This is a genomic window from Achromobacter dolens (assembly GCF_902859745.1).
Taxonomy (GTDB): Bacteria; Pseudomonadota; Gammaproteobacteria; order Burkholderiales; family Burkholderiaceae_B; genus Achromobacter; species Achromobacter dolens.
In genome coordinates, this window is record NZ_CADIJW010000003.1 from 55,598 (window position 1) to 113,268 (window position 57,671).

The window sequence follows — 57,671 nt, forward strand, 5'->3', positions numbered from 1 at the left end:
GGCGCGAACGCGGCCCCCGGCGGACCCGAACCCGCCTCAGGCGATGATCAGGCCGGGGATCTTCACATCCGGGTCGACATCGGCGTTGTAATCGACCCCATCGATCTCGAACCCGAACAGGCGCAGGAAATCGCGCTTGTAGCCGGCGAAATCGGTCAGTTCATACAGGTTGGACTCGGTCACCTGGTGCCACAGCGCCTGCACCTGCGCCTGCACGGCGGGGTCCAGTTCCAGGTAGTCCGCGCGCAGCCGGCCTTCGTCGTCCAGGATCGGCGCCGCGCCGCACAGGCTGTCGCGGTACAGGCCGTAGACCTGCTCGATGCAGCCCTCGTGCGTGCCTTTTTCCTTCATGACCTTGAACAGCAGCGACAGGTACAGCGGCATCATCGGAATGGCCGAACTGGCCTGGGTCACAACCGCCTTCAGCACCGAGACGCGGGCGTCGCCGCCGCGCGCGGCCAGCTTGGCGCGGATGTCCAGCACCTTCTGGTCCAGGTCTTTCTTGGCGGCGCCGATCGAGCCGTTCCAGTAGATGTCGTGGGTGATCTTCTCGCCCAGGTAGGTGAAGGCGGTGGTGGTGGCGCCCTCGGCCAGCACGTCGGCCTCAAGCAGGGCGTCGATCCACATCTGCCAGTCCTCGCCGCCCATGACCGCCACCGTGGCGTCGATCTCTTCCTGGGTGGCCGGTTCCAGCACCGATTCCTTGATGACCTCCTTGTCGGTATCCAGGCCGCGCAGCGTGACCGCCTGGCCGACCGGCTTGAGGGTCGAGTTGAACACCGTGCCGCTGACCGGATGGGTGCGGCGCGGCGCGGCCAGGCTGTAGATCACCTGGTCGACCTGGCCCAGGTCCTGCCTGATGGCGGCGATGGTCTGGACCTTGATGGCGTCGGAGAAGGCGTCGCCGTTGATGCTCCTGGCGTACAGGCCCTCGGCGCTGGCGAACTTGTCGAAGGCGGCGCTGTTGTACCAGCCCGGGGTGCCGGCCTTGGCGGCCTCGCCGGGGCGCTCGAAGAACACGCCCAGCGTCTGGGCGCCACAGGCGAAGGCGGCGCTGATGCGGGCCGCCAGGCCGTAGCCGGTGGAGGCGCCGATCACCAGGACGCGCTTGGGGCCACCGCTGATCGGGCCCTGGGCGCGGACATAGTCGATCTGGTTCTTGACGTTGGCTTCGCAGCCGGCGGGATGGGTGGTCACGCAGATGAAGCCGCGCACGCGGGGTTTGATGATCATGGAGCCCTCGTTCTGGAAATGCGGGGAAGACGGCCCGCGCAGGCGGGCGGCGCCGGGCATTGTACGGGAGGCGGGGCGGCCGCCGGCCGCCCGGGGTGTGTCAGCGCGCGCTGGCGCTGGCCGGCGCGGCCGCCTGGACGCGGCTGCGGCGCCACTCCACCAGGCCGATGCCGATGCCGCTGGCGCAGATGATGGCGATGCCGAGCCAGGTCAGGGGATCCGGAAAGTGGTCCCACACCAGCCAGCCGACCGTGGTGGCGCTGATGATCTGCAGGTAGATGAAGGGCGCCAGGGTCGAGGCCGGCGCGCGGCGATAGGCGGCGATCTGGAACAGGTGACCCAGGCCGCCGGTGACCCCGGTGGAGATCAGCAGCGTCCAGTCCAGCGGCGTCAGCGCCTGCAGCACCGGCAGGGCGGGCGGCAGGATGAAGGGCAGGGCCAGCGTCAGGCAGCCGGTGCCGACCGCGCCGCTCCAGATCAGCGAGGTGAACGGATCGTCGCCCGCGACGCGGCGCGTGGCGATGAACTGGGCCGCGAAGCAACAGGCCGTCAGCAGCCCGAAAATGGTGCCGACCGGATGCAGGCCGCCGCCCGGGCGGATGACGATGATGACGCCGATGAAGGCGATGCCCGCGGCCACGAAGCGCGACATGCGCGCCGGCTCCTTCAGGATCCACGGCGCCAGCGACAGCACCAGCAAGGGCGCCAGGAAGTTGATGGCGGTGGCTTCGGCCTGGGGAATGTAGCTGAGCGTGGTGAAGAACATCAGCGTGGCCAGGAACATCGAGCCGCCGCGCAGGAGCTGTTCGCGCGGCTTTTTGCTGCGCAGGATGCCCATGCCGCGCGTGGGCAGCACCAGGGCCAGCACCAGCAGCAGGTGCACGGCGTAGCGGAACCACGACAGCACCAGCAGCGGCACCCCCGCGTTCATGACCCATTTGCCGCTGGCGTCCAGGCAGGACAGCGTCCACATCGACAGCACCAGCAACAGGATCCCGACGAGCGGGCCGCTGGGGGCGGGACGCGGGCGACCGGTATCGGCCGGGGACATGGACAGGCTCCTTGTGCGCGATGGGGCCGTGGAGGGGCCACGGGGCGGCTGACATGATACGCTCATCGCGGCAAGGGGAAAGGTTCATGATCGAACTACGCAATATAGAAACATTCTTTTGGGTCGCCACGCTGGGCAGCTTCCGTGCCGCGTCCGACAAGCTCAACACCACGCAGCCGGCGGTATCGCAACGCATCGCCTCGCTCGAGGCCGATCTGGGCGTGCGCCTGTTCGAGCGCGACGCCCGCGGCGTCAAGCTGACCGCCAAGGGCCATGAACTGCTGTCGCACGCCGAGCGCATGCTGCAAGTGCGGCGCGACATGTTCGAGGCCGCGCGCGAGCAGAACGTCATGACGGGCACGGTGCGCATCGGCGTGGCCGAGACCATCGTGCAGACCTGGCTGCCGACGCTGATCGAGCTGGTGCACGCCGCGTATCCGGCGCTGGTGCTGGAGATCGAGGTGGACACCACCCACGTGCTGCGCTCGCACCTGATGTCGCGCCAGATCGACCTGGCTTTCCTCATGGGGCCGGTGCTGGAGGCGCGGGTCGAGAACCTGCCGCTGTGCACCTATCCGCTGGCCTGGGTCGCCAGTCCGCTGCTGGAACTGGGCCCCGAACCCTTGACGCTGGAACGCATTGGCCGCCTGCCCATCGTCACCTATCCGTCCAATAGCGCGCCATATCGTGTGGTGCGCGACATGCTGACGCGCGCCGGCGTGGCGTCGCCGCGCATGTACGGCAGCGCCTCGATGTCGATGGTGGTGCGGATGACGCAGGACTGCATCGGCACCAGCGTGATCGCGCCGGTGTTCCTGGGCAAGGAACTGGCGCGAGGCGAACTGCGCATCCTGCGGGTCGATGCCGACCCGCTGCCCGAATTGAGTTTCACGGCCACCTGGGTGCAGGGGCCGGACAGCCACGCGGCGCGGCTGATCGCGCAGATGGCGCAAAAAGTGGCCGCGCAGGCGGGCGACGGTGTGGCGTCGTCCTAAGGCCTGTCCGCGCGAAAGCAAGCCGCGCACGGACCCCGGGCCGCACCGGCAACGGCACGCATCATGATCCGCCGGGGCGCGCGCGCCTAGGTGTTTTCCCCAGCGCCGCGCGCGCGGGCGGTCATGCGAAGCGCTCGCGGCGCGCCCGCGTCCGACCCCCCGATTCCGCGCCAGGCCGCATGGTTGCTGGCTCTGCGGCCGGCGCCGGGCGGCCCGCCGGCGAGACCCAAGAAATATTTATACCCCCACATCGCAACATACGATTGGACGCTCGGCGCCCCTGACGCTGCAATGGCGGCATATCAAGAAGATCGCCTGGAAGCACAGGCGCGGGGGAAAAACTTTGCTCCTCTGACGTTCCGATTTCTACCCGCGCGCTCAAGGTAACGGGGACCCGCGCGCGCCAGACCATCCCGCCAGCCAGGAGTTTGTTCCATGAAGAAGTCGCTCGCTCTCGCCGCCGTCGCCGCCAGCCTGTTGGCCGGCGCCGCCCAGGCGCAAGACCTGCCCAAGACCCATTTGAAGGTGGTCGGCGGCCTGTCCAACCTGACCGCCTACAACGATTACGAAAAGCCGTTCTGGACCAAGACCATTCCGGAAGCGTCCAAGGGCCAGGTCACCGCGGACATCAAGGGCTTCAATGAAATGGGCCTGAAGGGCCCGGAACTGCTGCGCCTGATGTCGACCGGCGTGGTCGAGTTCGGCACCGCCACGCTGTCGTACTTCGCCAGCGACAACCCGATCAACGAAGCCATCGACCTGGCCGGCCTGGCGCCGGACGTGAAGACGGCGCGCGAGGTGACCAACGCCTTCGAGCCGGTCTACGCGCGCCTCTATGGCGAAGGCAGCAACGTCAAGCTGCTGGGCATCTCCACCTATCCGGCGCAGGTGCTGTTCTGCAACGCCGAGATCAAGGGCCTGGCCGACATCAAGGGCAAGAAGGTCCGCACCAGCAGCCGCACCACCGCCGAATTCGTGGAAGCGCTGGGCGGCTCCAGCGTCACCATGGCGTTCGGCGAAGTGGTGCCGGCGCTGCAGAACAAGGTGGTCGATTGCGCCATCACCGGCTCGCTGTCGGGCTACTCGGCCAAGTGGTACGAAGTGTCGACCCACCTGGTGGCGCTGCCGATCAACTGGAACCAGCAGATCCACGCCGTCAACCAGAAGGCCTGGGACAAGCTCGATCCCAACGTGCGCACCTTCCTGCAGGCCAACGTCAAGACGCTGGTCGACAACATCTGGGATGCCGCGGCGCGCCAGACCCAGGAAGGCTATGACTGCAACACCGGCGCGGCCGCGTGCCCGTTCCCGGTCAAGGGCAAGATGGTGCTGGTGCAGCCTTCGGACGCCGACCGCGAACTGCTCAAGAAGGTGACGCAGGAAGCCGTGCTGCCCAAGTGGGCCGCGCGTTGCTCGGCGCAGTGCGTCAAGGACTTCAACGCCACCGTCGGCAAGACGCTGGGCGTGACCGCCAGCAAGTAAGCGAGACCGCGCGCCGTCCGCCGTTGCAGCGGCGGCGCGCCTGCGATTCATCATCGAGGCCGTATCCGGCCGCAGAGGTTTTTCCCATGACCCGAACCGAACACTTCCGCCTGCTGGGCGGGCTGCTGCGTCGCGCCGAGACCTTCTCGCGCGTCGCGGTGTGGGCGGGCGGCGCGCTGACCATCGCCAGCGTGCTGCTCATTTCCTTCGACGTGCTGGCCCGCAAGTTTCTGGGCTTCAACACCGGCGGCGCCGACGAACTGTCCAGCTACGCCTTCGCCATCAGCACCTCCTGGGCGCTGGCCTTTGCCACGCTGCAGCGCGCCAACGTGCGGGTGGACGTGCTCTACCAGAAGCTGCCGGTGCGCGTGTCGGCCGTGCTCGATTGGGTTTCCATGGTGGCGCTGGCGGTCTTCATGGTGTTCCTGACCTATTACGCCTATGAAGTGGTGCAGATGTCGTGGGCGCAGAAGTCCGCCGCCAACACGCCGCTGGCTACGCCGTTGTGGATTCCCCAAGGCCTGTGGCTGCTGGGCTTGGCCTGGATGTGCATTACCGTCGCCCTGATGCTGGCGCGCGCCTCGGCCGCCCTGGTGACCGGCGACATCGAACTGGTCAAGGAAATCTGCGGCGTGCGTTCCGCGCAGGAAGAAGCCGACGAGGAAGCCGCCGCCGGCGAGCGCATGGTCAAGGGAGCCGCCGCATGATCGCCACCGCCCTGACTCTGTTGCTGGTCCTGATCGGCCTGTCGATCCCCGTGGGCGCGGCCCTGGGGGTGCTGGGCCTGATCCTGGACCCGATGTTCTCGATGCTGCCGCTGTCGCGCGCGATCGGCGAGATATCCTGGAGCACCAACAACGAATTCCTGCTGGTCGCCATTCCGCTGTTCATCATGCTGGGCGAGGTGCTGCTGCGGGCCGGCTTCGCCGAACGCATGTACGGCGCCATGAGCCTGTGGCTGTCGTGGCTGCCGGGCGGCCTGATGCACGCCAACATCGGCGCCTCGACGCTGTTCTCGGCCACCTCCGGCTCCAGCGTCGCCACCGCCGCGACGGTCGGCACCGTGGCGATTCCGCAGATCCGCAAGTATGGCTACAACGAGCCGCTGTTCCTGGGCAGCCTGGCCGCGGGTGGCACGCTCGGCATCCTGATCCCGCCGTCGATCAACCTGGTGATCTATGGCGTGCTGACCAATTCGTCCGTGCCGAAGCTGTACCTGGCCGGCATCATCCCGGGCTTCGCCATGGCGGCGCTGTTCATGCTGACGGTGATGATCGCCTGCGTGGTCAAGCCGTCCTGGGGCGGCAAGAAGATCCAGGCCACCTGGGGCCAGCGCTTCGCCAGCCTGGTGCATCTGGCGCCGCCGATGGGCATCTTCCTGCTGGTGGTGGGCTCGATCTACGCCGGCCTGGCCACGCCCACCGAGGCCGCCGCGCTGGGCGTGCTGGGCGCGCTGATCCTGGCCGCCTGGTTCCGCCGCCTGACCTGGACCATGCTGCGCGAGGCGATGGAAGGCACCATGCGCTCGACCGCCATGATCATGCTGATCGTGGTGGCTGCCAGCTTCCTGAACTTCGTCATGTCCGCCACCGGCCTGACCGACGCGCTGACCCAGTCCATCACCGGGCTGGGCCTGTCGCCGGGCTGGATGCTGCTGATCGTGATCGTGTTCTACCTGGTGCTGGGCTGCTTCATGGAGACCCTGTCGATGATGATCACGACCATCCCCATCGTCGCGCCCATCATGATCGCGCTGGGCTACGACCCGATCTGGCTGGGCATCATCATCATCATCCTGGTCGAGGCCGCGCTGATCACGCCGCCGGTGGGGCTGAACCTGTTCGTGGTGCAGAGCCTGCGCAAGAGCGGCTCGATGAGCGCCGTGATCACCGGCAGCCTGCCGTTCGTGCTGGCCATGTTCGTGATGCTGGCGTTGCTGGCGTGGTGGCCCGACCTGGCCCTGTGGCTGCCGCGCGTGTTCGGCTAGCCCCGGTATCCCTTCGGGCACGGCCGCGCGGCCGTGCCCATTCTTCCCCGTTTACCTCCGCAGGACTTTTCATGAAAGCCGTATTCCAGATCGAAGCCGATTCCCCCCGCCAGGTCGAGGTGGACTTCAATACCCTCATCGTGGCCGGCTGGGCCGGGCGCGACCTCGCCGCCATCGAGCACCACATCGAGGAACTGGCCGCCATCGGCGTGCCGCGTCCCACCAGCGTGCCGCTGTACTACCGCATCGCCGACAACCAGTTGACCCAGGCCGAACGGGTGCAGGCGGTGGGCGGCGATTCGTCCGGCGAGGTCGAGACCTTCGTGTTCGCGGCCGACGGCGAAATGTACGTGAGCATTGCCTCGGACCACACCGACCGCAAGCTGGAGACGGTCAGTGTGGCCATGTCCAAGCAGGTCTGCGTCAAGCCGGTGGCGACCTCGGCGTGGCGCCTGGCCGACGTGGCCGAATACTGGGACGAACTGGTAATCCGTTCGTACATCGTCGAGAACGGCGCCGAGGTGCTGTACCAGGAAGGCCCGCTGGCCTCGCTGCGCACGCCGCAGGACCTGATCGCCGGCTACACCGGCGGCGGCGCCACGCTGCCCGAAGGCGCCGGCATGACCTGCGGCACCGTCGGCGCCATCGGCGGCATCCGCCCGTCGGCCGAATTCACCATGGAACTGTTCGATCCGCGCCGCCAACGCAGCCTGCGCCACCGTTATCATGTCGAGATCCTGCCGGTGGTGGCCTGACGCCCGGCAGGCGCCCTGATTGCCATGACGCGCCCCTGCGGGGCGCGCCGGTCCAACACTTTTCATGCCGCCCCGCGGCCCCCTGGAACCGTATGCTTTCGACCCTGAATGACCTGACCGCCGCCCTGAACGACGGCCGCACCACTTCCGTTGAACTGACCGAGGCCGCCCTGGCTCGCGCCAACGATCCGGCCGGCGAGGGCGCCCGCGCCTTCACCCGCCTGTATGCCGAGGCGGCGCTGGCCCAGGCCCGCGCCTCGGACACGCTGCGCGCCGCCGGCATCGTGCGCTCGGCCATCGAGGGCCTGCCGATCAGCATCAAGGACCTGTTCGACATCGAGGGCGAGACCACCATGGCCGGCTCGGTGGCGCGCGAGGGCGAACCGGCGGCCGACGCCAACGCCGAAGTGGTGCAGCGCCTGATCGCCGCCGGCGCGGTCATCATCGGCCGCACCAACATGACCGAATTCGCCTATTCGGGCCTGGGCATCAACCCCCATTACGGCACGCCGCTGAACCCCTGGGACCGCGCCACGGGCCGCATTCCCGGCGGCTCCTCGTCGGGCGCGGCGGTGTCGGTGGCAGACGGCATGGCGGTGGCCGCCATCGGTTCGGACACCGGCGGCTCGGTGCGCATTCCCGCCGCCCTGTGCGGCCTGACCGGCTTCAAGCCCAGCGCCTGGCGCGTGTCGATGGAAGGCGTGCTGCCGCTGTCGGCCAACCTGGATTCCATCGGCCCCATCGCCGCCAGCGTGCGCTGCTGCGCCGAACTCGACGCCATCCTGTCGGGCGAGGGCGGGCCGGTGCCCGAGGCGCTGCCGCTGCGCGGCCTGCGCCTGGCGGTGCCCCAGACGCTGGCGCTGGATGCCATGGACAAGCACGTGTCCGACACCTTCGCGCGCACCGTGGCGCGGTTGGCAGAGGCTGGCGCGCTGGTCGACGAGGTTGCCATCCCGGAATTCGCCGAGCTGGCCGGCATCAACGCCAAGGGCGGCTTCACCGCCGCCGAGGCCTGGGCCTGGCATCGCGACCTGATCGCCCGCGCCGGCAAGCGTTACGATCCGCGCGTGGTGTCGCGCATCATGCGCGGCAAGGACATGAGCGCCGCCGACTACCTGGACCTGCTGGACGCGCGCGAAGCCTGGGTCGCCGCGGTCGACCGCCGCATCGCCGGCTACGATGCGCTGATCCTGCCGACCACGCCGATCGTGGCGCCGGCCGTGGCCGACCTGACGGCCTCGGATGAAGCCTATTACGCCGCCAACGGCCTGATCCTGCGCAATCCCACGCTGATCAACTTCCTCGACGGCTGCGCGCTGTCGCTGCCTTGCCACGCCGACGGCAGCGCGCCGGTCGGCCTGATGATCGCCGGCAGCAACGGCGCCGACCGCCGCATCCTGGCCATTGGCCTGGCGGTCGAGGAACTGCTCGCGGGTTGAACCCGGACCGGGGCCGCGCCCGCTCTCGGCCCCGGGCCGCCCGCTGTCGGGCCTTGCTTCGCGGGGACGGCTGTCGGGCGGGGATGGCGGCCGCGCGGGCGGGCAGGGCGGTGTTTTCCGCCATATCGGAACCGTCCCCCAGACGCTAACATCCAGGCTGGACATGCCGCGCAACGGGGCAGGATACGGGCGCCATGATAGATCTGCGCAATATCGAGACGTTTTTCTGGGTGGCCACGCTGGGCGGCTTTCGCGCCGCGGCCGAAAAGCTCAATGCCACTCAACCGGCGATTTCCCAGCGCATCGCGTCGCTGGAATCCGACCTGGGCATCCGCCTGTTCGACCGCGACGTGCGCGGCATCAAGCTGACCGGCAAGGGCCAGGAACTGCTGTCACACGCCGAGCGCATGCTGCAACTGCGCCGCGACATGCAGGAAGCGGCGCGGGCCAAGAGCGTTATGACCGGCACCCTGCGGCTGGGCGTGTCCGAGACCATCGTGCATACCTGGCTGCCGACGCTGATGGAATACCTGCACGACGCCTACCCGGCGCTGATGGTCGAGATCCAGGTGGACACCACTACCGTGCTCAAGACCCAACTGGCCTCGCGCCAGATCGACCTGGCGTTCCTGCTGGGGCCGATGGAAGAGCCGCGCATCGAAAACCTGTACCTGTGCAATTACCCGCTCAGTTGGGTCGCCAGCCCCAAGCTGAAGGTGGGACGCCAGCCCATCAGCCTGAAGCGGCTGGGGGAGTGGCCGGTCATCACCTATTCGTCCACCACCGATCCGCACCGCGCGGTGCGGCAATTGCTGCAGCAGGCCGGCGTGGACGCGCCGCGCATGTATGGCAGTTCGGCGCTGAGCGTGATCGTGCGCATGGCGCTCGACGGCATCGGCACCGCCGTGATCGCCCCGGTGATCCTGCGCAAGGAGCTGACCCAGGGCGAGCTGCGGGTGCTGGAGGTCAAGGCGCCGGCGTTGCCGCCGCTGCACTACACCGCCTGCTGGATGCAGGGCCCCGACAGCCAGGTGCCGCGCACCGTGGCCGAGGCCGCCCAGCACATTGCGCGTGAAGAAGCGCTGCGCCATCCGGCAAAACCCTGATAAGGAATTCTGATCGGGGTCTATCGCAACATGTGATTAGACGCCGGGCCCGAGTTCCGGTGCAATGGCGCCATACCAACACTGGCTTCAGGGGAATGGACATGGCATTGGATTCGGCGGCCCGCAACAGCGTGGAACTGGCGCGTCGCGCAAGGCTCGACGCCCGCAGCGGCAAACTGAGCGGTCCCACGGCCAACCTGGCGCCGGGGCACGTGCAGGCCAACCTGGCGATCCTGCCGCGCGCGCTGGCGGCGGATTTCCTGCATTTCTGCCAACGCAATCCCAAGCCGTGCCCATTGCTGGCCATGTCCGAGCCGGGCGATCCCTCCCTGCCCGAACTGGGCCAGGACATCGACATCCGCACCGACATCCCGCGCTATCGCGTGTGGCGGAACGGCGAGCTGGTGGCCGAGCCGACCGACGTGCGCGACCTGTGGCGCGATGACCTGGTGTCGTTCCTGATCGGCTGCTCGTTCTCGTTCGAGGAAGCGATGCTGGACAACGGCCTGCCGGTGCGCCACATCGAGCAGGGCTGCAATGTGCCGATGTACCGCACCAATATCCCGACCCATGCCGCCGGCGTCTTCGGCGGCCCGCTGGTGGTGTCGATGCGGCCCCTGAAGGCCGCCGACGCCATCCGCGCCATCCAGGTGACCTCGCGTTTTCCCTCGGTGCACGGCGCCCCCGTGCATATCGGCGACCCCGCATTGATCGGGATTGCCGATATCGACCGACCGGATTATGGTGACGCGGTGGAGATCCGCGCCGGCGAGCTGCCGGTGTTCTGGGCCTGCGGCGTGACGCCGCAATCGGTGGTGGCCGCCGTGCGCCCCGATTTCTGCATCACCCACGCGCCCGGGCATATGCTGGTCACCGACCTGGTCAACAGCCGCATGGCGATCCTGTAGGCCGCGCTCCGATTCTCAGTCAACCGTCAGCGGAAAACCGCTAGAAATCACAGTCTTCGCGCACTAGCAGTACCCATTACAAAGCGTCCATGGTCGGACGCGTCAGCAGCTTTGGTTTTGCCTCCAGAAAGATCCATGACAGGACAAGGGGAAAAGGCGACAAGAGTTCAAGATCCACCACCCGTCGGACTGCGCACGGGTGGCGGGTCGCCGCAGGCCCGGATTTCCCGGGCCCGGGGCCATGCGCCCCGCGTTTTGCATTGCTTTCACAGTGGAATTTCTCCAGGAGTCAGGTAATGAAGATGAAGCTCATTGCGGGTGTCGCCGCGAGTCTGGCGCTGTTGGCCGCCGCGCCGACGCAGGCCCAGGTCAAGACCGTGAAGATCGGCGCGATCTATCCCCTGTCCGGCGCGCTGGCGTCCACCGGCGCCGAGATCAAGGCCGCGGTCGAACTGGCCGTGGACATCGTCAATAATCCGCATCCCGAACTGGAAGGGATCCCGCTGGCCGCGGGCGCCGGCCTGCCGGCGCTGGGCGGCGCCAAGATCGAGGTCGTGTTCGGCGATTCGCAGGGCAAGCCCGAAGTGGGCCTGGCCGACGCGCAGCGGCTGATCGATCAGGAAAAGGTGGTGGCCCTGACCGGCGCCTACCAGTCGGCCGTCACCAAGACCGCCAGCCGCATCGCCGAGCAGCGCGGCATTCCCTACCTGAATGGCGAGTCCAGCAGCCCGGACCTGACCGAGCGCGGCTACAAGTGGTTCTTCCGCACCTCGCCCAACGACGACACCTTCGTCGAGAACATGATGCAGTTCCTGGACGGCGTGAAGGGCACGCCGACCGCCAAGATCGCGGTGGTCTACGAGAATACCGACTTTGGCGTCAACACCTACAAGGCGGTCGAGAAGTTCGCCAAGCAGTACAAGCGCCAGGTGGTGGCCAACATCGCCTACAGCGCCGGTTCGGCCTCGGTGACGGCCGAGGTGCAGAAGCTGGCCGCCGCCAAGCCCGACGTGGCGATCTTCGCCAGCTACACCTCGGACGCCATGCTGTTCGTGCGCACCATGCGCGAAAGCAAGTACGCGCCGCCGGTGCTGCTGGCCAACGACGCCGGCTTCATCGATTCGCGCTTCGTGCAGGAAGTGGGCCCGCAGGTGCAGGGCGTGCTGACGCGCGACGTGTGGGGCAACGACGTCGCCGCCGCCAAGGCCGGCCTGAAGAAGATCAACGACATGTACAAGGCCAAGACCGGCAAGGACCTGAACGGCAACAACGCCCGTTCGATGCAGGGCGTGCTGGTGCTGGCCGATGCCATCAACCGCGCCGGTTCCACCGATCCGGAAGCGATCCGCAAGGCGCTGGCGGCCACCGACCTGGGCGAGGCGCAAGTGGCCATGCCCTGGGCCGGCGTGAAGTTCGACGACAAGGGCCAGAACACCAAGGGTTCGGGACTGATCCTGGAACTGAAGGGCTCGTCCTACCAGACGGTCTGGCCGGAAAAGTACCGCACCGACAAGACGCTGCCCACGCTGCCGTTCTCCTGGAAGTAATCATCAGCCGTGGCGGGCCGCGGGGGCCCGCCACAGGAGCACTCCATGTTTGAAGCTCTCTCGGCAGGCCTGTTCAACGGCCTGATCTATGCCGCGGTGGCTGTGGGGCTGGCGCTGATCTGGGGCATCACCGACGTCATCAACTTCGCCCATGGCGAATTCCTGATGCTCGGCATGTATGCCGCCTATTGGCTCTATACCCTGGGTCATATCGACCCCACGCTGTCGGCCCCTCTGGTCGCCATCGTGCTGGCCTTCGTTGGTTTCCTCACTTATGCGCTGATCATCAAGCGCCTGCAGAAAGGTCCCGCCATGGCGGTGATCCTGGCCACCTTCGGCCTGGGCCTGGTGCTGCGGCAACTGGCGTTCATCGCCTTCAGCCCCGACTACCGCAGCCTGCCCGACACCCTGGTGTCCGGCAGCGTCACCGTGGCGGGCATCTCGCTGGGCCGTCCGCAGGTGGTGACCGGACTGATCGCGCTGGTGATGGTGGTCGCGCTGTTCGTGCTGGTGTACCGCACGCGCTGGGGCCATGCGCTGCAGGCGGTGGCCGAAGACCGCCAGGTGGCGGCGCTGGTCGGCATTTCGCCCGACCGCGTCAACGCCCAGGTCTGGATGCTGGGCAGCGCCGCCGTCGGCCTGGCCGGCGCGCTGCTGACCACGTTCTTCTACGTGTTCCCATCGGTGGGCACGGTATTCGGCCTGCTGGCTTTCGTGGCGGTCTGCATGGGCGGCTTCGGCTCGCTGCCGGGCGCCTTCATCGCGGGCATCCTGATCGGGATCATCGAGGCAATGACGGGCTACTTCGTGGCGCCGGCGCTGAAGACGGTCAGCGTCTTCATCCTCTTCATCCTGGTTCTCTGGTATCGGCCGCGCGGCCTGTTCGGGCGGTGGTGACATGACGACGACACAGAAAAAGGACGGCGCGGCCTCGGGCGTGCCGAAATGGCCGGTGGCCGTGGCCCTGGCGGCGGCGGTGCTGCTGGCGCTGGTGCCGCTGGTGGTGACCGACTCGTTCACCCTGCAGGTGCTGCTGCTGGCCATCATGTTCGGCGCGCTCGGCGCGTGCTGGAACCTGGTGGGCGGCTTTCTTGGGCGCATTTCCTTCGGCCACGCGGTGTTCGTGGGCGTGGGCGGCTACACCACGCTGTTGCTGCTGCATCATCTGAAGCTGACACCATTGCTCGGCATTCCGCTGGGCGGCCTGATCAGCGCGGCGCTGGCCTGGCTGGTGGGCGGGCCGACGCTGCGCCTGTCCGGCCACTATTTCGCCATGGCCACCATCGCGCTGCTGCAGATCGGGCTGCTGCTGATGATCAACTGGGACTGGGCCGGCGGCGCGGTCGGGCTGGAGGCGCCGATCGGCGACGCCGCCTGGATGCTGCTGTTCCGCAGCAAGGTGCCGTACTACTGGATCGCGGTGGGGCTGGCGTTCCTGACGTTCTGCGCCACGTACTTCCTGGTGCATTCCAAGACCGGCTTCTATTGGCGCGCCATCAATGGCGACGAAGCGGCCTCGCGCAGCCTGGGCGTGCCGGCGGACCGCTACAAGATGCTGGCGTTCGTGCTGTCCGCCGGCATGACCGGGGTGTGGGGCGGCTTCTTCGCCATGTACGTGGGCTTCATCGATCCTGAGTCGATGTTCAGCCTGACGATGTCGGTGCAGGTGGTGCTGGTGGCCATCCTGGGCGGCGTCGGCACGCTGGTCGGTCCGTGGCTGGGCGCCGCGGTGCTGCTGCCGCTGTCGGAAGGCACGCGGGTGCTGTGGGGCAGTTCGGGCCTGGGCCTGGACCTGCTGATTTTCGGGTTGGCGATCCTGCTCGTCACCCTGTTCCTGCCAGGCGGTCTGGTGACATTGAGGAGGCGCCGTGGCTCTGCTCGACGTTAAGAACCTGACCAAGCGCTTCGGCGGCCTGGTCGCCAACAAGGACATCTCGCTGTCGGTAGAGGCGGGTGAGATCGTCGCCATCATCGGTCCCAACGGCGCGGGCAAGAGCACGCTGTTCAACGGCCTGGTCGGCCATCACGAGCCGACCTCGGGCACGGTGGCGTTCGCCGGCGAGTCCATGATCGGCCGGCGGCCGGAGCAGGTCGCGGCCATGGGCCTGGTGCGCACCTACCAGATCCCGCGCAGCTTCGGCCAGATGACGGTGTTGGAGAACGCCATGGTCGGCGCGCTGCTGCGCCATCCGCGCCTGCCCGACGCGCGTCGCGCGTCGGCGCGGGTGCTGGAGCTGGTGGGCCTGGCCGACCGCGCCGATACGCTGGCGGCCGAGTTGAACGTGGCAGGGCAGAAGCGGGTCGAGCTGGCGCGTGCGCTGGCGACCGAGCCGCGCATGCTGCTGCTGGACGAAGTGGCCGGCGGCCTCAATCCGGCCGAGGCCATCGCGCTGGCCGAGATCCTGCGCGGCATCCATGCCGCCGGGGTCACGCTGATCATCGTCGAGCACGTGCTGGAGGTGGTGATGCGGCTGGCGCAACGGGTGCTGGTGTTGAATTTTGGCCAGATGATCGCGGAAGGGGCGCCCCAGGACATCGTGCGCCATCCCGCCGTGATCGAGGCTTATCTGGGGAGGAAGCACCGTGCCTGATGCGATGTTGAAGGTCGACAACCTGAGCGTGGCCTACGGCGGCGTGCAGGCCGTGCGCGACGTGTCGCTGGAAGTGCGGCAAGGCGAAATCGCCGCGCTGCTTGGCGCCAACGGCGCCGGCAAGTCCAGCACGCTGCTGGCCATCATCGGCTCGGTCAAGCCCAGGGAAGGCCGGGTCGTCTTCGAAGGGCGCGACATCACGGGAACGCCGCCGGACCAGTTGGTCAAGCAGGGTATCGCCATGATTCCGGAAGGCGCGCGGGTGTTCGCGCGCCAGCCGGTCGAGCAGAACCTGCGGCTGGGGGCGTACACCGTGCGCGACGAGCGCATCTACCAGGAGCGGCTGGACAAGGTCTACACGCTGTTCCCGCGGCTCAAGGAGCGCCGTGAACAGCTCGCGGGCACCATGTCCGGCGGCGAGCGGCAGATGCTGGCGATCGGCCGCGCCCTGATGAGCGGGCCGCGGCTGCTGCTGATCGACGAGCCCAGCCTGGGCCTGTCGCCGCTGCTGGTGGAGCAGGTGTTCGACGCCCTGGCCGCGCTGAACCGCGACGATGGCCTGTCGGTGCTGCTGGTCGAGCAGAACATGACGCAGGCGCTGGAAGTGGCGTCGCGCGCCTATGTGATGCAGAGCGCGCGCATTGCGCTGTCGGGTGATGCCGCCGAGCTGGCGGCGTCGGACGAGGTGCGCAAGGCGTATCTCGGGATGTAGCCCGTCGGCCGCTTTCCGCCAGGCGAAAAAAAGCCCGTCGCGCGAGGCGACGGGCTTTTTCTTGATAGGCGGCCGGGGGCGGGCCGACAGTCTCGAAGGACTCAGAAGATGTGGCGGATGCCCACGCCGGCGCCGACCTGGCTGGTGCGGCCGGCGATTTCGCCGGTGGCGGCGTCGCGGACCTTGTTGTAGTCCACGGTGCCGTACACCTGGGTGCGCTTGGACAGCGAGTACTCGGCCACGGCCACCAGGGCGTAGCGCTTGCCCTTGTCGCCGTCCTCGACCACGTTCTTGCTCTGGTCGTAGTAGGCGGCGCCGGTGATGGCCCAGCGCGGGGTGGCCTGCCAGGTCACGCCGGCGAAGTAGCCGTTGTCCTTGCGGTCGAGCTGGGCGGTGGTGGTGCCACCCATGACGGCGTTGACCCAGCCGGTCTGGTCGCGGCCGTTGAAGTAGCCCGCGAAGATCTTGGCGCTTTCGAACTGGTACGAGGCGCTGAAGTTCCAGACGCGCTGGCGCAGGTCGGAATCGTTGCCTTCGTAGGTGTTCTGGTACGCGGCGCCCAGACCCAGTTGACCGACGGTGTAGCGCAGGCTCACACCCATCTGCTGACCGGCCTTGCGGTCAGACCACTTGTCGCCGTTGGCCCACTGCGCGATCACGTTCAGGTCGCCCAGCGTGTTCGAGTAGCGGAACGAGTTGTTGTTGCGCACGCGGCCCATGGCGGCGGGCAGCCACGAGTTTTCGTTGTAGTTACCGACCGTCAGCGGGTCGAAGTAGTCGGCCATCAGGTCCTGGATCACCGTGTTCTGCAGGCCCAGGGTCAGCGCGCCGATCTTGCCGCCATCCAGGCCGACGTAGGCCAGGCGGTTGAAGGTCTTGCTGGTGTCGGAGGCCTTGCCGTTCTGCACGTTGAAGCCTTGCTCCAGGCGGAAGAAGGCGCGGTTGCCGTCGCCCAGGTCTTCCGAGCCGCGCAGGCCCCAACGGCTGTTGGAGATGGCGCCGTTGGCCATGGAGATGCGGCTGCCGTCCTGGCCGGTGGCGCCGTCGCTGGTGTTGACGTAGCGGATGCTGACGTCGGCGATACCGTACAGGGTGACGCTGGTTTCCGCGGAAGCGGCGCCGGCGGCCAGGCCGAGACCGGCTGCGGCGAGCGAGAGGGTGATGCGTTTCACGAAGGCTTCTCCTAATGTTTCTGTTCTTTGCGTACGTCGGGCTTTTGACTCGACGGGATGCGCCTGGCGGTTCGCCCGGAGCGGGGCCGCTGCACCGACGCCAGGGGTTGGCGCGGGTCCGGAGCGTTGGCCCTGGTTGCGTTTGTGCGCCATCTTGGTGCGCACTGGAACGCCACGGGGATTCTAAAAAAGTTACGGCTTGTGTAGTGCGTTTATCTTTTTCGCGTTTTCCCTGGGTTTACAGAATTACAAAAAAGGCGATGGTTGAAACAATCAGGCGATTGTTCCAAAAAAAACCCCGTTGCGAGAACGGGGTTTCTGGGGGGCGCTACGGGCTCATAGCGTCATATGCAGCGGCAGCCACGTGGCGATGCCGGGCACCATGTACAGTAGCAGCACCGCCAGGATCATCAGGAAGAACATCGGCAGCGAGGCGCGCGCGATGTAGGGCAGTTCGCGCCCGCTCATGCCCGACAGCACGAACAGGTTGAAGCCCACCGGCGGCGTGATCTGTGCCATTTCCACAACGAAAACGATGAAGATGCCGAACCAGATCAGGTCGATGCCGGCCGCCTGCACGGTCGGCAGTAGCACGCCCATCGTCAGCACCACGATGGAAATGCCGTCCAGGAAGCAGCCCAGGATGATGAAGAACACCATCAGCGCCATGATCAGCCAGAACTGCGACAGGCCCAGCCCGCCGATCCATTCGGCCAGCGCCCGCGGCAGGCCGATGTAGCCCATTGCCAGCGTCAGGAACTGCGCGCCGGCCAGGATCAGCGCGATCATGCAGTACAGCCGGGTGGCGCCCAGCAGCGACTGCATGAAGGTGGAACGGTTCAGCGAGCCTTGCAGTCCCGACAGGATCAACGCCCCGACCACGCCCACCGCCGCCGCTTCCGTGGCCGTGGCCAGGCCGGTGTAGATCGAGCCCAGCACCGCGCCGATCAGCAGCATCACCGGAATCAGGTGGCGCGAACGCGACAGCTTTTGCATGAACGTCAGGCCGGGATCGGCGGCCGGCACTTCGTCCGGGTTGCGGATCGCCCACCAGGCGATGTAGCCCATGAACAGCAGCGCCAGCAGGATGCCCGGCACGATGCCAGCGATGAACAGCTTGGCGATCGACACGTCCGCCGCCACCCCGTAGACGATCATGATGATCGACGGCGGGATCAGCAGCCCCAGCGTGCCGGCGCCCGACAGCGTGCCCAGGATCTTCGATTCGGGGTAGCCGCGGCGCGTCAGCTCGGGGATGGTCATCTTGCCGACCGTGGCGCAGGTGGCGGCCGACGAGCCCGACACCGCCGCGAAGATGGCGCAGCCGATCACGTTGGTGTGCAGCAGGCGCCCGGGCAGCCGGTTGAGCCAGGGGGCCAGGCCCTTGAACAGGTCTTCCGACAGGCGCGTGCGGAACAGGATTTCACCCATCCACAGGAACAGGGGCAGGGCGGTCAGCGTCCAGCTCGACGAGGCGCCCCAGATGGTGACGGCCATGGCATCGCCGGCGGGACGGCTGGAGAAGATCTCCATGCCGATCCAGGCGGTGCCCGCCAGTGTCAGGCCGACCCAGACGCCGCATCCCAGGAACGCGAAGATCGAGACGACCAGCAGGGTAATGACGAGAAGTTCATTCATGGGTTTGCTGCGAGGTGGCGGCGGCCAGGCCGCGTGAACGGCGAACCAGCTCATCGAGCAGGGCGACCAGGAACAGGACCGTGCCCACGGCCATGCTCAACTGCGGAATCCACAGCGGCGTGGCGTCGTTGGACGTGGAGATGTCGTTGAACTGCCAGGAGTCGTAGGTAAGCTTGACGCTGAAGAAGGCGAAGGCGGCGGCCATCAGGCAGCCGATGCCCAGCGCGAAGATATCCAGGCGGCGGCTGCCGGCCGGGGACAGCGCGTTCAGCACCAGCGTCACGCGGATGTGCTCGCCATGCTTGAAGGTGCTGGCCAGCGCCAGGAAGCCCGCGGCGGCCATGAAATACCCGGCATAGGCGTCGGTGCCGGGAATGTTCAGGCCGAGCTGGCGCGCGACGATCGCGGCCAGCACCGCCACCAATACACCGATCGTGCACAGGCCGGCCAGCAGGCCGGCCGCGCCGTAAAGTCCATCCAGAAAGCGGCGCATGGTCGTATCACTGCTTCCGGTAGGCGTCGATCATGGCCTGGCCGTCGGCGCCGGCCTTCTTGAGCCAGTCATCCAGCATGCGCTTGCCGATCACCGACAGGCCTTCCTTGAGCTCGACGGTCGGCTTGATGGTTTCCATGCCGTTCTTGGCCAGTTCTTCCTGGTACCACTTGTTCTTTTCCTGCGACAGCTTCCAGCCGCGTTCCTCGGCCTGCGCGCCGGCCTTTTTCAAGGCTTCCTGCGTCGCCGGATCGAGCGCGTCGAACGCCTTCTTGTTGACGATCACGGCGTTCTTGGGCAGCCAGGCCTGGGTGTCGTAGAACTTCTTGATGTACTCGTAGGTCTTGGTGTCGTAGCCGGTGGAGGCCGACGACATGTACGAGTCGATCACGCCGGTGGCCAGGGCCTGCGACAGTTCGGCCTGCTGCACCGTCACCGGCTGGGCGCCGACCAGCTCGGCGATCTTGGCCGTCACCGGGCTGTAGGCGCGCCACTTCAGGCCCTTCATGTCGTTGATCTGCTTGATGTTCTTGTTGGCGAAGATGCCCTGGGGCGGCCAGGCCACCGCGTACAGCAGCGTCATGCCTTGCGAGTTCAGCTTCTTTTCCAGGAACGGCTTCTGCGCCTGGTAGAGCTTGAACGAGGCGTCGTAGCCGGTGGCCAGGAAGGGCAGGCCGTCCAGTTCGTAGATCGGGTCTTCGTTGGCGAAGTTGGTCAGCAGGATCTCGCCGATCTGGGCCTGGTTGCCTTGCACGGCGCGCTTGATTTCGGGCGCCTTGTACAGCGAGGCGTTGTTGTGCAGCGTGATCTTGAGCTTGCCTTCGGACAGCGTGTCCACGTCCTTGATGAAGGTCGTCAGGTTTTCGACGTGGAAGTTGCTGGCGGGATAGGCGCTGGGCAGGTCCCACTTGGTCTGGGCCTGGGCGCCGGCGCTGAACGCCACGATGAGGCTGCCGGTCAACAGCGAGAGCTTCTTGAACATGATGGTCCTTCTTTGCGAATGAGGAGTGCGGGACGTCGTGGCCCGGTAGGCATTGCGAAAAGAGCGCGCGGCGTCGTATGACGCGTAGCTTAAAAGCCGTGCCATTCTATGTTGCCAATTGGTCACAAAGTGCCTGTAAATGCGCGTTTACGGGTAATTCCTAGGCTGGCGCGCGCGGATTGCTTGAAGATTGAAATAGTGTGCCCACGGGCCGGACGAAGTCTTGCGGCGGGGCTTTTTTCTTCTAAGATCTCGTCATCGCAGTCGTGCCGCAGAGGGTCGTGTGAATTTCGTTTTTCGTCGTGACGAGTTGCTGGTCGAGGAAGCCACCAGCGTGTTGCCGGACCTGGACGCCTGTGTGCGGGCAGGACTTGGCGCCGATGCCTTGCAGCCGGTCTGGGCCGCGCCGGAATCGCCGGCCCGCGCCGCGCATGTCGAGCCGGGCATCGAAGCGCCGCACGGCTACGCGTTCAAGAAGCTGCGGTCGCTGTTCGGGGTGCTGGACGAGGAACGCATGGCGCTTGCCGGGCGCGCCTACCAGATCGCGGAATGGGCCCGCACCCATCGTTTCTGCGGCGCCTGCGGCACGCCTACCACGCGTGTCAGCGGCGAGTTCTGCCAGCGCTGCCCGGCCTGCGGCTTCTCGGCCTATCCGCGCATCTCGCCGGCCATGATGGTGCTGATCCGCAAGGGCGACAGCATCCTGCTGGCGCGCCACACCGCCAATGCCGCCGGGCGCTACACGGCGCTGGCCGGCTTCGTCGAGCCGGGCGAGAGCATCGAACAGACGGTGCACCGCGAGGTGCTGGAAGAGGTCGGCCTGAAGGTCGGCAACCTCAAGTACTTCGGCAGCCAGTCGTGGCCGTTTCCGCATTCGCTGATGGTGGCCTATACGGCCGAGTACGTGTCCGGCGACATCCGCGTGCAGGAAGACGAGATCGCCGATGCGCGCTGGTTCGGCCCGGGCGATCCGATGCCCGAGATCGCGGCGCGCATCTCCATCGCGGGGTCGCTGATCCGCGCGAATCTGCCGGCGGGCTGGGACGCGCCGTAGTCTTTTGTTGAGGGCAGGCGCCGCGGCGGGCGTCTGCCGCGAACGCCCTGGCGCGGCCGGACGGTTCTGTCAGCGGGGGCCAGGAGCTAGGGGTATTCCCTCGAAACGAGGGTTTTTTTTATGTCCCTGATTTATTTTTTATTGATGAAATATAGATAAATTATTAGTATTTCGCGCAGATAAACTCGTTGCGCGGCCGTTATGACCTCCACGTTGATCGCCTCGTCGGCCCACCTGGCCGGGGGCAGCGCGCCCGATCTGTCCGAAGTCGAATTCGGCCTGATGATCGCCAGCCACGCCTTTGACCGCTGGACCGTGCGCTGCATGGCGGCGGCGGGCCTGCCTGACCTGACGCCCACCGATGTCATGGTGTTCCACCACGTGTTCCACCGCCAGCGTCCCAAGAAGCTGGCCGACATTTGCTTCACGCTCAATGTCGAAGACACGCACATCGTCAATTACGCGCTGAAAAAGCTCGACCGCCTGGGCGTGGTCAAGGGCGATCGCGCCAGCAAGGAAGTGTTCTACAGCGTCACGCCCGAGGGCGCGGCGATCATCAAGCGCTACGGCGAAATCCGCGAGCAATGCCTCACCGCCGGCCTCGACGCGCCGGGCGGGGGCGGCCTGGAATTCAGCCGCCAGTTGGCGCACACGCTGCGCGCCCTGTCCGGCCTGTACGACCAGGCCGCGCGCGCCGCGACCTCCCTGTAACCGATACGCGGGATCCTTCCCGTACCACCACCCGCACGCCGCGGCCGGCAGCGCCGTGGCGGCTTCTTGTACCCGAGGATGAATATGAAGTGGCAATTCTGGATTGATCGTGGGGGCACCTTCACCGACATCGTGGCGCGCCGCCCCGACGGCACCACCACCACCGCGAAGATGCTGTCGGAGAACCCCGAGCAGTACCGCGACGCGGCGGTGGCGGGCATCCGCAAGCTGCTGGGCATCGCGCCCGGCCAGCCGGTGCCGGCCGAGCAGGTCGAATGCGTCAAGATGGGCACCACGGTCGCCACCAACGCGCTGCTCGAACGCAAGGGCGAACGCACGCTGCTGGTCACCACCCGCGGGTTCCGCGACGGCCTGCGCATCGCCTACCAGAACCGCCCGCGCCTGTTCGACCGCAACGTGCTGCTGCCGGAAATGCTCTACGAGGCCGTGGTCGAGGCTGACGAGCGCGTCGCCGCCGATGGCGAAGTGATCCGCGACCTGGACGAAGCGGCGCTGCGCCGCGACATGCAGGCGGCGTACGACAGCGGCATCCGCACCGTCGCCATCGTCTTCATGCACGCCTGGCACGCCACCGGCCACGAGCAGCGCGCCGCCCGCATCGCGCGCGAGATCGGTTTCACCCAGGTATCGGCCTCGCACGAGGTCAGCCCGCTGATCAAGTACGTCTCGCGCGGCGATACCACGGTGGTCGATGCCTACCTGTCGCCCATCCTCAAGCGCTACGTCGACCAGGTGGCCAGCGAGCTGCCTGGCATCCGCCTGATGTTCATGCAATCGAGCGGCGGCCTGACCGACGCGCACCGCTTCCGCGGCAAGGACGCCATCCTGTCCGGCCCGGCCGGCGGCATCGTCGGCATGGTGCGCACCAGCGAACAAGCGGGTTTTGACAAGATCATCGGCTTCGACATGGGCGGCACCTCCACCGACGTGTCGCACTACGCCGGCGAATTCGAACGCGAATTCGAGACCCTGGTGGCCGGCGTGCGCATGCGCGCACCGATGATGAGCATCCACACGGTCGCGGCCGGCGGCGGCTCGATCCTGCATTTCGACGGCGCGCGCCTGCGCGTCGGCCCGGATTCGGCGGGCGCCAACCCCGGCCCCGCCTGTTACCGCCGCGGCGGCCCGCTGGCCGTGACCGACTGCAACGTGCTGCTCGGCAAGATCCAGCCCGATTTCTTCCCCAAGGTCTTCGGCCCCGACGCCAACGAGCCACTGGACCGCGACGCCGTCGTGCAGCGCTTCCAGGCCATGGCCGACGAGGTCCGCGCCGCCACCGGCCGCGACATGACGCCGGAACAACTGGCCGAAGGCTTCCTGGAAATCGCCGTCGGCAACATGGCCGAAGCCATCAAGCGCATCTCGGTGCAGCGCGGCCACGACGTCACCGAATATGCGCTGACCGTGTTCGGCGGCGCCGGCGGCCAGCACGCCTGCCTGGTGGCCGACGCGCTCGGCATGACCACCGTGTTCGCGCACCCGTTGGGCGGCGTGCTGTCGGCCTACGGCATGGGCCTGGCCGACCAGACCGACATGCGCCAGAAGACCGTCGAAAAAACGCTCGACGCCGCGCTGATGGCCGAGCTGCAAGGCGAACTGGACGCGCTGGCCGAGCAGGCCGTGGGCGAACTGCGCCGCCAGCATGTGGCCGACAGCGACATCCAGGTGCAGCGCCGCCTGCACCTGAAGTACCGCGGCACCGACACCGCGCTCGAAGTGCCGTATTCGGACCTGGACCAGGCCCGCAAGGACTTCGAGGCGGCCTATCGCCAGCGCTATTCCTTCCTCATGCCCAACCGCGAACTGGTGGTGGAGACCATCTCGGTGGAAGCCACCGGCGGCGGCGAGCGCGTCACCGAGACGCCCGCCTCGCGCAGCCGCGACGGCGCGCTGGCGCCGCGCCGCACCGTGCGCATGTACAGCGGCGGCGCCTGGCGCGACACGCCGTTGTACGTGCGTGAAGACATGGCAGGCGGCGACGTGGTGGCGGGCCCCGCCATCATCTCCGAGCCGAACCAGACCACCGTGGTCGAGCCCGGCTGGCAGGCCGAGCTGACGCAACAGGACCACTTCGTGATCCGCCGCGTCGAGGCCCGCCCCGAGCGCCGCGCTGTCGGCACCCAGGCCGACCCGGTGATGCTGGAGGTGTTCAACAATCTGTTCATGTCGATCGCCGAGCAGATGGGCTACCGCCTGCAGAACACGGCGTACTCGGTCAACATCAAGGAACGCCTGGACTTCTCCTGCGCCATCTTCGACGCCCAGGCCCGCCTGATCGCCAACGCGCCGCACATGCCGGTGCACCTGGGCTCCATGGGCGAGTCGGTGCGCACCGTGATGAACGCCAACGCCGGCCGCATGCAGCCGGGCGACGCCTACGTGGTCAACGACCCGTACCACGGCGGCACCCACCTGCCGGACGTCACGGTGATCACGCCGGTGTTCGACCGCAAGGGCAGCGAGATCCTGTTCTACGTCGGCTCGCGCGGCCACCACGCCGACATCGGCGGCACCACCCCGGGCTCGATGCCGCCGGATTCGAAGACGGTCGAAGACGAAGGCGTGCTGTTCACCAACTTCCAGTTGGTCAAGGGCGGCGAGTTCCGTGAACAGGCCGCGCGCGACATCCTCGGCTCGGGCCGCTGGCCGGCGCGCAATCCGGACCAGAACATCGCCGACATGCACGCGCAGATCGCCGCCAACGAAAAGGGCGTGCAGGAACTGCTGCGCATGTGCGATCACTTCGGCCTGGATGTCGTGCGGGCCTACATGGGCCACGTGCAGGACAACGCCGAAGAGGCGGTGCGCCGCGTGATCTCGGTGCTCAAGGACGGCAGCTACGAGTATCCGCTGGACAACGGCGCGGTCATCCGCGTCGCGGTGCGGGTGGACAACCAGGCGCGCAGCGCCGTGGTCGACTTCACCGGCACCTCGGACCAACTGGACAACAACTTCAACGCCCCGGGCGCCATCGCCGTGGCCGCGGTGCTGTACGTGTTCCGCACCCTGGTCAACGACGACATCCCGCTGAACGACGGCTGCCTGGTGCCGCTGTCGATCATCCTGCCGGAAGGCTCGATGCTGCGCCCGAACCCGCCGGCCTCGGTGGTGGCGGGCAACGTCGAAACGTCCATGTGCATCGTCAACGCGCTGTACGGCGCGCTCGGCGTGCTGGCCGCCAGCCAGGGCACCATGAACAACTTCACCTTCGGCAACGCGCGTCACCAGTACTACGAGACCATCTCGGGCGGCACCGGCGCCGGTCCCGTGCGCATCGATGCCGCCGGTCCCCACGACGAAGGCTTCCCGGGCACTTCGGTGGTGCAGGCGCACATGACCAACTCGCGCCTCACCGACCCCGAAGTGCTGGAGTTCCGCTTCCCGGTGCGGCTGGAGTCGTACGAGATCCGCCACGGTTCGGGCGGGGCGGGGCGCTATCCGGGCGGCAACGGCGGCGTGCGCCGCATCCGCTTCCTGGAAGACATGACCGCCGCGATCCTGTCCAACAACCGCCGCTATGCGCCGTTCGGCCTGGCCGGTGGCGAGCCGGGCGCGATGGGCCGGAACTATGTCGAAAGGCTGGACGGCACGGTCGAGGAACTCGGTCCGCAGGATAGCGCCCAACTGCATCCGGGCGACGTGTTCGTGGTGGAAACGCCGGGAGGCGGGGGCTACGGCGCCCGCTGAGTCGGTGGGATGACGGCGGGGCGATCCGGGATGGTCATCACGGGTCGCCCCATTTGCGTTGGGGCCATGGGATTTGCTTCTCAGGCGAAAAGCCAATTTCGAATTGCCGCGAGCGCCACAAGGATGAGAACGATCACGATCGCCACGATTTGAACCAGGTCAATCATGAAGGCGACCGTTCCCGGATCGTGCCACGGTATCGAACGCAAGTAGTTGAGTATCTTGTCGCGCATGAGACTCTCAAGAAATTGAGTCTCATTCTATGCAGCGGCGCCCCATTTTCAGTTGGCGATTGATCCGAGATTTTCGGTGGCGCGTATGGTTCGAGTCCTAATCGATGTGCGGGTGTTTCGATCAATGTGAATGCTGGGCCGTCCGCACGAGACGATTCGCGCCCCGTCACTCCGGATCGTTCATCACATCCAGCACAATGTCCGCCTTGGCCTTGCGGTCATAGACCCGCAGCGTCACCTCGCCATCGCCGATCTCGAAGATCGCGGTGGCGAGCGTGTTTTCGCCGTCCGGATCCTTGGGATCGGTGCGCAGGATCGGCAGTTCGCCCTCGGTGTCATGCAGCGCCGTCAGCAGGTCGGCGCCAATGGTGGCGGGGGACCAGGTGTCGACGATGCCCTCGATGCGGCGCTGGCGCTCGCGCGACGAGTCGGTGATGATCTGCGATTGCCCCCGGCTGGCCTGATGCACCATGTGGTTGGCGTGGCCATACCGGGTGCCGATCTCCTGCGCTGACGCGGCGCCCGGCGTCGCCTCGACGCTGAAGATGCGGGCGTCGGCCGCCGACCCCAGCGTATGGTGAAAGCCCCCCGCGCGCGGCGCGTCGCGCAGCAGCGCCACGGCCTCGTCCAGCGTGGCGCAGTCGAGCACCGCGCGCGCCAGCAGCATGCGCGGCAGGCCGCGCTGGCGCAGGCGCGTGCGCAGGTTGTTGATGGTCTGCACCAGACCGGCGCGATTGGCCCCGAAGGTATGGCCGGGCAGGGATCCCGGGTAATAGAAGCTCAGATAGCCCGGCGCGTCGTCCAGCGCCACGTCGACCAGATGGCAGCGGCCGTACAGGAACGGATCGCCGTCCTCGTTGTGGCCGATCCAGCGGGTGCCATCGGCCGCCTTCAGCGCCACCGAGGTGCAGCCGTCGCCGCTGCCGCTGCTGTGCAGCAGGTCGCCCCGGCAGTTCCACAGCAATACGTCCGCCAGCGGCATCCCCAGCCCCTCGGCCAGCCCCTCCAGTTCGTCCCACACGGCGGGCAGGGCGCGCCGGGCCTGTTCGCCCAGTTCGTCCAGGTACGGATGGCCGCGCCAGGGGCGCAGCGCCTTCCAGGTGGCGCTCTGGTCCAGGTAGGTCGCCATCAGCGGGCGGGCCAGTTTGCCGAGGGCCACGCCGACCTGGCGCCGGTTGCCGGCGATGCGTACATACTTGTAGGGCATGGGGATTCTCCGGGGTGTCATGCGGATTGTAATTTTTCTAAGCTCTCTGCGGTGGGGACGGATGCGTTAACATGCGCCGTAAGTTGCTCCGGCGATCCCGGCGTGGCCCGCGCATCATGTTCCAACTGCAACCCCGGGCGCTATCAGCCCCAAGAGGAGAGTTTCATGATTAAACGTAAAGTCGCCGCCGCCTTGGTCGGCCTGTCCATGGCCATGTTCGGCGCCGCCTCCGGCGCCTACGCCCAAGGCAAGGAATTGGTGGTGGCCACCGATACCGCGTTCGTGCCGTTCGAGTTCAAGCAGGGCAACACCTACACCGGCTTCGACGTCGACCTGTGGGCCGCCATCGCCAAGGAGCTGAACGTCAAGTACAAGCTGCAGCCGATGGACTTCAACGGCATCATCCCCGGCCTGCAGACCAAGAACATCGACGTCGCGCTGGCCGGCATCACCATCCGAGACGACCGCAAGAAGGTGATCGACTTCTCCGATCCCTACTACGAAAGCGGCCTGGCCATCCTGGTCGGCGAAAAGAACACCGACATCAAGGACGCCAAGTCGCTGGCCGGCAAGACCGTCGCGGTCAAGACCGGCACGGCCACGGTGGACTTCCTGAAGGCCCAGGTGCCGGACGCCAAGCTCAAGCTGTTCCCCAACATCGACAACGCCTACCTGGAACTGGCCACCGGCCGGGTCGATGCCGCCGTGCACGACACGCCCAACGTCCAGTACTACGCCAACACGGCCGGCAAGGGCCGCGTCAAGGTGGTCGGCTCGGTCAAGAGCGGCGACTTCTACGGCATCGCCTTCCCCAAGGGCAGCGAACTGGTGCCGCAGGTCAACAAGGCCCTGGCCACGCTCAAGTCCAACGGCCAGTACGACGCCATCTACGAGAAGTGGTTCGGCAAGAAGCCCTGAGCTTTTCCGCCGGATTGATGTTGCATTTCGGGGCCGCCCGGCAGTCTGGGGCCCCGGCGCTTCGCTCCGGCGGCGCCGGGCCCGGGACGGGGCGGCCCCGAGTCGCGTGCGTCGCCGGGCGTTCCGCCATGATGCGGCGCGCGAGGCGCGCCATTGAGGGGTAATTCGTGGATTTTGACTGGAATGTAGTGATGGATGCGCTGCCCAACCTGTGGGTTGGCACGCAGATGACCATCAAGATCACCTTCTGGGGCCTGTTCGGCGGGTTCCTGCTGGGCGCGCTCTCCGGCGTGACCCGGGCCTACGGGCATCCGATCCTGTCGGGCATCGCCCAGGTGTACGTCGCGGTGATCCGCGGCACGCCGATCGTGGTGCAGGTGATGTTCATTTATTTCGCCTTGCCGCTGCTGGCGAACATCCGGGTGGACGCCGAGTGGGCCGCCATCGTCACGCTCATCATCAACTCGGGCGCCTATATCTCCGAGATCGTGCGCGGCTCGCTGCTGTCCGTGCACAAGGGCCTGAAGGAAGCCGGGCAGGCGATGGGCCTGCCGTTTCACAAGATCCTGTTCCACATCATCGGGCCGGTGGCGTTCCGCCGCATGATTCCGCCGCTGGGCAACCAGTGCATCATCAGCCTGAAGGATTCGTCGCTGTTCATCGTGATCGGCGTTGCGGAACTGACCCGCCAGGGCCAGGAGATCATGGCCAGCAACTTCCGCGCGGTCGAGATCTGGTCGGCCATCGCCATCGTCTACCTGATCCTGACGGGCACGATGGCGCTGATCCTGCACCTGGTGGAAAAGAGGATGCGCATACTATGAGCATGGTTGAATTTCATGACGTCACCAAGACGTTCGGCGAGTCCACGGTCCTGAACGGTATCTCGCTCAATATCGACGCGGGCGAGGTGGTCGTGGTGGTGGGGCCGTCCGGTTCCGGCAAGTCCACCTTCCTGCGCTGCATCAACGTGCTCGAAACGATCAACGGCGGCGACCTGCTGGTCGACGGCCTGAGCGTGCATGGCGGCGCCGCCCAGGTGCGCGAGATCCGGCGCGAGGCCGGCATGGTGTTCCAGCAGTTCAATCTGTTCCCGCAGATGACCGCGCTGCAGAACGTCATGTTCGGGCCGATCCACACGCGCGGCCAGGGCCGCGACGAGGCGCGCGAACTGGCCGAGCAGCTGCTGCGCAAGGTTGGACTGGGCGAGCGCATGAACCACTATCCGTCCGAGCTGTCCGGCGGCCAGCAGCAGCGCGTGGCGATCGCCCGCGCGCTGGCTATCAAGCCCAAGCTGATGCTGTTCGACGAGCCGACCTCGGCGCTCGACCCGGAACTGCGCCACGAGGTGCTGAAGGTGATGCGCGATCTGGCCGAGGAGGGCATGACCATGGTGGTGGTCACGCACGAAATGGAGTTCGCGCGCAAGGTCGGCAGCCGCCTGATCTTCATCGACGCCGGCAAGATCGCCCATGACGGGCCGCCGGCCGAGCTGCTGGACAATCCGCCCAGCCAGCGCCTGAAGGACTTCCTGCAACACGTGGCCTGAGCACGGATCGCTCCACGCTTCAAAGGCCGCAATGAGAGCGCCCCCAAGCGGGATGTCACGGATCCGGCTCCGCCGGTCCGTAGACATGCCCCCTTGAGGGGGAAGCGCGCAGCGCTTCGGGGGTGGGGCCTTCCCCTCAGCCCTTCACGCGCACGATCTTCTGCACTTGCGGCACATGGCGGATCGCGCGGATCACCTGCGCCAGGTGCTTGCGGCTGTCGACCTGGATGGTCAGGTGCAGCGACACCGTCGAGACCGCGTCATCGTGCATCGTCACATGCATGATGTTGGCGTCGGCCGCCGTGACTTCCGCGGCCAGCCGGCCCAGCACGCCGCGCTCGTTGCGGGTGACGATGTCCAGGCGCGTGGCCAGGTGCTTGGCGGTGTGGGCGTCCCACGCGACGTTGATCCAGCGTTCCGGTTCGCGCAGGCGCTGGCGCATGGCCACCGGGCAGTCGGCGGTATGCACCACCAGGCCGTGGCCCATGCGCATGCCGGCGATGATCGGGTCGCCGGGCAGCGGCCCGCAGCACGGCGCCAGTTGCACCGCCTGGCCTTCGTTGCCCTGGATCAGGATCGGGGCGCTGCGGGCCGAGGTCAGCTCGTCCACCGCGGCGGCGGTGGTGGCCACCAGTTGGTGCTCGGGCGCGAAGCGGCGCGCCACCACGGCCGCCAGGCGCTTGCCCAGGCCAATGTCGGCCAGGATTTCCTCGCGCGAGCTGGCGCCGGTGCTGCGCGCCAGCTTCTGCCAGGCCGGATCGTCGGTGGCCGGCAGCGGCATGTGCAGCTCCTGCAGGGCCTGGCCCAGCAGGCGTTCGCCGAAGGCGACCGATTCCTCGTACTTGACGGTGCGCAGGTAGTGGCGGATTTCCGAGCGGGCTCGGCCGGTGCGCACGTAGTTGAGCCATTGCGCGTTCGGGCGCGAAGCGGGGGAGGTGACGATCTCCACCGTGTCGCCGCTGTTCAGTTCCGTGCGCAGCGGCACGAACTCGCCGTTGACCTTGGCCGCCACCGCCTGGTTGCCGATGTCGGTATGGATGGCGTAGGCGAAGTCCACCGGCGTCGCGCCACGCGGCAGCGAGATGATCTTGCCGCGCGGGGTGAAGACGTAGACGGCGTCCGGGAACAGGTCGACCTTGACGTGTTCGAGGAATTCGCCCGAATCGCCGGTCTGGCTCTGGATGTCCAGCAGCGATTGCAGCCACTGGTGGGTGCGTTTCTGCAGGTCGTTGAGCGTCAGGTCGGCGCCCTTGTACAGCCAGTGCGAGGCCACGCCTTCCTCGGCCACGTGATGCATGTCGCGGGTGCGGAACTGGAATTCCACCGGCGTGCCGTAGGGGCCCACCAGCGTCGTGTGCAGCGACTGGTAGCCGTTGACCTTGGGGATCGCGATGTAGTCCTTGAACTTGCCGGGCACCGGCCGGTACAACTGGTGCAGCGTGCCCAGCGCCAGGTAGCACTCGGGCAGCGTGTGGACGATGACGCGGAAACCGTAGATGTCCAGCACGTCCGAGAACGACTTCTTCTGGTCGACCATCTTGCGGTAGATGCCGAACAGCGTCTTCTCGCGGCCGGTGACCTCGGCCTCGATGCCGGCGGCCGGCAGCGCGGCGCGCACCGAGTCGGCGATCTTGCCGATCACCTCGCGGCGGTTGCCGCGCGCGGCCAGCACGGCCTTGTACAGCACCTGGTAGCGATTCGGGTACATGGCCGCGAAGCACAGGTCCTGCAGTTCGCGGAACAGCAGATTCAGGCCCAGCCGGTGGGCGATGGGCGCGTAGATGTCCAGCGTTTCGCGGGCGATGCGGCGGCGCTTTTCGGGGTTGACCGCGTCCAGCGTGCGCATGTTGTGCAGGCGGTCGGCCAGCTTGATGAGGATGACGCGCACGTCGCGCGCCATCGCCAGCAGCATCTTGCGGAAGCTCTCGGCCTGCTGCTCGGCCTTGGTGGCGAAGTCCAGGCGGTCCAGCTTGGACAGGCCATCGACCAGCTCGGCGACTTCAGGGCCGAATTTCTCGGCCAGCTCGTGCTTGGCGATGCCCTGGTCTTCCATCACGTCGTGCAGCAGGGCGGCGGACAACGCGTTCGCGTCGAGCTTCCAGCCCGCGCAGATTTCCGTGACAGCGATGGGGTGCGAGATGTAGGGCGAACCGCTGGCGCGGAACTGGCCCAGGTGCGCCTGGTCGGCGAAGCGATAGGCTTCGCGCACGCGTTCTACATCTTTCTTGTCGAGATAGCTGCCGATGATTTCGGTCAGCGGCGCCAGCGAGGCGACCGGCGAGGCGGTCGCGTCCGCCGCTTCTTGCGCGGCGACGGAGGCTGGCGTGGGGGAATTCTTGTCTTTCTTGCCCGTGCGGCGCCCGAGACGGGAGCCGGCACGTAGCGCGGCAAGCAGACCTGATGAAGCGTACTTCAGCCCGGGAAAAGCCATGCTTGCCGCCCCCCGGAAAATATCAGGTGGGAACTTTACGCAGCATTTCCGCGCCGGTGAGGCCGCCCGCGATTTCGCGCAGGGCCGTGACGGTGGGCTTGTCTTTGCTGTCCAGGCGCGGGGCATGGCCTTGCGCCAGCTCGCGGGCGCGGTAGGTCGCGGCCAGCGTGAGCTTGAAACGGTTGGGGATCTGATTCAGACAGTCTTCGACGGTAATGCGAGCCATTAGGACACCTGGTGCTGATGGTGGATAGGGAGAATGCGGATTCGTTTCAGTGCGCCGCCGGGATGCCCAACTGCGCGAACAGCTCGGCGTGGCGGACGGCCTGAGACGAAAAACGCAGCCGCGCGGCGCTGACGATTTGAGTCAGTTCCGACAAGGCTACGCTAAATTCTTGATTAATAATAACATATTCGCATTCAGGCGCGTGCGCGATTTCGCCGCCCGCGGCCATCAGCCGGCGCGCGATCACCTGCGGCGCATCCTGGCCACGCGCCTTCAGCCGGCTTTCGAGTTCCTCGATGGACGGCGGCAGCACGAAGATGCCGATCGCGCCGGGAAAACGCTGGCGCACCTGGCGCGCGCCCTGCCAGTCGATCTCCAGCAGCACGTCGCGGCCCTCGCGGGTGGCTTCGTCGATGCGGTCACGCGGCGTGCCGTAGAAATTGCCATGCACCTCGGCCCATTCCAGCAGGCGCTGCTCGTCGCGCAACTGCTTGAATTCGTCGATGCCGATGAAGCGGTATTCGCGGCCGTCTTCCTCGCCGGGGCGGGGGGCACGCGTGGTGCAGGAGACGGACAGGAGGATGGACGGGTCTTGCTGCAGCAAGGCCTTGACCAGGCTGGATTTGCCGGCGCCGCTGGGGGCGACGACCATGAAAACATTGCCGGAGGTGGCGTGCATGAATGTGACGAGCGTGTGATGCCGAGACCCGAAGGATAGCAAATCGCACGGCGCGGCAGGGGGAAAACCCGCCGCGCCGCGTCGTCAGCGGGCTGCCGCCTGCGTCAGCTTGCCGCCGGGGGCGGGCGAATCGCTGCCGAGCAGATGGCCGTTGACCTCGATGCCGTACAGCGAATCGTCCGAGTCGTGGTACTTGGCGCGGGTCTTGGCGACCGATTCGGTGTAGCGCGGGTCCTGCGGCCGTTCATGCGCATTCATGAAGTACGCCACGTCCCAGGCCTCCTGGTCGCTGAGCATCCCGGCCTGGCCCAGCGGCATATTGGCCTTGATGAAGCCGGCGGCGTTGCCGATCTGGTGCATGCCGGCGCCCCAGTTGAAGGAATCCGGCCCCCACAGCGCCGGGAAGACCCAGTGCTCGCCGTTCTTCTGTCCCTTGCCTTCTGCGCCGTGGCAGACGGCGCAGTACTGGGCGTAGACCTCGCCGCCGCGCACGTAGTCGGCTTTCTGCGCGGGCTTGGGCAGCTTGAGGTAGCCCTGGCCCTTGAGCGCCACGCCGGTGGGCGCCTTGCTGGCGAGCCAGAACATGTAGGTCTGCAAGGCGGTCAGCACCGGATCGTCGGCCGCTGGCGGCTTGCCGTTCATGCTAAAGCGGAAACAGCCCTGCAGGCGCTCGGCCAGCGTGTTGACGTGGCCGTTCTTGGCGCGGTAGGCGGGATACAGCACGTAGGCCGCCCACATCGGCGCGGAATCGGGCCGGCGGCCGGCGTCCAGGTGGCAACTGGCGCAGTTCAGGTCGTTGCCGACGAACTTGCCGGCATTCTGCGGCGTGTGCAGGAATATCTGTTCGCCCTGGCGCACGATCTTGCCGAATTCGCTGTCGGGCAGCGACGCGGCGCTGGGCGGCGTGAATTCGGGGCGCGCGTCGGCGGCGAAGGCCGCCGTGGTCGACAGCAGCGCGCCGGTTCCCGCGGCGGCGAGCAGCAGGCGGGCGATTCGGTTGCGGATCGAGGTCATTGCTTGGCTCCCCCGGCGGCGTTCGCTTGCGTGGCAAGCAGGTCGGCGGCCTTGGGCAGGCCGGCGTAGTAACCCGACACCGCGTCGATCTCGGCGTCGGTCAGGCGGGTGGCCACGGCCGGCATCAGGCCCAGCGGGCCGGGCGGACGCTGGCCCTGGCGCCAGGCGCGCAACTGGCCGGCGATGTAGGCCGCGGGCTGGCCGGCCAGGCTGGGGAAGTTGGCGCCGACGCCAATGCCCCCCGGGCCGTGGCACTGGTTGCAGGCGGGGATGTTCCTGTCCCAGGCGCCGCGCGTGGCGAGCCAGGCGCCGGTATCGTCCGGCTTGGCCAATTGCCGCGCGGTGGCGGCCAGCCGATCGATGTTCAGCGGCGCCGGCAGGCCGGCGTAGTACTGGGCCACGGCCTGGCGCTGCGCCGGATCCAGCGCCTTGGCGGTGGCCGCCATCACCGGACTGACGCGCGAGCCATTGGCCATCGCCTCGAGCTGCTCGGCCAGGTAGGCGGCGCCCATGCCGGCCAGACGCGGGAAGCCGGCGGCGGGGTTGCCTTCCCCCTGGGCGCCGTGACAGGTCATACAGGCGGGCGCGCCGTTGGCGCCCTGGGTGCTGATCTGGCGGCCGTCCGGGGCGGCGAGCGCCGCGGCAGGCAGGGCGGCCAGGCCGCTGGCGCCAAGGGCCAGCACGCCCGCCCAGCGGGGGAGGTAGGGCTGTAACGCCATGGGTATCTCCGGGGTTTATTGGAATTTTGGTAATAAGTTAATTTCCCAAAATTATATGTAAATTTGTGACAGCGCAAAGTCTTGATGGCATGTTGCGCCAGGTCAGCCGGGGCGGGCGAGGGCGTTCGACCGCGCGGCGATGGGCGAGGGGCGTTGTTCGATAGCGCTTTCGAGGCCGTTGTTTTCAGCCGCGGGGGCGCGCCTGGCGCACGCCACCCGCCTGGCGCGCAAGGCGTGAAGCGGGCGTCTTGCCGATGAGGGCAGCCAGGGTCGGCCGGGCGAGAACGATGGAACGTTCGCTTGCAGCATCGCCGGAATGATTCGGGTAGCATTTCGCCGACAGATAACAAGGAGCTTGCGATGCACACGAACGAGATCGAACCTCCCCGCGTCGCGCTGGTCACCGGCGCCGGCACCGGCATCGGCCGGGCGGTGGCGCTGGAGTTCCTGGCGCAGGGCTATCGCGTGGTGCTGGCCGGCCGCCGGCGCGAACCGCTCGAAGCCACGCGCACGGCGGCGGGCGAAGACGGGGTGCGGGCGCTGGTGGTGCCGACCGATGTGTCGGACGAGCAGGCGGTGCGCGAACTGTTCGACACGACCCAGCGCGAGTACGGCCGTCTGGACGTGCTGTTCAACAACGCCGGCCGCGGCGCGCCCGCCATGCCGATCGAGGAATTGCCGGTGGCGCTCTGGCGCGAGGTGGTCGATACCAACCTGACCGGCATGTTCCTGTGCGCGCAGGCGGCGATCCGGGTCATGAAGGCGCAGACGCCGCAGGGCGGCCGCATCATCAATAATGGTTCGATCTCGGCGCACGCGCCGCGTCCGTTCTCGATCGCCTACACCGCCACCAAGCACGCGGTGACCGGCCTGACCAAGTCGATTTCGCTGGACTGCCGGCCGTACCACATCGCCTGCGGCCAGATCGACATCGGCAACGCCGCCACCGACATGACCGAGCGCATGGCCGCCGGCATCCTGCAGGCCGACGGCAGCACCAAGGTCGAGCCGCGCATGGACGTCGCCCACGTCGCGCAGGCCGTTGCCGCCATGGCCCGCCTGCCGCTGGACGCCAACGTGCAGTTCATGACGATCATGGCGACCAACATGCCGTTCGTCGGCCGCGGCTGACCGGGTTTCCGCCGGCCATGACAAAAGCGCCCTCGGGCGCTTTTTTCTTTGGTTGCCGTTTTTTCTTGCCGGGCATCACGCGAGGCGCTGTCGCCATTCCTCGTCAATAGGTTATGTGATCCGAGAACGTGAGCGGTGGCCAACGCCTGGTCCGACAAACCAGCTCGCCGCATCCCAATATCCGCCTTGCCGCCATCCAATGCCGAAGCATGACCGGGCTCGGATACATAGGGAGGGAGGATGGTCGGGTGGTTGCCGCAGCGCGTATGGATCTCGTTCAGCCTGCTGCTGTTCATGGTATCGGCGTCCGCACAGACGCAGGCTGGCGCCGCGCAGGAACTGCTGCGCCAGCAGGAGCGCGAAAGGATGTTGCGCAAACAGCAGGAAACGGCGCCGAATGTACGGGCGCGGTCGGCGCGCGCGCCGTCGCCGGACCTGTTGCCTCGGGACGAGACGCCATGCTTTCCGATTGACCGTATCCGTCTTGATGGCGAGGACGCGCAGCGCTTTCTCTGGTCCTTGCGCGCCGCCGACCCCGAGAACGACGCCGCCACGGGGCGCTGCCTTGGCGCCGAGGGCATCAGCGTGGTCATGGCGCGCGTGCAGAATGCCGTCGTCGCGCGGGGGTTCGTCACCACCCGCATTCTCGCCGCGCCCCAGGATCTGAAGGGCGGCACGCTGACGCTCACCGTCGTGCCCGGCCGCGTCCGCGCCATCCGATTCGCGCCCGGTACGTCGCCCCGGGCCACTGCCTTGAATGCCGTGCCGGCCAGGCGCGGCGACCTGCTCAATCTGCGCGATATCGAACAGGCGCTGGAAAATTTCCGACGCGTCCCCACCGTAGCGGCCGACCTGCAAATCACGCCTGCTGAAGCTGACGATGCGCGCCCCGGCGACAGCGATTTGGTGATCCTCTGGCGACAGCGTTTGCCTCCGGTGCGCTTGAGCCTATCGCTGGACGACGCCGGCAGCAGGGCGACCGGCAAGCTGCAGGGTTCGGCCACGCTTTCGCTCGATTCCCCACTCTCGTTGAACGATCTGTTCTACGTCAACGTCAGTCAAGACGTCTTCAACGCCAGCGGCAAGGGCTCCCGGGGATACACCACGCATTACGGCGCGCCCTGGGGCTACTGGACAATCAGCGCCACCCTCAGCGGCTACAGGTACCACCAGACCGTTGCCGGATACCGCCAGAACTACCTCTACAGCGGCACCAGCAACAACGCCGAAGTGCGCCTGTCGCGCGTGGTGTACCGGGATGCCAGCCGCAAGACCTCGTTCTACGGACGCGGCTGGATGCGCAGGTCCAACAACTTCATCGACGACACGGAAATCGGGGTTCAACGGCGTCGCACCGGCGGTTGGGAACTGGGGCTGACCCACCGCGAATTCCTGCACGAAAGCACGCTCGATGCGGGTCTGGCCTGGCGGCGCGGCACGGGCGCCTTCAACGCGATGGCCGCGCCCGAGGAAGACTTCGGGGAAGGCACTTCGCGGATGAAGGTCCTCACCGCCGACGTGCAACTGGTGGTCCCGTTCCGGCCGGGATCGCAGCGTGCCCGTTACTCCGGCAACTGGCGCGCGCAATGGGCGCGCACGCCGCTGGCGCCGCCGGACCGCTTCTCGATCGGCGGTCGTTACACGGTACGCGGCTTTGACGGCGAACTGACGCTCATGGGCGAGCGTGGCTGGGTCTGGCGCAACGAAATCGGTCTGCAACTGGGCGCCGCACAGGAACTCTATTTCGGGGCCGACTACGGCCATGTGTCGGGCCCGTCCACGCGCTGGTTGCAGGGACGCAGCCTGGCAGGCGCGGTCATCGGTCTGCGTGGCGGCGCCGCGGGATTCTGGTGGGATGTGTTTGTCGGCACCCCGCTCTCCAGGCCCGCGGGCTTTCGCAGCGGGTCGCTGACGACCGGCTTCAGCCTCAACTGGTCCTGCTGACGCCGCATGGATCGCGCGCAGGCAACGGTATCGATGGCATGAACAGGAACCTTCACCGCATCGTTTTCAATCGGGCGCTGGGCCTGTTCCAGGCCGTCACGGAGCTTGCCCGGCGTGACGGCCCAGGCCAGGGCGGGGAGGCAAGCGCCGCCGGCAGCCGTTTCCTTGCCACGCTCAGGCCGTTGGGCTTTGCCGTGGCATCCGCGTTCGGCCTGGTGGTCATCGTGCCCTTGGCGAACGCGCAGGTCGTGGCCGACCCCGGCGCCCCCGGCAATCAGCGACCGACGGTATTGGAAGCGGCCAGCGGCGTCCCGCTGGTGAATATCCAGACCCCGAGCGCAGCCGGTGTTTCACGCAATGCCTATCGCCAGTTCGATGTCGGGCAGCCGGGCGTCATTCTCAACAATTCCCGCACCAACGCGCAAACACAGCTTGGCGGCTGGGTCCAGGGCAATCCTTGGCTGGCGCGCGGTACGGCCCGGGTCATTCTCAATGAAGTCAACTCCAGCGACCCGAGCCGGCTCAATGGCTATGTCGAGGTCGCGGGCGATCGGGCGCAGCTTGTCATCGCCAACCCGGCGGGCATTTCCTGCGATGGCTGCGGCTTCATCAACGCGGAGCGGGCCACCATCACCACCGGCCGGCCCGTCATCAACGGCGGAGCGCTGGAACGCTATCGGGTGCAGGGCGGCGCGATCCGCGTTACGGGCCAGGGCATGGATGCCAGCACGGCGAACTACACGGATCTGATCGCCCGCTCCGTGGAAGCCAACGCCGGGATCTGGGCGCGGCAGCTCCGGATCGCCACCGGAGGCAATGATGTCAGCGCCGACCAGGCGGAGGTGCGCAAGATCGCCGCCAGTGGCGATGCGCCAGCTTTTGCGCTGGATGTCGGCGCGCTCGGCGGCATGTACAGCCAGAAGATCGTCCTGGTGGGAACCGAGCATGGCGTCGGGGTGCGCAACGCCGGTACGATGGGCGCTCAGGCTGGCCAACTGTTGGTCACCGCCGACGGACGCCTGGAAAACCTCGGCACGATGCAGGCCAGCAGCGACACGCGCATAGACGCGAGTGGCGGCCTTGCCAATGCCGGAACGCTCAGCGCGGGCCGCGAACTGGCGCTCGACACTCCCGAGGATATCGACAATCGCGGCGGAACGCTCAGCGCCAGGCGCATCGGCGTCACTGCGCAGTCCCTGACCAACCGCGAAGGGGTTATCGGGCAGACCGGTCCATTGAACCTGGCGATTCATGCGGACCGCCTCAGTAACCGGGATGGCGGCCGTATCGGTCTCGCGGCGCCGCGGTCGGGCGCGTCTTCGGGCAATGAGCAGGCGCCGCAAGCGGGTGCGGAGGGTGCGGACGGCAATGGCGCCCAGCCGGACGCCGAGCTTGCCTCGATGCCCAATGGCGCGCTCAAGATCGCCGGCATGCTTGACAACAACGGCGGCCGCATCCTGGCCGGCGGGCATATCGACCTGACCGCAAGCGGCGGCCTTGACAATGACGGCGGGCATCTGGGCGCGCTTCAGCTCGAAGTGAGCGGTGGCGATTTCAGCAATCGCCAGGGTGAAATCCGGGTTGCCGCCGGCGCGCGCATTGCCGCGAGCCTGCTCAGCAACGACGCCGGGCTGATGCAAGTGCACGGCCCCGTGTCCGTCAGCGCGCAGGACTTCTCCAACCGCGCCGGGACTTTTCGGAACGACAGCAGGTCCGATACCGGTATCAGGATCAACGGGCGCCTGGACAACAGCGACGGGGGCCTGCTTGTGGCCGGCGGTGACATGACCGCCATCGCCTCGGTGCTGGACAACCGCGATGGCGGCCTGATCGTTTCCACCGACGGCGACCTGAGCGTGGCTACGCGCGGGCATACCGGGAACGCTGGCGGCGCGCTGCGGGGGGCGGGCAACGTCATTCTGGCCAACGGTGGATTCGGCAATGCCGGGGGCATGGTGCTGGGCGCCAGCGTCGCAGTCGATACACGACTGGCGGCGCTCGACAATGCCCGCGGGACCATCGCCGCCACCGGCGGCCTGCTCGACATCGACAGCGGCGCGCTGAACAATGCCGGCGGCCTCCTGCAGTCCCGGCAGGGAATGCGCGTGGATACGCACGGTCAGGCATTGATCAATGCCGATGCCGGCGACACGGGCGGCATTCTCAGCCTCGCCACGCTGGCACTGAACAGCGGCAATCTGACCAATCGCGACGGCGTCGTGCACAGCGGAAAGGATCTCATCGCCCGGGTCAGCGACATTGACAACACAGGCGGGCTGCTGGGCGGCCGCGCGGACGTCGATATCGGCGCGACGTCGATCGACAACGCCAGGGGCCGGGTCCAGGCAGGCAATGACCTGAAGGCATTCCTGCGCGGCCAGGCAAACAACGACGCCGGCCTGATGGTCGCGGGCCATGGCCTGACCCTTGGCGCCTCGCAGATCCTCAACCGCGACACGCAAAGCGCGAAAGACAGCCAGCCGCTCGGCTTGCAGGCCGACAGCGTCATGCTGGCGGCCGGTCGCACCGACAACACTGCCGGCATCGTCGCCGCCGACAGCCGCATCGTCATCCGTGGCGCGCACGCCGCAGGCCAGCTCGACAACGCGCGCGGTCACATCGCTTCGGGCGGCAGCATCGATGTGGCCGTCAGTCGTGTGCTGAATCCGAGCGGCACGCTGATCGCCGGCAAATTGCTCAACGTCGCCGCCGACAGCCTGGACGGTGACGGCAACCTGTTGTCCAGGGGGGATCTGCGCCTGAGCCTGCGGCAGGACTTCACCCACCTCCGGGAAATCACCGCCAATGGCCACGCCCGCATCAGCACCGCTGGCCTGTTGATCAACCACGGCGTGTTGCAGGCCGGTGACCTCGACGTGCGCGGCGCGGACGTCATCAACAGCGTCACCGGCAAGATGAACGGCGTACGCGCCACCGTCGCCGCGCAACACAGCCTGACCAACCGGGGACTTGTCGACGGCAACCAGACCCATATCGAAGCCGGCACTCTCGATAACGCCGGCAGCGGCCGGCTCTATGGCGACCAGCTTGCCATCCAGGCGGCTACCGTCGTCAATCGCGAAGAAGCGGGCGCCGCCGCCGTCATCGCGGCGCGTCAGCGCCTGGATATCGGCGCCCGCTTCATCACCAACCGCGAGCAGGCGTTGATTTTCAGCGCGGGCGGCGGTGGCGATGCGCTGAACATCGGCGGTACGCTGGACGTCAACGGCCATGCGGCCGCGCGCGCCGACCTCGTCCGCAACGACAGCGCCACCATCGAGTCGCTGGGCGGGCTGACCCTGGATAGCGCTGGGCTGTTCAATGGCAACCTGCACTTCCGCACCGAACTGGCAAGGATCAGCGGCCCGACCCGGCACCTGTACATCCAGCCTGAAGGCGATCCTGAAAAACACGATGCCGGCGAATACCGCTGGGAAAGCTGGAGCAGGGCCGGACGTTATCGGCACAGGGAAACCGGCGCGAAGATCCACGACTGGACCCAATACGACATAGCGCAGACCGAGTATGAAACGCAGGTGATGGAGAGCGCGCCGGCGCTCATCCGCGCCGGCGGCAACATGACCCTGCGCGGCGACCAGCTCGTCAACGACAAGAGCCGGATCATGGCCGGCGGCGCCCTGCACGGCGATCTGGACCGGATCGACAACGTGGCCGCCCTGGGCGAGCACACGATCAACCGGGTCGGAACCAGCCAGTACACCTACTCGAAATGGCACGGCGGTTTCAAACGCCACCACAAGCGCAAGTGGGACGGCAAGATCGCCTACGCGCCGGTCGACCTGGCGACCACCATCGAGCTCGGTGTTTCCCGCATTGTGCAGAACGCCGCGGGCGCAGGCAGCGGCTTCGCGGTCACCGACCGCCAGGACCATCGCGTCGGCCCCATTGTGGGCGGCGGCGTCCGTGCCGCCGTCAATGCCGACCCAGCGACGATAACGGCCCCCCGGGCGCAAGCAGCCCGCATCGAGGGGCCGGGAATCGACAGAGGAACACATGCCGCCGGCGGTAGCGGTCCCGCTACCGCGCGGCTGGACACGGCGGCGCCCGCCAACAGCCTGTTTCGTGTTGCCCCGAACGCCAGGGGTTACCTGGTCGAGACCGATCCGCGTTTCACCGACCACCGCAACTGGCTCAGTTCCGACTACATGCTGTCGCAGCTCGGCCATGACCCGGCCCTCGTGCACAAGCGACTGGGCGATGGCTTCTACGAACAGCAACTGGTCCGCGACCAGATAGGCCAGTTGACTGGCCGCCGATTCCTCGGCGGCTACGCCAGCGACGAGGCGCAGTTCCAGGCATTGTTGGACGCAGGCGTCACCTATGCGAAAGAATGGAATCTGCGTCCTGGCGTGGCGCTGAGCGCCAGGCAGATGGCCCAGCTCACCAGCGATATCGTCTGGCTGGTAGAACGCGACGTGACGCTGGCCGATGGCAGTATCACGCGCGCCCTGGCGCCGCAGGTCTACGTCCGCGTACGGCCTGGCGACATTGACGGCAACGGTAGCCTGCTGGCCGCCAACTCCATCGATCTCAACCTGAAAGGCGATCTCGTTAGTTCCGGCGCCATTGCGGGACGCGCGGTGGTCAGTCTCAGCGGCGAGAACCTGCGCATTCTCGGCGGCCGCATCACCGGCGATGCCGTGGCGCTCAGCGCCCGCGCCGACATCGACAATATCGGCGGCACGCTGGATGTCGGTTCGACGCTGCGGCTCGGTGCCGGACGCGACCTCAACGTGGTCAGCACCACTCGCGGCGGCGCCACGCGGGCCGGACGCAGCGACTTCAGCCGGACCAGCCTGGATCGCGTGGCCGGTCTCTACGTCACCAACCCGAATGGCCTCCTGCTGGCCTCGGCGGGGCGTGACGCCAAGCTGATCGCGGCCCGGGTCGGCAACCGCGGCAAGGATGGTCAGACCGCCATGGCCGCCGGCCGGGACCTGACGCTGGGCACCGTCACGATTGCCGAGCAGGATAACAACGTACGCAATGCCAGCAACTATCTCAGGCAGGGTTACGAGCAGGATGTCGGCAGCACCATCACCACGGCCGGCGACGTGCGCCTGCAGGCTGGCCGCGATCTGAGTAGCACCGCGGGCGCTGTCACCAGCGAGCAGGGAGCCCTGGTTGCCGTTGCGCGGGGCGAGGTGAATATCCTGGCAGGTAAAGCGAACCGCAACTGGGCCGAAGGCCGTCGCCATTCGTCCAGGAGCCTGCTGGGCTCCAGCACGAAGACGACCCGCGACAGCCTGGAAGAGACCACGGCGCTATCCAGCACCTTCAGCGGCAACACCGTCGCCATCCGGGGCGAGAACGTCAACCTGACCGGCAGCAACGTCGTCTCCGATGCCGGCACGGCCATCGTGGCCAACAACAACCTGACCCTGCTGGCCGCCACCGAAACCAGCCAGGAAAGCCACTTCAAGGAAAACCGGAAAAGCGGCTTCCTTTACAACGGGGGGCTCGCCTTCACGATCGGCAGCCAGATGCAAAGCGGCGACCGCCGGGACGCCAGTACCCACGCAGCGGCGTCAACCGCGGGTTCCACGGCCGGCGACGTGACCCTGGTGGCGGGCGGCCACTACCAGCAGACCGGCAGCCATGTGCTGGCGCCCAAGGGCGGCATCGATATCCAGGCCAAGAAGGTCGATATCGTCGACGCGCGGGAAACCGGCAAGCGCGTGGAACAGAGCAAGTTCCGCCAGTCCGGCCTGACCGTGGCGATTTCTGCGCCGGTGTTGTCGGCCATTGAGACCGCCGGGCAGATGAAGCGCGCTGCCGGCCAGACGACTGACGGACGTATGCAGGTGCTGGCAGGCGCGGCCACGGGGCTGGCGGCCAAGAATGCCTACGATGCCGTCCAGGCCGACCCGCAGTCGGCCGGCGGCGTCAATATCTCGATCACCGTTGGCGCCAGTAAAAGCGACAGCAAATCCACCGCCACCACGGATACGGCCGCCGGTTCAGCCGTGGCCGCTGGCGGCGATGTGCGCATCGACGCCAGCGGCGGCCCGGATTCCAACCTGACCGTGCGCGGCAGCGACATCCGCGCGGGCGGCGACGCGGTGCTCAAGGCCGATGGCGATATCAATCTGCTGGCGGCCAGGAACACCTTCGAAACCGACCGCAAGAGCAGCAGCGTCAGCGCGGGAGTCGGCGTGGCGATATCCGTGGGCCAAAACGGCCTGGCCTTCGGCGTGACCGCCAACGCCAGCGGGGCCAGGGGCCGGGGCGAGGGCAGGGACGTGACCTGGACCAACAGCCACGTCACTGCCGGCGAACGCCTGGCCCTGGAGTCCGGCGGCGACACCCGCCTGCGCGGCGCGGTCGCCAGCGGCAGGCAGGTGATGGTCGACGTAGGCGGCAACCTCAGCATCGAGAGTCTGCAGGACACCAGTAGATTCAAGAGCAGCGACACCCAGATCGGCGGCAGCGTGACGGCGGGGGTGGGGTTCGCCGCCAGCGGCAGTTACGCCAGCAACAAGGTGGATGGCGATTTCGCCAGCGTCGTCGAGCAGTCGCGCCTTGACGCGGGCGACGACGGCTTCACGGTGCGCGTCCAGGGCAACACCGACCTCAAGGGCGCGGCCATCGCCTCGTCCGAAGTGGCGGTGGAGCGGGGAGTGAATACCGTGATGACAGGCAGCCTGAGCGTTAGCGACATCGAGAACCGCAGCCGGTACAAGGCGACAGGGGTGAGCCTGTCGGGAGGCTTCAGTGTTGCCGGCGATGACAAGGCGTCCGCAGCGAAGAAAGAAGGCAGCGCAGGCAAGGAAGAAGGCGGCGCCAGCAAGGCAGGTGAGGCTGCGGCCAGCAATGTCGCGGGCAAAGGTGACGCCTGGTCGGCGCGGAACTTCGGCAACAGCGTCAGCGCCGGCGCGCCTGGCATGAGCGTGCGCAAGGGCAGTGAAAGCAGCGTGACGCACAGCGGCATCAGCGGCGCGGCCGTGACCATCACCGACATGAACGCCCAGTGGGAACGCACCGGCAAGACCGCCGATCAGGTGCTGGCCATGCTGGATCGACGCGTGCGGGCGGGCGACGGCGCTGGGGGCCTGACGAAGAAATGGGACGCCGACAAGCTGCGTCGGCAAGTGCAGGCCGAAGCGGAAATCATCGCGGCGTTCGGCCAGCAGGCCGGCGCCGCCATCGAGCGCCACGCGGAACAGAAACGCGCGGAACTGCGCCAGCAGATCAAGGCCACGGAAGACCCTGAAAAGATCGAGGCGCTGCAGGCGCAGATCAACGAGATCAACACGCAGGAGCGGTTGCTGAACGTGGCGGTGGGTGCACTGGGCGGCTCGGCTGGCGTGGCGGCGCTGCAAGCGGGTTTGTCGGAAGCGGCCGACCGCATGCGGCGGTACACGATCGCGGACTCGGAGAAGTTCGCGGGGATTACCGATGGCGAGACGACGCTGGATAACAAGGGCGGGGAAAGCGCGGGTATTCGGGGCGATGGGTTTAAGACAGCGGGGACGCGGGTGGTGTTGGATATTTTGTGTGGACCAGTAAATCAACGGTGCAAGAAAGAAAAGGATTTCCAAGGCAAGGAGATCCTGGATGAAAACGGTATTCCGAAACTTGAGTTGGATGGAAATGGGCTCGTCCGGTTTGATAGAAAAGCCGCAGAAACGACGATGGCCGAATTTCTCGAAACCGATCCAGGCAAGGGGATGCCCGGCCCCACTGGCGGAAACCAGGGCGGACCTGGAGCGTTTTTCGGTTTTCCGTATTCATCTGGGGGAATTCTCGATCTCGCGCACGAGGCTTATGGCGGCTCACATGACTTTATAGGAGGCACCCTGAGTGGCTTTTACGACGAACAGGGCAACGCCAGGCGCGGTCTGACAGCCTTGCAGAAAGGTATGTACGAAACCTGGACCGGCATTGCGCTCCTGCCCGCTACTCCCTTTGCGTTATCGGAAGCGCTGCCGCCCCAAGCGTGGAAAGCGCTGGACATTTTGTTGAGGATGAAGCGATGAAAACGACGGCAAGGCTATTTTTTTTCTCTGTTCTTCTGCTGTCGGTGACTGGCTGCTACATCACCAAACAGGGGCGGTTATGTGGCATTACCACGTCGCAGAATTCTTGCTACCCAAATACGTATAGAGAATTAATGCATCCCACTCCTCTTCGTGACTACTGGGTGGGGCCGGATAGCGAATCACGATCACGAGATTGGGTTAGTTGCGGTGGAAGCCCGGATGGGTGGGCTAACACCGACGACGATTCAAGGTTTCTCAGCATGGAACGGTGCATGCTTAAGAAGAATTATCAGTACATCAGAAAATGCGATAGCAAATTCAGACGCACATTTCCGTCTTGCGGGGCGCCTTGATAATGCGCTTCGGGGAAAAGCCCTTTTTTGACATGCTTCCAGTCACCTTGTCTGTGTTGCCCTGCATATTTATTTTCTGATATCGAAGCGATAAAAGCGATGATGAGATTATTCTTGCCTCTATTTTTTTCTCTGTTGGCGGCTGGCTGCTGCCCCATACAAGGGCCGAATGCCTGCGCCGACAATGCGCACTGGGATATATATAAAGCGAATCTCCGCGTGGAAGATTATGGATTATTCACGGGCCAAACTGATAAGACCCGATTGAAGGATTGGAAAGAGTGCGGCGGTGCGAAAGATGGATCGTATGATATTGACGAGAAAACACGAACCCATGAGGAGTATTGGAGAGAGTCGATGGCATTATTCAATCGCATCCGACTCTGCATGGAGGCAAAAAACTACACCTTCGTCGGAGAATGCGATAGCGAATTGAAGCGCGCATATCCGTCATGCGGTGAAGGCAAGGACATGTCCGGCCCCACTGGCGGCAACCCAGGGCAGGCCTGGAACGCTTCTCGGTTTTCCGTATTTGCCTGGGCGAGTCCTTGATCTGGCGCACGAGGCCAGTGGTGGCTCGCGACTTGATCGGCGGCACTGTGAGCGGCTTTTACGACGAGCAGGGCAATGCCTGGCGTGGCCTGACGCCTTTTCAGAAAGGTATGTACGACACCTGGACCGGCATTGCGCTCCTGCCCGCTACTCCTTTTGCGTTATCGGAAGCACTGCCGCCCCAGGCATGGAAAGCGCTGGACATTTTGTTGAGGATGAAGCGATGAAAACGACGATAAGGCTATTTTTTGTCTCCGCTTTTTTGCTGTCGGTGACTGGCTGCTTCTATATCAACAAAAGGGGGGTATTTGTGCAGCATCACCGAGTCGCAAACCCTTTGCGATCCTGTGTTGAGCGCCTGGGTCGGGCACAAGGTCCTCCCGATGGAGTGGTATTGGCCGCTCAATGGCCAAACAGAGGAAACCCGTTGGCAGGATTGGAAGGAATGCGGCGGAAAGGGAAACGGAGATTTCTCCGTCAAGAATGAGTACAAGCTCACTTTTGAACAGTATCTGAAAGAGTCAATGGCATTCAGCGATGAGCTTAAACGCTGCATGCAGAAGAAGGGCTACCAGTACGTTCCCCAGTGCTACAAGTTAGAGAAGTGCGGTCCACCACCCCCTAAGCCAAACGGCGGATCGTGGCCAACTTGGGCGTCGGACGTGTGGCCACCGCAATCGCTGGGGGATCGCCTGCCACCGCGGCATTTTTCACCGCCGCGGCAAGAAAGGCCTTGAGCGATGGCGCGCGCCATCACCGTTGGCGCCAGTAAAAGCGACAGCAAATCCACCGCCATTACCGATACGGCCGCCGGTTCAGCCGTGGCCGCGGGCGGCGATGTGCGCATCGGCGCCCGCGGCGGCCCGGATACGACCCGAAGTCTTCGGTTAAACCTTTCGCCTTCGTCGAAGTCAATGGCAACTCATATCCCGTTTATACCTACGAGGATGCCAAGAAGCTGCCACCAGGTACTGGGGCGATTTTCACTACACAGGGAGGGGATCAACGAGTTTCGTCCGGTATATCGACACCATCGGGCAAGTATGATGCACAAACCCCGGGCGCGATGAGTGATGTGAACAGCCGCCAGAGATTGGTATTCACTCTGCGGTACAACAATGACGTGACAGGACCTTCAGCGCGTGGTAAAGGTTTCAATATTGTCCGTTTCGACGGCTATAAAATTCAAGGCAATACCTTGATACCTCTGGACAGCAAGAACAATACTCACTCAATGTATGAAGGGTCAAAGGCTCTTCAGGACGTAACGCGGCAGCAATCTGCACTAAATCAAAATGGCGTTTATGCTGAGTGGCACTTGCCGACTGGTACCAAGGCGAACCACGCGCAAAGGAAGCTAGATTTGAATTTTGGTGTCGACTCAAAGTCAAAGTATTCTAACCGAATTACTGTCCGAACCAGAGGGAAACGTAAGTGAGCTATAACGTCATTCGAGTATTACGCAAGATGAACTTTAATGAGGACGTGAAGGTTCTCTACTCTGGCCTCTGCACTGCGTTGGCTGAACTTGACCAGCCGTGGGGACTCGGTGGTATTGATGTATTGCCGCTAAAAGGCGGAAAACCAGGTAATACAGCATACGGAGTTAACTATCGCCTTCGGGGTGGTGCAAAAAGGCTTGAAATCGGTCTCTGCAACCGAAATCGTGATCCAAATGCAGACTATATTTACTACCTTCATGATCACCTTTTTGTCGAATTCAATGCAGCCAGGAAAGGACAGAACCTTCACTATATATTCGACGAGGTAGTTCCTTTCTATGTGCGAACCTTCGGCGCTTTTCGGGTCACAGTGGAGGACTTAGATACGCTTGTTCGATTTGGGGAAGCGTTACGTTCAATGAGTCAGGAGGCTTACGAGACCTTCATGGCAAGCGACCGCTCGCCGGAGACCACTTGCTCCAATATCTGGCAGGTCAACTACTGGGCCAGCGAACAGTGCAATAACTATTTTGGCCTCACCCCCGAGCAGGTTGTGAATGCCGTCAAAGGCCAGGTCGCCCGCGCTGATGTGCTGGAGGGCGGTGCCTATATCGTTGTCTCCTACGACCCGATGAGCACTGACGAAGTAGAGCTGATCACACCAAAACTGATGCCATTGCTCCGGAAATAAAGCGGGACTACGGCTTTTGCCGACTTTGGGCAGTACAGCAATGACGTGAAAGGGCCGTCGGCGGGCGGTAAGGGGTTTCACACCAGGCACAAACGCCCCAATTTTCCGGGAGTCGGCCTCATGCCTCAGCCCCTCCGCGAGCGTCAGCTTTCAGAATTGGGCTGGCTCGTTCTGACGCCAGCACAGCACACAGCGCGGCGGCTTATCTACTTCTGCGCCAGCATCTGGCCCTTGGCCGTATCGATGTAGCTGCGCGCGCCGAGATAGCGCTTGGACCAATACGGATTCTTCATCTCGTCCACGCGCACCTTGGCGCCTCGGCGCGGGGCGTGCACGAATTTGTCCTGGCCGATGTAGATGCCCACGTGCGAGGTGATGCCGCGCCCGCGGGTGGCGAAGAACACCAGGTCGCCGGGCTTGAGCTGCTTCTTGTTGGACACCGTGTCGCCCTGGGTGCGCTGTTGGCGCGCGGTGCGCGGCAGCTCCAGGCCGGCGATCTCGCGAAACACGTACAGCACCAGGCCGCTGCAGTCGAAGCCTTCGGCGGCGTCGTCGCCGCCCCAACTGTAGGGCGTGCCGATGGCGGCCAGGCCGGCTTGCACCACGCGTTCGCGCAGGGTGGGCACGGTGGGTTCCTGCGCCAGGCTCAGGCCGGACAGGGTGGCGCGGGCTTGTTCGGAGGGGATGGACGCCTGGGCGGCGCCGGGTAACCAGAAGAACATCAGGGCCAGCAGGGGAGCGGACAGGAATGCGGGCAGGCGGAACAGGGCGGATCGTGCTTTTCGCGTAGGCGGCGTCATTACGTCACTTCAGGAATCGGAGTGGGCGGCATGGCTTTGTCGGGTCAGACAAGCCGGCGGAAAAGGGCGCAGGGGAGGCTTGAGCCTCGCAAACTGCCTTCGCATTGTAATGGAATAAAGTTTCATTACATTTGTAGTGCAATGCAGCATTCTGGCGGGGCGCCCGTTACCTGCGGCGGTGGGGAAAAGGTAACGGGCGCCGCGCCTGGCGGTTAGAAACTGCCGCGCAGGCCGACCATCACGGCGCGCCCGCCTTCGGGAGCGACGTCGCGCAGCACCGAGGTGGCGTAGCGGATGTCCTGGTTGGTCAGGTTGATGCCGCGCACGTATGCCTGCCATTGCACCGCGGCGACTTTGAAGCGGTAGCCGGCGGTGGCGTCCAGGCTGTAGTAGCCGGCGGTGGCCGTGTCGTTGTCCGGGCGGCTGTGCTGGGCGAAGGCCTTGGACACGCTCAGGCCGGCGCTGTAGGGGCCGTAGCCGTAGTCCAACCCCACCCGCAGGCGCAGCGGCGGAATGCGCGGCAGCGAGCGGCCGGTGTCGCTGTTGCGGGCCACGGTGTAGTCGCCCGACAGGCCCAGGTCCAGCTTGTGGCCGCCCGATTGCAGCACGCGCGTGCTGCTTTCCGCTTCCACGCCGTACAGGCGCGCGGACACGCCCTGGTAGCGGGCCTCGGGCAGGGCGCCGTCATCGCCGGCCGCGACCAGGTCGCCGTCATCGTTGCGGAAACGGCCGGTGTTCATTTCGGCCAGGTAGTTGGAGAAGCGGCTGTAGAACACGCCGACGCTGGCGCTGTCGGCGTCCTTCTTGTAGCGCAGCGACAGGTCGCCGGACCAGGCGCGTTCCTTGGCCAGGTTCTGGTCGCCCAGCAGGTATTGGCCGGTGGCGGCGTGCGGGCCGTTGGCGTACAGCTCGTAGAAGGTGGGCGCGCGCTCGGTGTAGGCGGTGTTGGCGGCCACCGACCAGGCGCTGTCCAGCTTGTAGATGCCGCCCAGCGAGAAGCTGCCGGCGGTGAAGGTGCGGCGGTTGGAGCCATCGAAGCGTTCGTTGCCGCCGCCGCCCGGCGTCAGGCGGGTGTGGTCGGCGCGCGCGCCGGCGCTCAGCGTCAGGCGCTCGTTGATCTTCCATTCCTCCAGCGCGAACAGCGCGGCGGAATCGGTGTCAGTGGTGGGCACCAGCGCTTCGTCGCCCAGCGCCGAGAAGCGCGTCTGGCCCAGTTGCAGGCCGACCACGCCGCGTAGCGGTCCGATGTCGGCGTGGCGGGCCTCGATGCGGGCCTCGTAGCCGCGGTTCTTGAAGATGGTGCCCGTCTCGCCGTCCTCGATTTCCTTGTGCTGGTAATCGGTGTAGGCGAAGTTCATCTTGACGCTGGTGAACAGGCCTTCCAGGTCGCGCAGCTCGCTGGCGAAGCCGAAGCGTTCCTGGCGCATCCTGATGCGCACGTCCGGCTCGGCCACCGAGCCGTAGTTCGAGTCGTAGCCGCTGTAGGACAGGCCGGCGTAGCCGCGGTCGCCGGTCCAGGACATGCCGAGCGCGCCGCCGCTGGCCTGGCCGTCGCTGTTGGGCAGGGTGCCGCGCGGCTGGTCCCGGTCGGGGCCGTCGATCGCGCGTTGCTGCGAGGTGCGGGCGTAGCCGGGAATGCGCAGGTCGCCGGTCTTGCGGCTGAAGGCGTCGGCGTGGATGGCGAAGTTGCCGTCGCCGCCTTCGAGCTGGATTGCGCCGTTGCGGTCGTTGTTGGCGCCGCCGTAGCTGCCGGCAACGTCGCCGTGGATGCCGTCGATGGGTTCGGTGGGAATGCGGTTGTCGATGGTGTTGACCACGCCGCCGATGGCGCTGCCGCCATAGAGCAGGGCGGCTGGGCCGCGCAGGATCTCGACGCGGTTGGTGGACAGCGGGTCCTGCGGCACCGCGTGGTCGAACGACAGGGACGAGGCGTCGAGCGAGCCGACGCCGTTGTTGAGCAGGCGGATGCGGTCGCCGTCCATGCCGCGGATGATGGGGCGGCCCACCATCGGGCCGTAGGTGGTGGTGGAGACGCCGGGCAGCCCGTTGAGGGTTTCGCCCAGGTTCGAGGCGCGCCGCAGGTCGAGGCCGGTGCCTTGCACCACCGTCGACGGCGAGGCGAGCGCTTCGCTGCCCAGCGGATTGGCGGTGATGATGACGGGCGACAGCGTGGTGGCGTCGGCGGCGGCCTGGGCGCGGGCGGCCTGCGGCAGGGCCAGCAGGCAGGCGAGGGCGAGCGGGCTGAGGGTGAAGGCGCGCAGGGACGAGCGCGTCCCCGCAAAGGAAGAAGCAATAGACATGGTGGCAGTCCTGGGTGCCGGCCGATGGACGGCGGCGGTTGGAATCGGGCGCGAGGGGATCAGGCCGCGGCGGGCGGGGCGCGCGATTGGAACCAGGGACTGGTGACGAGCGTGGCGCCGCGCGGGGTGGGCGGCGGCGGCGTCAGCCGGGGCGGACTGCCGTTGATGACGGGAAACGAGGCTGGCAGCGTTGCGTCCAGCAGATCCCAGATATGGCAGAGATCGCAGTGGCCGAGCTTGTCGGGGGTATGCGCGGCGTCCTGGCTGGACTCGGGTGCGTCATACAGGTGCGCCAGCGCGTGCCGCACTCCGCCCAGCGGCGCCAGCAGCAGGCAGGCGCACAGCCACGCCAGCGTCGCCCATCGGGCAAGGCGCTGAGTCGGGCGGGGGCGAAAGCCGGTGGCCGGCGGCATGGGCAGGGCGTAAAAATGGAAAAACGGAATGATATATTGTTTCTATCGCAATGACGACCCTGGCGCCGGAGATCGGGCGTCAGATGGCGTCTGGTCAGGCGGGCCAATATGGCACTTCATCGAGCGATTGGGTCGGGCATAATCGGTGCCATCGGCCCTTGCCGGTTTGATCGCCGACAGCGGCCGCTGAAAACAAGACCATAAGAAAGCGGAGTCCAGCGCATGATGAACGCAGTACACCCTTTGTCCTCGATGAACCGGCCCGAGGCCATTCCTTTCGAGCCCTACCAAGACGCGGTGGCGGCGGTCGACCGGCTGGCGGAGATCTACGCCCGCAACACGGCATTCCTGCGGGCGGCGTTCCGCGAAGTCCTGAAAGGCTCGTCCAATGGCCGCGAGCGGGCCCGGGCCTATTACCCGGCCATCCGTATCCTGGTGGAAACCTACGATCCCATCGATACCCGCCTGTCGTACGGCCACGTGGCCGAACCCGGCATCTACCAGACCACCATCACCCAGCCGGCGCTGTTTCGCGACTATCTGATCGAACAGGTGGGCCAACTGCTGCAGAACCACCGCGTGGCGGTCGAGGTTGGCGAATCCGATTCGCCCATCCCGCTGCACTTCGCTTTCCCCGAGGGCGCGTATGTCGAAGGCGAGCATCTCGAGGCGCTCAAGCGCCCGCTGCGCGACCTGTTCGACGTGCCCGACCTGGCGGTGACCGACGACGCCATCGTCAACGGTTCGTGGCGCGGCAAGGAGGGCGAGCCCAAGCCGCTGGCGCCCTTCACGGCGCAACGGGTGGACTATTCCCTGCACCGGCTGCAGCACTACACCGCCACGGCGCCGGCGCATTTCCAGAATTTCGTGCTGTTCACCAACTACCAGTTCTACGTCGACGAGTTCTGCGCCCGCGCCCGCGCGCTGATGGCCAGCGGCAACGAAGACTACGAGATGCTGGTGGAGCCGGGCAACCGCATCACGCGGCGCGGCGAATCCGGCCCGGCCGACGACGGCCAGGCGCAGCGCCTGCCGCAGATGCCGGCCTATCACCTGGTGCGCGGCGACCATTCGGGCATCACACTGGTGAACATCGGCGTGGGGCCGTCCAATGCCAAGACCATCACCGACCACATCGCGGTGCTGCGTCCGCACGCCTGGCTGATGCTGGGCCACTGCGCCGGCCTGCGCGATTCGCAGCGGCTGGGCGACTACGTGCTGGCCCACGGTTACGTGCGCGAGGACCACGTGCTGGACGACGACCTGCCCACCTGGGTGCCGGTGCCGGCCCTGGCCGAGGTGCAGGTGGCGCTGGAGCAGGCGGTCGAAGAGGTCGCCGGACTGTCCGGCTGGGACCTCAAGCGCATCATGCGCACCGGCACCGTGGCCACCATCGACAACCGCAACTGGGAACTGCGGGACCACGTCGAGCTGGTCGAGCGTTTCGCGCAGTCGCGCGCCATCGCGCTGGACATGGAGTCCGCCACCATCGCCGCCAACGGCTTCCGCTTCCGCGTGCCGTACGGCACGCTGCTGTGCGTGTCGGACAAGCCGCTGCATGGCGAATTGAAATTGCCGGGCATGGCCAGCGCGTTCTACCGCCGCCAGGTCAATCAGCACCTGGAAATCGGAATCCGGGCGCTCGAACGCCTGCGCGACATGCCGCCCGAGCGGCTGCATTCGCGCAAGCTGCGCACCTTCATGGAAACGGCGTTTCAATAGCCCCTGCGTGAATATCCCCCGCGCGGGGACGGATCCACGCCTGCCCCCGGCCGTTTCGACGACCGGGGGCAGTTGCGCTATGCTCGCGCGTTGCGTGGAAATCCCACGGCGCCCGGGGGCACAATCCGCGGGGGCTTTTTTGCTCTGAAGGAACACGACTTTGGCATTGACGGAACACGACCAGCACCGCGACGGCGGCAAGAAGGGGGCGGCAGAACCGTCCGAATTGCGCCGCGCCCTGTCGGCGCGCCACCTGACGATGATCGCGGTGGGCGGCTCCATCGGGACGGGGCTGTTCGTGGCCTCCGGCGCCACCATCGCCCAGGCCGGTCCGGGCGGGGCGCTGCTGGGTTATGTGTTGATCGGCGTGATGGTCTATTTCCTCATGACAAGCCTGGGCGAGCTGGCCGCCGCGATGCCGGTGTCCGGGTCGTTCTCGACCTACGGCGCGCGCTATGTCGAAGATGGCTTCGGCTTCGCGCTGGGCTGGAACTACTGGTACAACTGGGCCGTCACGGTGGCGGTGGACCTGGTGGCCGCGCAACTGGTGATGGCGTACTGGTTTCCCGACGTGCCGGGCGTGTACTGGAGCGCGCTGTTCCTTGCCATCACTTTCGGGTTGAATGCGCTGTCGGCGCGCGGCTTCGGCGAGGCCGAATTCTGGTTCGCGCTGATCAAGGTGATCGCCGTGCTGGCGTTTGTCGCCATGGGCGTGATGATGCTGCTGGGCATCATCCGCGGCGGCGAGGATGGCGGGGTGGCCAACTGGACCGTGGGCGACGCGCCGTTCGCCGGCGGTTTCGCCGCCCTGATCGGGGTGGCCATGGTAGTGGGCTTTTCGTTCCAGGGCACCGAACTCATCGGCATCGCCGCCGGCGAATCCAAGGACCCCGCGCGCAACCTGCCGCGCGCCGTGCGCCAGGTGTTCTGGCGCATCCTGCTGTTCTACGTGATGGCGATCCTGGTGATCGGTCTGCTGATTCCCTATACCGATCCGCACTTGCTGCGCAATGACGTCACCGACGTCAGCGTCAGTCCGTTCGCGCTGATCTTCGAACGCGCCGGGCTGCTGGCGGCGGCCTCGATCATGAACGCGGTGGTGCTGACCTCGGTGCTGTCGGCCGGCAATTCCGGCATGTACGCGGCCACCCGCATGCTCTACAGCCTGGCGCGTGACGGCAAGGCGCCGCGTATTTTCGGCCGGGTGGCGCGCAACGGCGTGCCGCTGTGGGCGCTGCTGGCCACCACCGTGGTGGCGGCGCTGTGCTTCTTCTCGTTCATCTTCAGCCCCAAGGCGGTCTACATCTGGCTGCTGAACACCTCGGGCATGACCGGCTTCATCGCCTGGCTGGGCATTGCCATCAGCCATTACCGGTTCCGCCGTGGCTACGTCAAGCAGGGCCGCAACCTGGCCGATCTGCCCTATGTGTCGCCGTTCTTCCCGTTCGGCCCGATCTTCGCCTTCGTGCTCTGTCTCATCATCACGCTGGGCCAGAACTACCAGGCCTTCCTGGAACACCGCATCGACTGGGGCGGCGTCGCGGCCACCTACATCGGCATTCCGCTGTTCCTGCTGATCTGGCTGGGCTACCGCCTGGCCAAGGGCTCGCGCTTCGTCAGCTACAAGGACATGACCTTCCCGGACGCCCGGGCGCGCAGCGCCTACCTGGATTCGGCCCTGCGCGGCGAGCCCGCCACGGTCGGGCCGGAGACGGCGCCTGCGCCGGGCACTGGCGGGCGATGAAGAAAGGCCGCGGAACTCCGCGGCCCTATTGCATCCGGCCAAGGCCGCTAGGTAATGCGGCGGCCTCGGCGTTTGCACCTCACTCGATGTTCTGCGCCTGTTCCCGCATCTGCTCGATCAGCAGCTTCAGGTCCATGGCGGCGCGGGTGACTTCCATGCTGCCGGCCTTGGAACCCAGCGTATTGGCTTCGCGGTTCATTTCCTGGAACAGGAAGTCCAGGCGCTTGCCGGCGCTGCCGGCGTTTTTCTTGCCTTCGGCCTTGCCGCCGCCGTCGGTCAGCAGGTGGCGCAGCTCCGCCACGTGCGAGCGCAGGCGCGACAGTTCCTCGGCGACGTCGATGCGCAGCGCGAACAGGTTGGCTTCCTGCGACAGCCGCTCGGACAATTCGGCGCCCGAGATATGGGTGAAACCGCCGGGGAAAGCCGTTTCCACGCTTTCACGCAGCTTGGCGGCGAGCTTGTCGCGGTGGTCGGCGAGCAACTGCGGCAGGTGGTTCTGCACCAGTTCGACGATGGCGGCCACGCCGTCTGCACAGTCGCGCATCATGCCGGCCAAGCGTTCGCCTTCGCGCGCGCGGCCTTCCTGCAACTGCTTGAGCGCTTCCTGGGCGGCCTGCATGCAGGCGGCGCCCCAGACCTGCGGGTCGAGCGCGTCGTTGGCGCGCTGGCCGGGCCAGTTGAACAGCTCGACCAGTCGCGGGGCGGCGATGTCGGGCAGGACGCGGCGCGCGGCCTGCAGTTGTTCGGCCAGCGTTTCGAGCCAGGCGGGGTCCAGCCTGGACAGGTCGGCGCTGACGTTGCGGGTGTAGGACACGCGGATCTCGACCTTGCCGCGCCCCAGTTGCGCCGTCAGCAGTTCGCGCAGCGGCGTCTCGACGTGGCGCAGCTCGTCGGGCAGGCGGAAATAGAGGTCGAGGAAGCGGCTGTTGACGCTGCGCAGTTCCAGCGCCAGCGTGCCTTGTTCCAGGTCTGCCCGGGCGTTGCCGAAGGCGGTCATGCTGCGAATCATGGTGTCGATATCCTGTTGCTTGTTTTGGATCGGGCCGCGCCGGTTCCGCCTGTCCGTCGTGCGCGGACGCGGGCGGGTATATGCAACCCGTGTATCGCGGCAGGATACTCCAAACCCGGGCGGGGCAGCGACCGGCAGCCCGTACAATGCCGCCAACCGAATCTGATTGGAGCCTTGCCATGACCTCTGCCACCGCCATTGCCCGCCCGTCGGGCCGCGCCGTCGACGAACTGCGGCCGTTCAGCCTGGAGCGCGGTTTCACGCGCTACGCCGAAGGGTCGGTACTGGTGAAGGCCGGCAACACCCACGTGCTGTGCACGGCCAGCGTGCTGGAAAAGGTGCCGCCATTCCTCAAGGGCAAAGGCGAGGGCTGGGTCACGGCCGAGTACGGTATGCTGCCGCGCGCCACCCATACCCGCGGCGACCGCGAGGCCGCGCGTGGCAAGCAGAGCGGCCGCACCCAGGAGATCCAGCGCCTGATCGGCCGCAGCCTGCGCGCCGTGTTCGACATGCGGGCGCTGGGCGAGCGCACGCTGCACCTGGATTGCGACGTGCTGCAGGCCGACGGCGGCACCCGCTGCGCCAGCATCACCGGCGCCTGGGTGGCCGCGTCCGACGCGGTGGCGCTGCTGATGCAACGCGGCGACCTGGCCGTGAACCCGATCCGCGACGCGGTGGCGGCGGTGTCGGTCGGGTTGGTGCAGGGCCGCCCGGTGCTGGACCTGGACTATGAGGAAGACTCGGCCTGCGACGCCGACGTCAACGTCATCATGACGGGCAGCGGCGCCTTCGTGGAAGTGCAGGGCACGGGCGAGGGCGCGACCTTCACGCGCGCCGAACTGGACGCGATGCTGGGCCTGGCCGAGAGCGGCATCGCCGGCCTGGTGCGGGCGCAGCGGGCGGCGCTGGCGTAAGCGGCCGGCGCGGGCCTCAGGGCAGCAGGGCGCCCACCTTGCCGGCCCGCTCCAGGTCCCAGATCGCTTTGATCAGGCCGCGCAGCTCGGCCTCGGTGGCGGCGTCGGCATAG

At 66.4% G+C, this 57,671-nt stretch carries 46 protein-coding genes (1 of these 46 cut by a window edge); 28 read left to right on the forward strand and 18 right to left on the reverse strand.

Going from position 1 to position 57,671, the window contains the following annotated elements; all coding sequences use genetic code 11:
• Positions 1–36: 36 nt before the first annotated feature.
• Both fabV and HV783_RS03975 read right to left on the reverse strand, forming a co-directional pair.
• Positions 37–1,233 (reverse strand): enoyl-ACP reductase FabV, encoded by a 1,197-nt coding sequence (fabV, locus tag HV783_RS03970; protein WP_175188731.1) that lies wholly within the window; start codon positions 1,231–1,233, stop codon positions 37–39.
• A gap of 100 nt (positions 1,234–1,333) precedes the next feature.
• The gene (locus tag HV783_RS03975) at positions 1,334–2,284 is read right to left on the reverse strand and encodes a DMT family transporter (protein ID WP_064523016.1); all 951 of its coding nucleotides are present in this window, start codon (positions 2,282–2,284) and stop codon (positions 1,334–1,336) included.
• An 86-nt stretch (positions 2,285–2,370) separates the two neighbouring features.
• Between HV783_RS03975 and HV783_RS03980 the strand changes: the two genes are divergently transcribed.
• The 13 genes from HV783_RS03980 to HV783_RS04040 all read left to right on the forward strand — a co-directional run bounded on the left by HV783_RS03980 (position 2,371) and on the right by HV783_RS04040 (position 15,806).
• Positions 2,371–3,279: a LysR family transcriptional regulator gene (locus HV783_RS03980; protein ID WP_054416693.1), complete on the forward strand. Its 909-nt coding sequence runs from the start codon at positions 2,371–2,373 to the stop codon at positions 3,277–3,279.
• A 435-nt stretch (positions 3,280–3,714) separates the two neighbouring features.
• Positions 3,715–4,761: a TRAP transporter substrate-binding protein gene (locus tag HV783_RS03985; RefSeq protein WP_006388185.1), complete on the forward strand. Its 1,047-nt coding sequence runs from the start codon at positions 3,715–3,717 to the stop codon at positions 4,759–4,761.
• Positions 4,762–4,847: 86 nt separating this feature from the next.
• Entirely contained in the window at positions 4,848–5,468 is a 621-nt protein-coding gene (locus tag HV783_RS03990) for a TRAP transporter small permease subunit (RefSeq protein WP_006388186.1), read from the forward strand.
• Entirely contained in the window at positions 5,465–6,748 is a 1,284-nt protein-coding gene (locus HV783_RS03995) for a TRAP transporter large permease (protein ID WP_006388187.1), read from the forward strand. The genes HV783_RS03990 and HV783_RS03995 overlap by 4 nt, the downstream gene beginning before the upstream one ends.
• Before the next feature lie 71 nt (positions 6,749–6,819).
• Entirely contained in the window at positions 6,820–7,503 is a 684-nt protein-coding gene (locus HV783_RS04000; protein ID WP_116791235.1) for a DUF2848 domain-containing protein, read from the forward strand.
• A gap of 92 nt (positions 7,504–7,595) precedes the next feature.
• The gene (locus tag HV783_RS04005; RefSeq protein ID WP_064523014.1) at positions 7,596–8,942 is read left to right on the forward strand and encodes an amidase; all 1,347 of its coding nucleotides are present in this window, start codon (positions 7,596–7,598) and stop codon (positions 8,940–8,942) included.
• Positions 8,943–9,136: 194 nt separating this feature from the next.
• Complete coding sequence (locus HV783_RS04010; protein WP_054502656.1) at positions 9,137–10,048, forward strand: LysR family transcriptional regulator; 912 nt, start codon at positions 9,137–9,139, stop codon at positions 10,046–10,048.
• A 101-nt stretch (positions 10,049–10,149) separates the two neighbouring features.
• Positions 10,150–10,956, forward strand: coding sequence for a putative hydro-lyase (locus tag HV783_RS04015; protein WP_217484221.1), 807 nt, complete (start codon positions 10,150–10,152; stop codon positions 10,954–10,956).
• Positions 10,957–11,252: 296 nt separating this feature from the next.
• Positions 11,253–12,503: an ABC transporter substrate-binding protein gene (locus HV783_RS04020; protein ID WP_006388192.1), complete on the forward strand. Its 1,251-nt coding sequence runs from the start codon at positions 11,253–11,255 to the stop codon at positions 12,501–12,503.
• A gap of 45 nt (positions 12,504–12,548) precedes the next feature.
• Positions 12,549–13,400 (forward strand): branched-chain amino acid ABC transporter permease, encoded by an 852-nt coding sequence (locus HV783_RS04025; RefSeq protein ID WP_064523012.1) that lies wholly within the window; start codon positions 12,549–12,551, stop codon positions 13,398–13,400.
• A gap of 1 nt (position 13,401) precedes the next feature.
• Entirely contained in the window at positions 13,402–14,391 is a 990-nt protein-coding gene (locus HV783_RS04030) for a branched-chain amino acid ABC transporter permease (RefSeq protein WP_054472166.1), read from the forward strand.
• Positions 14,372–15,094: an ABC transporter ATP-binding protein gene (locus tag HV783_RS04035; RefSeq protein ID WP_054502654.1), complete on the forward strand. Its 723-nt coding sequence runs from the start codon at positions 14,372–14,374 to the stop codon at positions 15,092–15,094. Before HV783_RS04030 ends, HV783_RS04035 begins: the two co-directional genes overlap by 20 nt.
• A gap of 4 nt (positions 15,095–15,098) precedes the next feature.
• Positions 15,099–15,806: an ABC transporter ATP-binding protein gene (locus HV783_RS04040; RefSeq protein WP_054502653.1), complete on the forward strand. Its 708-nt coding sequence runs from the start codon at positions 15,099–15,101 to the stop codon at positions 15,804–15,806.
• Positions 15,807–15,907: 101 nt separating this feature from the next.
• Here the strand turns inward: HV783_RS04040 and HV783_RS04045 are convergent, their stop codons facing one another.
• The 4 genes from HV783_RS04045 to HV783_RS04060 form a co-directional block, all read right to left on the reverse strand.
• Positions 15,908–16,978: a porin gene (locus tag HV783_RS04045; protein WP_054502652.1), complete on the reverse strand. Its 1,071-nt coding sequence runs from the start codon at positions 16,976–16,978 to the stop codon at positions 15,908–15,910.
• 336 nt (positions 16,979–17,314) lie between these two features.
• Entirely contained in the window at positions 17,315–18,616 is a 1,302-nt protein-coding gene (locus tag HV783_RS04050) for a TRAP transporter large permease (protein WP_054502651.1), read from the reverse strand.
• Positions 18,609–19,109: a TRAP transporter small permease gene (locus HV783_RS04055; RefSeq protein ID WP_054502650.1), complete on the reverse strand. Its 501-nt coding sequence runs from the start codon at positions 19,107–19,109 to the stop codon at positions 18,609–18,611. Before HV783_RS04055 ends, HV783_RS04050 begins: the two co-directional genes overlap by 8 nt.
• 7 nt (positions 19,110–19,116) lie before the next feature.
• On the reverse strand, positions 19,117–20,091 hold the full coding sequence (locus HV783_RS04060) for a TRAP transporter substrate-binding protein (protein ID WP_054502649.1): 975 nt from the start codon (positions 20,089–20,091) through the stop codon (positions 19,117–19,119).
• A 283-nt stretch (positions 20,092–20,374) separates the two neighbouring features.
• Here HV783_RS04060 and nudC point away from each other — a divergent pair, with 283 nt between their 5' ends.
• From nudC to HV783_RS04075, 3 genes are all read left to right on the forward strand, one after another.
• Positions 20,375–21,145 carry an NAD(+) diphosphatase gene (gene nudC / locus HV783_RS04065; RefSeq protein WP_054502648.1) on the forward strand — a complete coding sequence of 257 codons (771 nt, stop codon included), beginning with the start codon at positions 20,375–20,377 and terminating at the stop codon, positions 21,143–21,145.
• Between the two features lie 201 nt (positions 21,146–21,346).
• Positions 21,347–21,856, forward strand: a complete 510-nt coding sequence (locus tag HV783_RS04070) for a winged helix DNA-binding protein (RefSeq protein ID WP_175188733.1) — start codon at positions 21,347–21,349, stop codon at positions 21,854–21,856.
• Between the two features lie 84 nt (positions 21,857–21,940).
• A complete protein-coding gene (locus HV783_RS04075) occupies positions 21,941–25,564 on the forward strand; it encodes a hydantoinase B/oxoprolinase family protein (RefSeq protein WP_175188734.1) in 3,624 nt (1,207 codons plus the stop codon).
• 80 nt (positions 25,565–25,644) lie between these two features.
• On the opposite strand, the gene HV783_RS04080 is transcribed toward HV783_RS04075, so the two are convergent.
• A complete protein-coding gene (locus tag HV783_RS04080; RefSeq protein ID WP_162876561.1) occupies positions 25,645–25,797 on the reverse strand; it encodes a hypothetical protein in 153 nt (50 codons plus the stop codon).
• A gap of 166 nt (positions 25,798–25,963) precedes the next feature.
• Positions 25,964–27,004, reverse strand: a complete 1,041-nt coding sequence (locus HV783_RS04085; protein ID WP_064523006.1) for a C45 family autoproteolytic acyltransferase/hydrolase — start codon at positions 27,002–27,004, stop codon at positions 25,964–25,966.
• Positions 27,005–27,169: 165 nt separating this feature from the next.
• On the opposite strand from HV783_RS04085, the gene glnH reads away from it, so the two are divergent.
• The 3 genes from glnH (at position 27,170) to glnQ (ending at position 29,471) form a co-directional block, all read left to right on the forward strand.
• Entirely contained in the window at positions 27,170–27,922 is a 753-nt protein-coding gene (gene glnH / locus HV783_RS04090; protein ID WP_006388205.1) for a glutamine ABC transporter substrate-binding protein GlnH, read from the forward strand.
• Between the two features lie 167 nt (positions 27,923–28,089).
• Positions 28,090–28,746, forward strand: coding sequence for a glutamine ABC transporter permease GlnP (gene glnP / locus HV783_RS04095; protein ID WP_035360348.1), 657 nt, complete (start codon positions 28,090–28,092; stop codon positions 28,744–28,746).
• Positions 28,743–29,471, forward strand: coding sequence for a glutamine ABC transporter ATP-binding protein GlnQ (gene glnQ, locus HV783_RS04100; protein ID WP_049073501.1), 729 nt, complete (start codon positions 28,743–28,745; stop codon positions 29,469–29,471). The genes glnP and glnQ overlap by 4 nt, the downstream gene beginning before the upstream one ends.
• Before the next feature lie 136 nt (positions 29,472–29,607).
• Here glnQ and HV783_RS04105 read toward each other — a convergent pair whose 3' ends face one another.
• The 5 genes from HV783_RS04105 to HV783_RS04125 form a co-directional block, all read right to left on the reverse strand.
• Positions 29,608–31,902 (reverse strand): RelA/SpoT family protein, encoded by a 2,295-nt coding sequence (locus tag HV783_RS04105; RefSeq protein ID WP_006394759.1) that lies wholly within the window; start codon positions 31,900–31,902, stop codon positions 29,608–29,610.
• A gap of 22 nt (positions 31,903–31,924) precedes the next feature.
• A complete protein-coding gene (rpoZ, locus tag HV783_RS04110) occupies positions 31,925–32,128 on the reverse strand; it encodes a DNA-directed RNA polymerase subunit omega (RefSeq protein WP_006394760.1) in 204 nt (67 codons plus the stop codon).
• Between the two features lie 46 nt (positions 32,129–32,174).
• A complete protein-coding gene (gmk, locus tag HV783_RS04115; RefSeq protein WP_020927510.1) occupies positions 32,175–32,807 on the reverse strand; it encodes a guanylate kinase in 633 nt (210 codons plus the stop codon).
• Positions 32,808–32,891: 84 nt separating this feature from the next.
• Complete coding sequence (locus HV783_RS04120; protein WP_116791228.1) at positions 32,892–33,821, reverse strand: c-type cytochrome; 930 nt, start codon at positions 33,819–33,821, stop codon at positions 32,892–32,894.
• On the reverse strand, positions 33,818–34,540 hold the full coding sequence (locus HV783_RS04125) for a c-type cytochrome (protein WP_175188735.1): 723 nt from the start codon (positions 34,538–34,540) through the stop codon (positions 33,818–33,820). The genes HV783_RS04120 and HV783_RS04125 overlap by 4 nt, the downstream gene beginning before the upstream one ends.
• Positions 34,541–34,900: 360 nt before the next feature.
• Here HV783_RS04125 and HV783_RS04130 point away from each other — a divergent pair, with 360 nt between their 5' ends.
• The 6 genes from HV783_RS04130 (at position 34,901) to HV783_RS04155 (ending at position 48,656) form a co-directional block, all read left to right on the forward strand.
• Positions 34,901–35,671, forward strand: a complete 771-nt coding sequence (locus HV783_RS04130) for an SDR family oxidoreductase (RefSeq protein ID WP_054502644.1) — start codon at positions 34,901–34,903, stop codon at positions 35,669–35,671.
• A gap of 240 nt (positions 35,672–35,911) precedes the next feature.
• On the forward strand, positions 35,912–37,615 hold the full coding sequence (locus HV783_RS04135; protein ID WP_054502643.1) for a ShlB/FhaC/HecB family hemolysin secretion/activation protein: 1,704 nt from the start codon (positions 35,912–35,914) through the stop codon (positions 37,613–37,615).
• Positions 37,616–37,653: 38 nt separating this feature from the next.
• The gene (locus HV783_RS04140; RefSeq protein ID WP_175188736.1) at positions 37,654–45,615 is read left to right on the forward strand and encodes a two-partner secretion domain-containing protein; all 7,962 of its coding nucleotides are present in this window, start codon (positions 37,654–37,656) and stop codon (positions 45,613–45,615) included.
• 470 nt (positions 45,616–46,085) lie between these two features.
• Complete coding sequence (locus HV783_RS04145; RefSeq protein WP_175188737.1) at positions 46,086–46,523, forward strand: hypothetical protein; 438 nt, start codon at positions 46,086–46,088, stop codon at positions 46,521–46,523.
• Between the two features lie 20 nt (positions 46,524–46,543).
• Positions 46,544–46,750: a hypothetical protein gene (locus HV783_RS04150; RefSeq protein WP_175188738.1), complete on the forward strand. Its 207-nt coding sequence runs from the start codon at positions 46,544–46,546 to the stop codon at positions 46,748–46,750.
• A gap of 1,207 nt (positions 46,751–47,957) precedes the next feature.
• Positions 47,958–48,656: a hypothetical protein gene (locus tag HV783_RS04155; protein WP_175142381.1), complete on the forward strand. Its 699-nt coding sequence runs from the start codon at positions 47,958–47,960 to the stop codon at positions 48,654–48,656.
• 206 nt (positions 48,657–48,862) lie between these two features.
• Here HV783_RS04155 and HV783_RS04160 read toward each other — a convergent pair whose 3' ends face one another.
• From HV783_RS04160 to HV783_RS04170, 3 genes are all read right to left on the reverse strand, one after another.
• On the reverse strand, positions 48,863–49,456 hold the full coding sequence (locus tag HV783_RS04160; RefSeq protein ID WP_175188739.1) for a C40 family peptidase: 594 nt from the start codon (positions 49,454–49,456) through the stop codon (positions 48,863–48,865).
• A gap of 212 nt (positions 49,457–49,668) precedes the next feature.
• Positions 49,669–51,756: a TonB-dependent receptor gene (locus HV783_RS04165; protein ID WP_064522999.1), complete on the reverse strand. Its 2,088-nt coding sequence runs from the start codon at positions 51,754–51,756 to the stop codon at positions 49,669–49,671.
• A gap of 59 nt (positions 51,757–51,815) precedes the next feature.
• Positions 51,816–52,169 (reverse strand): hypothetical protein, encoded by a 354-nt coding sequence (locus HV783_RS04170; RefSeq protein WP_054502639.1) that lies wholly within the window; start codon positions 52,167–52,169, stop codon positions 51,816–51,818.
• Between the two features lie 222 nt (positions 52,170–52,391).
• Here HV783_RS04170 and HV783_RS04175 point away from each other — a divergent pair, with 222 nt between their 5' ends.
• Positions 52,392–53,891, forward strand: a complete 1,500-nt coding sequence (locus HV783_RS04175; protein WP_369815833.1) for an AMP nucleosidase — start codon at positions 52,392–52,394, stop codon at positions 53,889–53,891.
• Positions 53,892–54,051: 160 nt separating this feature from the next.
• Positions 54,052–55,635 carry an amino acid permease gene (locus tag HV783_RS04180; protein WP_269873904.1) on the forward strand — a complete coding sequence of 528 codons (1,584 nt, stop codon included), beginning with the start codon at positions 54,052–54,054 and terminating at the stop codon, positions 55,633–55,635.
• A 79-nt stretch (positions 55,636–55,714) separates the two neighbouring features.
• Here the strand turns inward: HV783_RS04180 and HV783_RS04185 are convergent, their stop codons facing one another.
• Positions 55,715–56,644: a YicC/YloC family endoribonuclease gene (locus tag HV783_RS04185; protein ID WP_054502637.1), complete on the reverse strand. Its 930-nt coding sequence runs from the start codon at positions 56,642–56,644 to the stop codon at positions 55,715–55,717.
• Between the two features lie 179 nt (positions 56,645–56,823).
• Between HV783_RS04185 and rph the strand changes: the two genes are divergently transcribed.
• On the forward strand, positions 56,824–57,558 hold the full coding sequence (rph, locus tag HV783_RS04190; protein WP_175167353.1) for a ribonuclease PH: 735 nt from the start codon (positions 56,824–56,826) through the stop codon (positions 57,556–57,558).
• Between the two features lie 16 nt (positions 57,559–57,574).
• Here the strand turns inward: rph and HV783_RS04195 are convergent, their stop codons facing one another.
• Positions 57,575–57,671, reverse strand: partial view of an MmgE/PrpD family protein gene (locus tag HV783_RS04195; protein ID WP_175167483.1) — the 3' portion only. Its footprint extends 1,274 nt past the window's final position; the window shows 97 of its 1,371 coding nt (coding positions 1,275–1,371); its start codon lies off the right edge, out of view; its stop codon occupies positions 57,575–57,577.

What these genes read in the sequence shown, in the direction of transcription:
- fabV (WP_175188731.1), bottom strand. Translation starts at nt 1,233, where the DNA reads ATGATCATCAAACCCCGCGTGCGCGGCTTCATCTGCGTGACCACCCAT.
- HV783_RS03975 (WP_064523016.1), bottom strand. Translation starts at nt 2,284, where the DNA reads ATGTCCCCGGCCGATACCGGTCGCCCGCGTCCCGCCCCCAGCGGCCCG.
- HV783_RS03980 (WP_054416693.1), top strand. Translation starts at nt 2,371, where the DNA reads ATGATCGAACTACGCAATATAGAAACATTCTTTTGGGTCGCCACGCTG.
- HV783_RS03985 (WP_006388185.1), top strand. Translation starts at nt 3,715, where the DNA reads ATGAAGAAGTCGCTCGCTCTCGCCGCCGTCGCCGCCAGCCTGTTGGCC.
- HV783_RS03990 (WP_006388186.1), top strand. Translation starts at nt 4,848, where the DNA reads ATGACCCGAACCGAACACTTCCGCCTGCTGGGCGGGCTGCTGCGTCGC.
- HV783_RS03995 (WP_006388187.1), top strand. Translation starts at nt 5,465, where the DNA reads ATGATCGCCACCGCCCTGACTCTGTTGCTGGTCCTGATCGGCCTGTCG.
- HV783_RS04000 (WP_116791235.1), top strand. Translation starts at nt 6,820, where the DNA reads ATGAAAGCCGTATTCCAGATCGAAGCCGATTCCCCCCGCCAGGTCGAG.
- HV783_RS04005 (WP_064523014.1), top strand. Translation starts at nt 7,596, where the DNA reads ATGCTTTCGACCCTGAATGACCTGACCGCCGCCCTGAACGACGGCCGC.
- HV783_RS04010 (WP_054502656.1), top strand. Translation starts at nt 9,137, where the DNA reads ATGATAGATCTGCGCAATATCGAGACGTTTTTCTGGGTGGCCACGCTG.
- HV783_RS04015 (WP_217484221.1), top strand. Translation starts at nt 10,150, where the DNA reads ATGGCATTGGATTCGGCGGCCCGCAACAGCGTGGAACTGGCGCGTCGC.
- HV783_RS04020 (WP_006388192.1), top strand. Translation starts at nt 11,253, where the DNA reads ATGAAGATGAAGCTCATTGCGGGTGTCGCCGCGAGTCTGGCGCTGTTG.
- HV783_RS04025 (WP_064523012.1), top strand. Translation starts at nt 12,549, where the DNA reads ATGTTTGAAGCTCTCTCGGCAGGCCTGTTCAACGGCCTGATCTATGCC.
- HV783_RS04030 (WP_054472166.1), top strand. Translation starts at nt 13,402, where the DNA reads ATGACGACGACACAGAAAAAGGACGGCGCGGCCTCGGGCGTGCCGAAA.
- HV783_RS04040 (WP_054502653.1), top strand. Translation starts at nt 15,099, where the DNA reads ATGTTGAAGGTCGACAACCTGAGCGTGGCCTACGGCGGCGTGCAGGCC.
- HV783_RS04050 (WP_054502651.1), bottom strand. Translation starts at nt 18,616, where the DNA reads ATGAATGAACTTCTCGTCATTACCCTGCTGGTCGTCTCGATCTTCGCG.
- HV783_RS04055 (WP_054502650.1), bottom strand. Translation starts at nt 19,109, where the DNA reads ATGCGCCGCTTTCTGGATGGACTTTACGGCGCGGCCGGCCTGCTGGCC.
- HV783_RS04060 (WP_054502649.1), bottom strand. Translation starts at nt 20,091, where the DNA reads ATGTTCAAGAAGCTCTCGCTGTTGACCGGCAGCCTCATCGTGGCGTTC.
- HV783_RS04070 (WP_175188733.1), top strand. Translation starts at nt 21,347, where the DNA reads ATGACCTCCACGTTGATCGCCTCGTCGGCCCACCTGGCCGGGGGCAGC.
- HV783_RS04075 (WP_175188734.1), top strand. Translation starts at nt 21,941, where the DNA reads ATGAAGTGGCAATTCTGGATTGATCGTGGGGGCACCTTCACCGACATC.
- HV783_RS04080 (WP_162876561.1), bottom strand. Translation starts at nt 25,797, where the DNA reads ATGCGCGACAAGATACTCAACTACTTGCGTTCGATACCGTGGCACGAT.
- HV783_RS04085 (WP_064523006.1), bottom strand. Translation starts at nt 27,004, where the DNA reads ATGCCCTACAAGTATGTACGCATCGCCGGCAACCGGCGCCAGGTCGGC.
- glnH (WP_006388205.1), top strand. Translation starts at nt 27,170, where the DNA reads ATGATTAAACGTAAAGTCGCCGCCGCCTTGGTCGGCCTGTCCATGGCC.
- glnQ (WP_049073501.1), top strand. Translation starts at nt 28,743, where the DNA reads ATGAGCATGGTTGAATTTCATGACGTCACCAAGACGTTCGGCGAGTCC.
- HV783_RS04105 (WP_006394759.1), bottom strand. Translation starts at nt 31,902, where the DNA reads ATGGCTTTTCCCGGGCTGAAGTACGCTTCATCAGGTCTGCTTGCCGCG.
- rpoZ (WP_006394760.1), bottom strand. Translation starts at nt 32,128, where the DNA reads ATGGCTCGCATTACCGTCGAAGACTGTCTGAATCAGATCCCCAACCGT.
- gmk (WP_020927510.1), bottom strand. Translation starts at nt 32,807, where the DNA reads ATGCACGCCACCTCCGGCAATGTTTTCATGGTCGTCGCCCCCAGCGGC.
- HV783_RS04120 (WP_116791228.1), bottom strand. Translation starts at nt 33,821, where the DNA reads ATGACCTCGATCCGCAACCGAATCGCCCGCCTGCTGCTCGCCGCCGCG.
- HV783_RS04125 (WP_175188735.1), bottom strand. Translation starts at nt 34,540, where the DNA reads ATGGCGTTACAGCCCTACCTCCCCCGCTGGGCGGGCGTGCTGGCCCTT.
- HV783_RS04130 (WP_054502644.1), top strand. Translation starts at nt 34,901, where the DNA reads ATGCACACGAACGAGATCGAACCTCCCCGCGTCGCGCTGGTCACCGGC.
- HV783_RS04135 (WP_054502643.1), top strand. Translation starts at nt 35,912, where the DNA reads ATGGTCGGGTGGTTGCCGCAGCGCGTATGGATCTCGTTCAGCCTGCTG.
- HV783_RS04140 (WP_175188736.1), top strand. Translation starts at nt 37,654, where the DNA reads ATGAACAGGAACCTTCACCGCATCGTTTTCAATCGGGCGCTGGGCCTG.
- HV783_RS04160 (WP_175188739.1), bottom strand. Translation starts at nt 49,456, where the DNA reads ATGACGCCGCCTACGCGAAAAGCACGATCCGCCCTGTTCCGCCTGCCC.
- HV783_RS04165 (WP_064522999.1), bottom strand. Translation starts at nt 51,756, where the DNA reads ATGTCTATTGCTTCTTCCTTTGCGGGGACGCGCTCGTCCCTGCGCGCC.
- HV783_RS04170 (WP_054502639.1), bottom strand. Translation starts at nt 52,169, where the DNA reads ATGCCGCCGGCCACCGGCTTTCGCCCCCGCCCGACTCAGCGCCTTGCC.
- HV783_RS04175 (WP_369815833.1), top strand. Translation starts at nt 52,392, where the DNA reads ATGATGAACGCAGTACACCCTTTGTCCTCGATGAACCGGCCCGAGGCC.
- HV783_RS04185 (WP_054502637.1), bottom strand. Translation starts at nt 56,644, where the DNA reads ATGATTCGCAGCATGACCGCCTTCGGCAACGCCCGGGCAGACCTGGAA.
- rph (WP_175167353.1), top strand. Translation starts at nt 56,824, where the DNA reads ATGACCTCTGCCACCGCCATTGCCCGCCCGTCGGGCCGCGCCGTCGAC.